Genomic DNA, 55269 nt, shown 5'->3' on the forward strand with positions numbered 1-55269 from the left:
GGGCAGTCGCCGCAGCCGGGCCGGTTCGGTGCGCCGTCCGTCCCGCCGCAGCCCTCCGCGCCTCCGCAGGAGCAGGACGCCCCCGCCGCGCAAGAGGAGCCGGAAGGGCGGCAGGAGAAGCCGGACGAGTCGCCGAAGGCGCCGGAGGAGCCGAAGGACGGCCAAGAGAAGGCCGAGAACGGCCCGGAGGAGCCTGAGGGCGGAGCCGCGGACGCGCCGGAGGACGCCCCCGAGGAGGACGACCTCGACCTCGCCGACCGGACGATGATCGACCGCAGACGGGACGACGACACCTGACCCGCGCGCGCGTGCACGTCGCGGGCCTGCGACAATCGGGCCCATGCGCGTGTTTCTTGGATCCGACCATGCCGGCTTCGAACTGAAGGAGCACCTGGTCTCCTGGCTGAAGCAGAACGGGCATGAGGCCGTCGACTGCGGCGCGTTCGTGTACGACGCCGTCGACGACTACCCGCCGTTCGTCCTGCGGGCGGCCGAGCGGACGGCGGCGGAGCCGGGGACCCTCGGCGTCGTGATCGGCGGCTCCGGCAACGGCGAGGCGATCGCCGCGAACAAGGTCAAGGGGGTGCGGGCCGCCCTCGTCTGGAACGAGGACACCGCCGTGCTCGCCCGCGAGCACAACGACGCGAACGTGATCGCTCTCGGGGCCCGGCAGCACGACCTCGACACCGCGACCCGCTTCGTGGAGCTGTTCCTCGGGACGCACTACTCCAAGGAGCCGCGCCACACCCGGCGGATCAGGATGCTCGGCGCCTACGAGCACACCGGCGAGCTGCCCCCGCTGCCGCGCGAGGGCTGAGCGCCCGGAACCGTCCGGTCAGCGCCCGTTCTCCGGGGGCTTGCGGGGGCCGCGCTTGTCGAGGCGGCGCCGCTCGTTCTTCGCCGCCCTGGTCCGCCTGGCGGTGTCGCCGGCCTTCCCCCCGCCCGGTCCGGACGCGGCCGCGGTCCCCGGGTCGGCGGCGGGCGGCTCCCCGCCCGCGGGGCGCGGGCGCGAGACGTCGCGGGCCCGCATCGCCGCGTCCACCGTGATCCGCATGCCCGGCTGCACCATGGGCCGCTCCTTCCGAGATAGTCGCAAGGCCACATCTACCCCGTTTTCGCGTAGCATGATCGTTACACCGGGTCACTGGTGCCCTCGGATACTGACCCTTGGGGTGCATTGCTCGGTACAGTGCCGGAGTCATGCTTCAACGTCTGGTGCAGCTGCTCCCGCCGCGAGTGCGTGCCGTGCTGCGCAAGATTCCGTTCCTGGTCGTGCTCTACCGGTGGTTGAGACGGGGCTCGCTCACCAGGGACCGGTACGTCTTCGCCGCGCTGGCGCTGCTCGCGATCGCGATCGGGTTGGCGTCCGGCGACTCGCGGGGGCTGGCCCCGTCCGGCGCGCTGGTGCTGATCGTGGTGGTCGGCGGGCTGCTGCTGAAGGTGCGGAGCCTGGTCGCCCTCCTCGGCGTCGTGGTCGCCATGGCCGCCTACAACGCCTGGAAGGACGTCGCCGCGATCGGGCCCGGCATGATCGCGACGCTGGCCATCACCGCGGTGCTCGCGCTCACCCTGGCCCGGACGCGCCAGCAGCTCGGCGTGCAGGGCCTGCGCGGCGACTCGATGCTGCTGGAGCTGCGCGACCGGCTGCGCCGGCACGGCGAGATGCCCGAACTGCCGGACGGCTGGAACTCGCAGGTCGTGATGCTGCAGGCCGGGGGCTCGTCGTTCGGCGGCGACTTCGTGGTGTCGGCCTCCGACGGCGACACGCTGGAGGTCGCGCTGGTCGACGTCTCCGGGAAGGGGACCGACGCCGGCACGAGGGCGCTGATGCTGTCGGGCGCCTTCGGGGGCCTGCTTGGATCGGTCCAGCCCGGGAGTTTCCTGCCCGCCTGCAATACCTATCTCCAGCGCCAGCGGTGGGACGAGGGCTTCGTGACGGCCGTGCACGTCGTGGTCGACCTGCGCACGGGCGAGTACAGGGTCGAGTCGGCGGGGCATCCGCCGGCCGTCCAGTTCGACGCGGGCAGCGGCGCCTGGCAGGTCAGCTCCGCCAAGGGCGTCGTGCTGGGCGTGGTGCCCGACCTGAACTGCGTCCCCGAGCGGGGGCAGCTGCGGCCGGGCGACGCGCTGCTGCTCTACACCGACGGCCTGGTCGAGTCGCCGGGCAGCGACCTCGACGCCGGGATCGACCGGCTCCTCGGTGAGGCGGAGCGGCTCGTCCCGCAGGGGTTCGGCAGCGGCGCGCGGGAACTGGTGGAGACGATGGCCGCGGCCCGCGACGACGACTGCGCCCTCGTCCTGATCTGGCGCACCTGACGGGTTCGCGCCTGCAGGGCCGGCACCGTGCTCCTGCCTGCTCAGTGCTTGTACTTGCTTTTCGCTTTGCCGTGCTTCGCCGGGTGCTTCGCCTTGGGAGCCGGCTTGTGCTTCTTCTCCTGCGGTTTCTGCTTGGGCTTCTGCTTGACCGGCTTCGCGGGGGGCCGCTTGGAGGATCCGACCCGGATGGCGGTCGGCTTCTTCTTCGCGGGCGCGTCGGTGACCGCCGGCGCGGACGGAGCCGGTGCGCCCGGCCGGGCGGGGGAATCGGCCTTGGCCCCGGTGAGCCCGAGGACGATCGCGCCCAGCAGGAGCGTTCCCGCCGCGGCGCCGGCGCCGGCGAGCAACCGGGTCCGGGTGGACGTCGTGGCGTCGGCCACGCCGAGCGGTGTGTACGCCCTGGTGTCCTCGGCGCTGGAATCCCGGGACCGGAACGGCGTCGGGGCGCCCGGGACGGGGCGCCGCCGCCGGGAGCGCGGCGTCAAGGAGGGCCGCGGTGCGGTGGGCGCGGTGTGCGGGGGCGCCTCCTGCGCCTCCTGCGCCGCCGCGGGCGGCGGCGTGAGGCGGCCGGCGGCCTGCGGCTGCGGCTGCTCGACGAGGGCGAGCAGGAGGTCGGTCGCGGTGGGGCGGTCCGCCGGGTCCTCCGCCAGCGCCCACCGGACGGCCGGGACCAGCGAGTCCGGGAGGCCGGACAGGTCGGCGTCCCCGGCGGCGGTGCGCAGGGTCGCGGGGTCGCCGCCGATCGGCATCTGCCCCGTCCCGGCATGGGCGATGAGGCAGCCCCAGGCGAAGATGTCGGCCGCCTGGGAGGCGGGCCCTCCGACGAGGACCTCTGGAGCGATCCACCCCGGCGTGCCGAACACCTGACCGGTCGTTGCGGTCTCCTCGACCGCGTCCTGGCTTCCCGCGATGCCGAAGTCGATGACGCGGCATCCGGACAGGGTGAGCATCACGTTGGCGGGTTTGATGTCGCGGTGCACGAGGCCGGCGGCGTGGATCGCGGCGAGCGCCGAGGCGACGCCGACGGCGACGCCGTGCAGGTCGGCCGGCGGCAGTGGACCGCCGGCGGCGAGCCGGTCGTGCAGGGACACGCCCCCCACGTAGTCGGTGACGAGGTACGGGAGTCCGTCGTCCTCGCCCTGCGCGAGGACCCGCGCGGTGCAGAACGAGGCGACCCGGCTCGCGAGGCTCGCCTCGTCGTGGAAGCGCCTCCGGTAGGACGGGTCGTCGGCGAGATGCGGGTGGATCGTCTTGACCGCGACGCGCCCGCCGGACTCCGGGTCGGCCCCGAGGTAGACCGTCCCCATGCCGCCGGATCCGAGCCTGCCCAGCAGCCGGTGGCCGCCGACCTCTCGGGGGTCGGCGGGTTCGAGTGGCCTGAAGTCAGTGTCCATACGGTGCTCCAGCACCCCCCTTCCGTCTCTCGCGTCCACCCATCCCCTCTTGGCGGCGAATTATGGCGGCTTTTCCGGAGGAAAGGTCGAAACGTGATCGTCACGTCGATGTAGCACCCAGTGCACCGGGGGCGTGCACAGTGAATGAAGCGGTGCCCGCTCGGGCGGCTCCCCAGGGGTGGGAGGCGCCGCCCGCGCGGGCACCGGTCCGGTATGTGGTGATGTTTCGCAGGGCAATGGCCCGGTAAGAACCAGTTCTGCGTCACCCCCCGACGCGTCGACGCGGCGCGGGCCCGTCCGCGCGTGTGAGCGGGAAGGGGGAGGGGCGCCGGGTGCGGATACTCGGGGACCTGCTGACGCCGTCGTGCTGGTCGGTGCGGACCCGCGTGACCGTCGCCGCGACCCTGATCGTCGCGGCCCTCCTGATCGTCGGCGTCACGCTCTTCTACCAGGTCCTCCGCGGCACCATCTACGGGGGCCTGCACGACCGCGGCACCCTCGTGGTCAACGACCTCGCCACGCAGGTCCGCGAGACCGACGTCAGAGGGACCCTCCCCGTCCAGGATCCCGGCGTCCCCCTCCTCCAGGTCGTGGACGGCGAGGGCGGCGTGCTCGCGGCCAGCGAGCCCCTGCGCGGACACGGCCCGGTGAGGGTGCCGGTCTCACCGCAGCCGAACCGCCCCGAGTACCGCACCCTGCATTGGTCGGAGACGTCCGACGTCTACTTCGTCTCCGAGCGGGTGAACACCCGTTTCGGTGAGCGGATCGTCTTCGCGGGCGCGCCCATCACGACGTTCACCCGCTACCGGGGCGTGTTCGTCGGCCTGCTCGCCGTGACGGTGCTGGTGGCGACGGCCGCGGTGGGCTGGATCGTATCGCTGTCGGTGCGGCGGGCGCTGCGGCCGGTGCGGGTGATGCGAACCGAGCTGGCGGAGATCACCGGCGGCGCCGACCGCCGGGTCACCGTGCCGGAGCCGAACGACGAGGTGTCCGACCTGGCCGAGTCGGTGAACGTGACCCTGGACCGGCTGGAGGACGTCCTCACGCGGCAGCGCGCGTTCGTGGCCGACGTCTCGCACGAGCTGCGCAGCCCGCTGGCCGGCCTGCGCACCGAGTTGGAGGCGGCGCTGGTGCGGCCGGAGGAAGAGGACTGGCCCGCGGTCGCGCGGGCGGCCCTCGGCGACGCCGACCGGCTGGAGGGCATCGTCAGCGACCTGCTCATCCTGGCGCGGCTGGGCGCGGGCGTGCAGGTCCCGCGGGAGCTGGTCGACCTCGGCGGGCTGGTCCGGGCGGAGGCGAGCCGGCGGCCCCGCCGGGTCCCCGTCGAGATCGCGGCCGAGGAGGGCGTCACGGTCCGCGCCACCGAGGCCCACCTGATCAGGCTGCTGACGAATCTGCTCGACAACGCCGAGCGGCACGCGGAGTCGCGGATCTGGATCACCGTGGCGGCGGACGGCCCGGACGCGGTGCTGGAGGTCCGTGACGACGGCGCCGGGATCGCGCCGGAGGACCGCGAGCGGATCTTCTGGCGGTTCCACCGGCTGGCCGAGGGCCGCGAGCGCGACCGCGGCGGCACCGGCCTCGGGTTGACGATCTCCCGCGACATCGCCCGCGCGCACGACGGCACGCTCGTCGCCGCCGACAGCGACCGGGGCGCCCGGTTCGTCCTGCGCATCCCCCGCGAAGAGTCCTAGGGCGTGTCGCGACGTGGCCTCGGCCGCGCGCGCGAACGCGTGACCTGCCCGGTGGAGCGAAGCCGGAGGCGAGCGGAACCGGGCAGATCGCGAAGCGATGCCGCGTTCGCCCAGGCCCGGTCGCGTAGCGAGCCGCCAGGCGAGCGAAGCGGGCCGGGACTTTGAAACACAGCCCTAGTTCAGCAGGGCGAGGGGCGGGCGGCGTTCGCCGTGCCGGGTCGCGCGCTCGAACGCGCGGCCGATCCGCAGGACGGCGAGGTCCGCGTGGTGGGGGCCGACGATCTGCAGCCCGACCGGCAATCCGTCCGAGGTGAACCCGGCGGGCACCGACAGCGCGGGGCACCCGGTCGCCGAGATCAGGTAGCACGACCGCATCCACTCCAGGTAGTCGCGCATGGGCCGCCCGGCGACCTCCTCCGGGTACTCGGCGGCGGCGTCGAAGGGCGGGACCTGGCTGACCGGCATGAGCAGCGCGTCGTAGCGCTCGAAGAACTCCCGGACGCGGTGGAACAGCGCCGTGTGGAGCGTCTCGGCGCGGCCCAGGTCGGCGCCGGTGAGCGAGCGGCCGGCGTCGATGTTCGCGGCGAGGGAGGGCTTGAAGTCGGCGCGGCGCTCGTCCAGCAGGGGGCGCAGGGTGATGTCCCAGTGCCAGGCCCGCAGGGTCCGGAACACCTCGTCGGCGCCGGTCAGGTCGGGCGAGGCCTCCTCGACCGCGCAGCCCAGCTCCTCGAACGCCTTGGCGGCCGGTTCGAGGGCGGCGGTGACGGCCGGGTCGACGGGGATCGTCCCGCCGAGGTCGGGGGACCAGGCGAGCCGCAGCCCGGCGAGGTCGCGGTCGAGCGGCACGGCGAACGCCGCGCCGGGCGTCTCCAGCGCGATCGGGCTGCGCGGATCGGGCCCGGCGAGCACCGACAGCAGCAGCGCGACGTCGGCGACGTCGCGGGCCATCGGGCCCTGCACGCCCAGCGTCGACCAGCCCGCGAGCACCGGCCAGGACGGCACCCGGCCCGGCGACGGGCGGAACCCGACGACGTTGCAGAACGACGCGGGGTTGCGCAGCGAGCCGCCCATGTCGCTGCCGTCCGCGAGCGCCTGCATCCCGCACGCCAGCGCGGCCGCGGCGCCGCCGCTGCTGCCGCCCGCCGACCGGGACGGGTCGTAGGGGTTGCGGGTGAGGCCGAACACGGAGTTGAAGGTGTGGGACCCGGCGGCGAACTCCGGGGTGTTGGTCTTGCCGAGGGTGACCGCGCCCGCGGCGCGGATCCGCTCGACGACCAGTTCGTCGCGGTCCGGGACGTGGTCGGCGAAGATCGGCGATCCGGACGTGGTGCGGATGCCGGCGGTGGCGTGGGTGTCCTTGTGCGCCACGGGCAGGCCGTGCAGCGGGCCCGGCGGCTCTCCGGCGGCCAGCCGCTCGTCGGCCTCGCGCGCCTGCCGCTCCGCCCGCTCCGCGACCAGCGTGACGATGGCGTTGACCTGCGGGTTCGTCCGCTCGATCTGGTCGAGATGGGCCTGCAGGACCTCGCGCGCCGACAGGTCGCGGGCGGCGATCCGGCGCGCCAGGTCGCGGGCGGACGCGAAACAGATCTCCTCGGACACGTGCCCTCCTCCTGCGCGGGGTCCCCACCAGTGTCCACCCCGCATGCCGGGTGATCACAGGGTGAGGACATCATGCAGGGAAGGCCGACGGAAGGGGCGCCGTGACGGAACGTGTCGGGGCGCGCGGGCTGCTGCGCCGCGTGCTGGACGGCGGCGCCTGGACGTCCTGGGACGTCCCGCCCGCCGGGGGGCCGCCGCCCGGCTCCGAGTACGCCGGGGACCTCGCCGCCGCCCGTGAGCGCAGCGGCTGCGACGAGGCGGTCCTGACCGGGGAGGGCCGGCTGCGGGGGCGCCGGGTCGCGTTCGTCGTGTCGGAGTTCCGGTTCCTCGCGGGCTCGATCGGCCTCGCCACCGCGGACCGGATCGTCGCGGCCGTCGAGCGCGCCACCGCCGAGGGCCTCCCGCTGCTCGCCGCGCCGTCCTCCGGCGGCACCCGCATGCAGGAGGGGACGGCCGCGTTCGTGCAGATGGCGCGCATCACCGCCGCGGTGATGGCGCACCGCGCCGCCGGCCTGCCCTACCTCGTCTACCTGAGGCATCCCACGACCGGCGGGGTGTTCGCGTCGTGGGGCTCGCTCGGGCACGTGACGGCCGCCGAGCCCGGCGCGCTGATCGGGTTCCTCGGGCCGCGCGTCTACGAGGGCCTGCACGGGGAGCCGTTCCCGCCGGGGGTGCAGGTCGCCGAGAACCTGGCGGCCAAGGGCCTGCTGGACGCCGTGGTGGCCATCGACGATCTCTCGGAGGTCGCCTCCGCCGCCCTGGACGTCCTGTGCGGGCGGCCGCCCTCGGCTCCGGCGCCCCTGCCCGAGAGCGTTCCCCCGGAGGGGAGGGCGTGGGACTCGATCGAGCGGTCGCGACGCCCGGACCGTCCGGGCGTCCGCGAACTGCTGCGCCACGGCGCCACGGACGTGACGCCCCTTTCCGGCACCGGCGAGGGGGAGGCGGAACCCGGCCTCCTGCTCGCCCTGGCCCGTTTCGGCGCGGCGCCGTGCGTCCTGGTGGGCCAGGACCGGCACGGCCGGCGCGGCGGCCACCCGCTCGGCCCGGCCGGGCTGCGCGTCGCGCGGCGCGGGATGCGGCTGGCCGCCGAGCTGGGCCTGCCGCTGGTCACCGTGGTCGACACGCCCGGCGCCGTCCTGTCGGCGGACGCGGAGGAGGGCGGGCTCGCGGGCGAGATCGCCCGCTGCCTGGCCGACCTGATCACCCTTCCGGCGCCGACGCTCTGCCTGCTGCTGGGCGAGGGCACGGGCGGTGCGGCGCTGGCGCTCCTGCCCGCCGACCGCGTCCTGGTGGCCCGGCACGCCTGGCTCTCGCCGCTGCCGCCCGAGGGCGCCTCGCTGATCGTCCACCGGACCGCGGCGCGGGCCGGCGAGATGGCCGAGGCGCAGGGCGTCCGGTCGGCGGACCTGCTGCGCGGCGGGCTGGCGGACGCGCTCGTCGACGAGCGCCCGGACGCCGCCGACGAGCCGGAGGCGTTCTGCCGCCGCGCCGCCGCCGCGGTGGAACGGGGGCTGTCCGGCCTCGCGCCGACCGGCCCGACCGCCCGCCAGGCCCGCTACCGTCGGGTCTCATGACCGAGACCGTGCCCCAGGCCTACGACGCCGTCGCCGACCTCTACGCCGACCTCTTCCGCGACGCGCTCGACGAGCTCCATCTGGACCGGGCGATGATCAGCGCGTTCGCGGCGATGGTCCCGGCGGGGCCGGTCGCCGACCTCGGCTGCGGCCCCGGCCGCGGGACGGCGCTGCTGCACGACCTCGGCGTGGACGCGTTCGGGCTCGACGTGTCGCCCGGCATGATCGCCCGGGCCCGCGCCGACCATCCGCACCTGCGTTTCGACGAGGGCGACATGACGGCGCTCGACCTCCCGGACGGCGGGCTGGCGGGCGTCCTGTCGTGGTACTCGACCATCCACCTGGCGCCGGAGGAGCTCCCGCTGGTCTTCGCCGAGTTCCACCGGGTGCTGGCCCCCGGCGGCCTCGTCATGCTCGCGTTCCAGTCGACCGACGAGGGCGAGGCGGAGGCGTTCGACCACAAGGTCGCCCTCGCCTACCGCAGGCCCGTCGACGACATGGCCGAGCTGGCCGCCCGGGCGGGACTGGTGGAGGTGGCGCGGCTCCTGCGCCGGCCCGCGGAGAACGAGCGCCCCATCCCCTCGGGCTGCCTCCTGGCCCGCAAACCCTGAGGCCGCGGAGAGATCACCGGCGGGTCGAGAGGCGTCCTGCCCGAAAGCACCATGCCCGGTCGCACGGCGATCCCCCGTACGGGGGAGGGGTTTCGCGCTCGCGGGTGATCAACCGGGTCGGGACGGCTGTGAGGGTGGGGCCATGACCCTTGCGAGCACGCCATCGGTTCCGTTCGCGCGGTTGCGCGCGGGCTGGAACGCCGCGCACGAGCCGGTCGCGGGCGTCCCGCGCTGGGCGCGGATCGCGGCCATGGCCGTCCCGTTCACCGTCCTGCCGTCCGGCCTGTGGCGGATCGCCGCCTTCGCCTTCCACCTGCCCATCCTCAGCGACGGCTCCCTCGACACGGGCGACGCGGGAGGAGACGTCCCCGGCTGGCTGCCGCTGGAGGCGTACGTCGTGCTGCTGTCCATCCTGTCGGAGGCGGTGGCGTTCACCGCCGTCGGCCTGGTCGCCGCCTGGGGCGAGGTGTTCCCGCGGTGGCTGCCGGGCCTGCGGGGGCGGCGCGTGCCGGTGCTGGCGGCCGTGATCCCGGGCCTCGCGGGCGCCGCGCTCCTGACCGCGATGTGGACGGTCTCCATCGTGAACTGCCTGGTGTTCCAGGAGACCATCCAGGGGCGCCCCCTGCCGGAGGGCTTCCCCGTCAACTTCGACAACTGGCAGGGCCTGCTCGGCGTGGTCGCCTACGCGCCGCTGGTGGCCTGGGGCCCGCTGCTCGCCGCCGTCACCCTCGCCTACTACCGCCGCCGCACCCGCGCGTCCTGATCGGTCCGGAAGGCGACGCGGTCAAGCCGGATCGGTGTGGCGGTCTCCATGTACTCGGCATAACGCTCGGTGTTGGCCAGGTGATGCTCGGCCTCCTCGGCCGGCGTCATCCCCCGGAACGGCTTGATCACTTTCTTGTCGCTCATCGTTCTTTGCTCAGGCGTAGGGGTCGGGGGAGGCGAGGGCCAGGCGGCAGAGGTCGTCGAGGGTGTCGTCGGTGTAGTCGGGGGGCAGCTCGATGCCGAGGGTCCGGAAGACGCCCCGGATCTCCTCGGCGCTCGGGACGCGGCCCAGCTGCATGCGCCGCAGCGCGTGCAGCGGCAGCCGCCTGGCCTGCTGGAAGCTCACGTGCAGCTCCGTCTCCCAGGACAGGTACGTCGGGGTGCCGCTGTTGATCACCAGGGCGGGGAACTCGGGGCCCCGCTGGGTGAAGATGAGGCAGCTCGTCGACAGCTCGTAGCGCAGCAGCGAGTACGCCGATGCCAGCCGGACGTCGATGTCGAGCAGCTCGTACCGCTGCTGGTACCAGGAGGCCGCGAGGATCGTCGCGAACAGCTCGCGGCGGGTCTCCTCCACCGTCCAGGTGTGCTCGGGGCTGTCGGGATCGGTCGCCAGCCGCTGGTGCAGCCGGACGTACTCGCGGCACAGGTCCGGGTTCATCGGGTCGAGGATCTCCAGCCGGAAATCCAGCCTGCGCCGCAGCGGCTGGGCGGTCGCCACGCACTCGGGCAGCGTGACCGCGCGGATGTAGGCGCCCGTCCCGCCCCGGAAGACCCAGCGGTCGGTGGTGCGGCGCGCCTCGGTCAGGACCCGGTTGCACTCGGTCCCGCTGATGACGCGCACGTCCAGCTGCTTCTGCAGGGCCTCCACCGACTTCTGCACCTCGACGCCGCGGGTGTCGCTGCGGGCGCGGTCGCGCAGCAGCACGATGGCGACCACCGCCAGTGTCGCCATGGTCGCGCTCTGCACGAGCTTGGTGGAGGCGATGCCGGCGATGTCCAAGGCGAGGATGACGACCGCCAGGGCGAATGCGACGGCGACGTCGACATAGGCCGTCAGCATCTTCCAGATCCGCTGCATCCACCGCTCCCGTCACGCACCGCCACAGGGCCGCGACGATCCTAACCAGTCCGGTCCGGATGCCAGAGCCCTTTGCGCACGGGGGTTCCAGCGGTTCCACCGGGTGGTGCGCGCTCCCCGGACGGGAATTGGGCCACGGGGGCTACTGGAGAGTACGGTGTGCGGGACCGAGGGAGGGCCGTATGGCGTCGTTGACCGAGAAGCTGCCGCCGGGAGTGTCGGGGGCCGTGCTCCGCGCAGTGTTCGCGCTGCCGGGGCCGGTGAAGAGGCTCATCGCCGGTGCGCCAGTGCGCAGGGACGGCCGGCTGCTGGCGCTGGACGCGCAGCTCCTGCTGACGGTGATGCGGCTGGAGGGCGAGCGGAGCCTGGCCGGGGCCTCGGTCGGGGACGCCCGGCGGGGCATCGCCCGGGGGCAGGCGTACCTGCCCAAGGTGCCGGCGCGGCCGGTCCGGACGCGGAAGGTGGACGCGGGCGGCGTGCCCGCGCGCCTCTACACGCCGAAGGGCCTCGCTGAGGGGTCGCCGCTGCTCGTCTTCTACCACGGCGGCGGATGGGTCATCGGGAACCTCGACACCCACGACACCGTGTGCCGGTACCTCGCCGTGCACGCGGAGGTCCGGGTGCTGTCGGTGGACTACCGGCTCGCACCCGAGCACCCGTACCCGGCGGCGGCCGAGGACGCCCTCGCCGCCTACGAGTACGCGGTGGCCCGCGCCGCGGACCTCGGCGCCGATCCGGGGGCCGTCGCCGTCGGCGGCGACAGCGCCGGCGGCAACCTCGCGGCGGTCGTGGGCGTGCTGGCGAGGCGCACGCCGGACTTCGCGCTGCTGTACTACCCGGCGACCGACATGTCCGTCCGGCGGCGGTCGCGGGAGCTGTTCGCGGACGGGTTCTACCTGACCGACGACGACATGACGTGGTTCAGCGACCACTACTGCCCGCAGGAGCGGCGCGCCGAACCGCAGGCCTCGCCGCTGCTGGCCGAGGACCTCGCCGGCTTCCCGCCCACGTACCTGGTCACCGCCGGCTTCGACCCGCTGCGGGACGAGGGCGAGGAGTTCGCGGCGCGGCTGCGGGAGGCCGGCGTGCCGGTCGCGCTGAGGCGCCAGGAGGACCTCATCCACGGGTTCGCGAACATGTGGTCCCTGGGCGGCCGGTTCCAGGAGGCGGCCTCCGAGGCGGCCGGGGCCCTGCGCACCGGTCTGTACGCGGGGCCCCGGGTCCGGGAGAGCGGCCGGGACTAGAGGGGCAGCCCCGTGAGGACCATGACCTTCTCCTCGGTGTAGTCGGCGATCGCCGACCGCAGCCCCTCGCGGCCCACGCCGGAGTCCTTCACGCCGCCGTAGGGCATCTGGTCGGCGCGGTAGGACGGGACGTCGCCGATGACCACGCCGCCCACCTCCAGCTCGCGGTGGGCGCGGAACGCGATGTCGAGGCTCCGGGTGAACACGCCCGCCTGGAGGCCGAACTTGGAGTCGTTGACGAGGGCGAACGCCTCGTCGGCGCCGTCCACGGGCTGGACGAACATGACCGGCCCGAAGACCTCCTCGCGGGAGATCTTGGAGTCGGCCGGGACGTCGGCGAGGACGGTCGGCGCGTACGCGGCGCCCTCGCGGGTGCCGCCGGTGAGGACGCGCGCGCCCGCCGCGACGGCCTCGTCCACCCAGGCCTCCACGCGCTCGGCGGCCTCCTGGTTGACGAGCGGGCCGACCTGCGTCTTGTCGTCCCACGGGTCGCCGGTGACGAGGGAGTCGACCGTGTCGACCAGCTTCGGCAGGAACTCGTCGAGGACGGACCGGTCGACGTAGACGCGCTGCACGGCGATGCAGCTCTGCCCCGCCTGGTAGTTGGCGAACAGCCCGATCCGCTTGGCGGCCCAGTCGAGGTCGGCGTCGGGCAGCACGACCGCCGCGCCGTTGCCGCCGAGTTCGAGGGTGACGTGCTTGCGCGGCGCCCGTTCCCTGATCGCCCAGCCGACGGGCACGGAGCCGGTGAACGACACGATCGGCAGCCGCGGGTCGTCGACCAGGGCGGAGGCCCGGTCGTTCGGCACCGGCAGGACCGAGAACATCCCGGCGGGCAGGTCGGTCTCGGCGAGCAGCTCGCCGAGCAGCAGCGCCGACAGCGGCGTGGCCGGGGCGGGCTTGAGCACGATCGGGGCGCCCGCGGCGATCGCCGGCGCGATCTTGTGGGCGGCGAGGTTCAGCGGGAAGTTGAACGGCGAGATGCCGAGCACCGGGCCCTTCGGCACGCGGGTGACGTAGGCCATCCGGCCCTCGGCGGCCGGGTCGGTGTCGAGCCGCTGCGTCGTGGCGGAGATGCGGCGCGCCTCCTCGGCGGCGAACCGGAACGTGGAGATCGCGCGGGCCACCTCGCCGCGCGCCCACAGCAGCGGCTTGCCGTTCTCGCCGGTGATCAGCCGGGCGACCTCCTCGGCGCGCTCGACGAGCCGCGCGGACACGTGCGCGAGGGCCTCGGCCCGCACGTGCAGCGGCAGCGCCGCGGCCTCACGGCGGACGGCGTCGGCCGCGGCGACCGCCTCCTCCACCTGCGCGGGCGTCGGCACGGCCGCCGTCCCGACCACGCGGCCGTCGTAGGGATGCGTAACGGTCAGCTCACCGTCACCGGTCTCGGGCCGGCCGGCCAGCCAGAATGGGGTCACGTTCATGCTGTTCACGGTAGCCACGGCGAGCCCGATTGGGAGTCGCCATCATGTCCAATCCTTTCTTCCTCGTTGGACGTGATGGCGAGCGCGATCCACAGCTCGGCGCGGACGGCCGGATCGTCGGGGTCGCGTTCGAGGACCTCGGCCGCCTTCCGCATCCGCGACCGCAGCGTGTGCCGGTGGACGCCGAGGGCCCGCGCCGCCGCCTCCCCCTGCCCGTTGGCCAGGACATAGGCCCGGACGGTCTCGACCAGGTCCTCCGCGCGCAGGGGTGCGAGGAGGGCGTCGGCGAAGGCGTGCGCGGCGCGGGGCTCCATCAGTCCGAGCACGCCCTGGCCGGGGAGCCGGGAGTAGTGGAGGACGTCCCGGCCCGACCGCCCGGCCGCCGCTAGGGCCTCCTCGGCCTGCCGCAGCGCGGCGCGCAGGTCACCGGAGGCGGGGTCGCTGACGCCGACCGGCCCGCTTCCGGCGAGGAGCCGCTCGACCATCTCGAGCGCCTCGTCCGGCACGATCACGGCGATGTGCCCGCCGAGCGGCAGCGCCGGGCACCTCGCTCCGATCGCGTCCGACTCCAGCGCGTCCAGGACGGCGGCGCCGCCCGCGCAGGCCAGGACCCGGACGGGCCCGCGCGGGACCGCCGGGCCCTCGCCGGGGCGCCCGAGCAGCAGTGCCGCCAGCGACGCCCGCAGCTCGCGTCCGGTGCGCGGCGTCTCCGACTGGAGCGTCAGCAGGGCGACCGCGGCGCCCACGATCGTGTGCGCGGTGGGAGGGAGCGGCGCGTCGGCGCCGACCGCGAGGAACCCGCGCGGCCGGCCGCCCAGCCCGATGCGCTGCACCACGACGTGGTCGTCGGGGACGGCCAGCGCCACGCTCGCGGCCGGGCCGCCCTTCCCCGGCCGGCGCCGCAGCCGGGCCAGCTCGGGCGCGAGGTCCGCGGCGCGCTCGCGGGCCCGGGCGGGCTCGGCGTGCCGCACGTCGCCGGAGGCGTCCAGCAGCAGCGCCCACCCGCCGAGCAGCCGGGCCAGCCGGGAGACCAGCGCGCCGGGGCCGGTGAGCGCGGCGCGGGTCAGCTCGCGCTGGGCGTGGAACGCGCGGGTCACGCCCTCGTACCACTCGGCGGCGAGCACCCGGGAGACCGCTTTGCCGATCGCGATGAACGGGGTCGGGCGCGGCACCTCCAGCAGCACGAGCCCCTGGTCGCGGGCCGCCGCGAGCAGCTCGGCGGGGACGGTGTCGTGGATGACGCCGACCGCGAAGCCGAGCCCCGCGACGCCCCGCGCGACCAGCCGGGACACGTAGTCCCCGGCGTTGGCGGCGGTGAGCCGCATGCCCGTGGTCAGGACCAGCTCGCCGCCCTCCAGGAAGGGGGTCGGGTCCTCCAGTTCGCTCACGGCGACCCACACGACCGGGGTCGCGGGGAGCGGTCCGGTGAGCGACCGCAGGCCGAGCTGGGGGAGGGCGGCCACGGCGGCCAACGTGGGCGGCATGTCAATCCCTGTGCAAAGTGTCTACCTCGCCGGACGGATTTCGCCGTCCCGTACTGTTCATCGTAGGCGGCGCCCGGCTTATGTTCAGGCCATGACCAGCCTGGACAGCACCCTCGGCGCGAGCGGCTTCCGCCTGCCGCAGGAACGCCGCGTCGTGACCGAGATCCCCGGCCCCCGCTCCCGGGCGCTGCACGAGCGGCGCCTCGCGGCGGTGCCGCCGGGCGTCGGCAGCGTCCTGCCGGTGTACGTGACGGACGCGGACGGCGGCGTGGTCGTCGACGCCGACGGCAACTCGCTGATCGACTTCGGCTCCGGCATCGCGGTGACGAACGTCGGCAACGCCAACCCCCGCGTCGCGGCGCGGGTGCGGGCGCAGGCCGAGCGGTTCACCCACACCTGCTTCATGGTCGCGCCGTACGAGTCGTACGTCGCGGTGTGCGAGAACCTCAACCGGATCACGCCCGGCGACCACGAGAAGCGCTCCCTGCTGGTCAACAGCGGCGCCGAGGCGGTGGAGAACGCCGTCAAGATCGCCCGGTATGCGACGGGGCGGCAGGCGGTCGTGGCGTTCGACCACGGCTACCACGGCCGGACGCTGCTGACGATGACGCTGACCGCGAAGAACATGCCCTACAAGCAGGGGTTCGGCCCGTACGCCCCCGAGGTCTACCGGATGCCGCTCGCCTACCCGTACCGCTGGCCGACCGGCCCGGACAACTGCGGACCGGAGGCGGCGGCGCAGGCGATCGACCAGATCACCAAGCAGATCGGCGCGACGAACGTCGCGGCGCTGCTGATCGAGCCGATCCAGGGCGAGGGCGGGTTCATCGAGCCCGCGCCGGGGTTCCTGCCCGCGCTCGCCGAGTTCTGCCGCGCCAACGGGATCCTGTTCGTCGCCGACGAGGTGCAGACGGGCTTCGCGCGGACCGGCGACCTGTTCGCCTGCGAGCACGAGGGGATCGTCCCCGACCTCGTCGCGACGGCGAAGGGCATCGCCGGCGGGCTGCCGCTGGCCGCCGTCACCGGGCGCGCCGACATCATGGACAAGGTGCACGGCGGCGGGCTCGGCGGCACCTACGGCGGCAACCCGCTCGCCTGCGAGGCGGCGCTCGCCGTCCTGGAGGAGATCGAGGAGGGCAAGCTCACCGAGCGCGCCCGCCGGATCGGGGAGGTCATGCTGCCCCGGCTGCACGCCCTCGCCGAGCGGCGCCCCGCGATCGGGGACGTGCGCGGGCGCGGCGCGATGATCGCCATCGAGCTGGTGCGGGAGGGGACGAAGGAGCCCGACCCCGAGCTGACCGCGCGGATCGCCCGCCGCTGCCACGAGAACGGCCTGCTCGTGCTGACGACCGGGACGTACGGGAACGTGATGCGCTTCCTGCCGCCGCTCGTCATCCCCGAGGACCTGCTGATCGAGGGGCTGGACGTCCTGGAGGCGGCCTTCGCGGAGTGACCCGCCGCGCCGGCCTCCACCCGGAGGCCGGCGGCACCCGGCCCGGTGGCGGTTCCGCCGGCGATCCGGGTCAGGCCGCGCCGAGGCTCTCCGGGTACAGCTCGGCGAGGATGTCGTAGGAGCGCAGCCGGTCGGCGTGGTCGAAGACCTGCGTGGTCACCATGACCTCGTCGACGCCCGTCCTGCCGACCAGCTCGTCGAGCTGCTTGCGGACGCCGTCCGGGCCGCCCACCACCTGGTCGGCCAGCCGCGCGTCGATCATCTGCCGCTCCAGCGGCGTGTACGGGTGGGCCGCGGCCTCCTCCGGCGTCGGCAGCGGCCCCGGCCGCCCCTGCCGCAGCCGCAGGAACGCCAGCGCCTGCGGCGCGGCCAGCTCGCGCGCCCGCTCGTCGGTCTCGGCGGCCGTCACCGAGACCCCGATCATCGAGTACGGCTCGTCCAGCGCGCCGGGCCGGAACGACTGCCGGTACAGCGTCAGCGCGGGCACGGTGTTCTCGGCGCTGAAGTGGTGCGCGAACGCGAACGGCAGGCCGAGCAGGCCGGCGAGCCGCGCGCTGTAGCCGCTGGAGCCGAGCAGCCACACCGGCGGCTCGTTCCCGGCGGCCGGGGTCACCTTGCTGTCCGCGGCGAAGTAGTTGCGCAGCTCCACGACCTGCTCGGGGAAGTCGTCGACCGACAGCGCGTCCGGGGACCGGCGCAGCGCCCGCGCGGTCGCCTGGTCGGTGCCGGGCGCGCGGCCGAGGCCGAGGTCGATGCGTCCCGGGTGGAGCGCCTCCAGCGTCCCGAACTGCTCGGCCACGACCATCGGCGCGTGGTTCGGCAGCATGACCCCGCCCGACCCGACCCGCATCCGGGTGGTGGCCGCCGCGACCTGGCCGATCAGCACGGCGGTCGCCGAGCTGGCGATGCCCGGCATCGCGTGGTGCTCGGCCAGCCAGTACCGGTGGAAGCCGAGCCGCTCGGCGTGCCGGGCCAGGTCGAGGGTGTTGCGCAGCGCCTGGGCCGAGGTGGAGCCGGCGGCGACGGGGGCGAGATCGAGGACGGAGAAGCGCACGGTCATACCGTGGCCAACCCGCGCCGGGCCGGTCCTCTTCCCGCTAGCCCTTCAGCGCGGCGAGGACGGCGGCGGTGACGATCGCGATCACGACGGGGGCCGTGATGCTCAGCCATGACCAGTTCACCAGCGTGCGGGCCCGCGCGGGGTCCTCCCCGAACCGGGTCTCGGCCCGGGTGTACAGGAGGGCGGCGACCACGACCAGCGGCAGGAAGGCGAAGGTCGCGAGGAGGCCGAGGACGAACGCGAGCGCCTGCCCGAACCGGGTGTAGGTCCCGTCCGGGCCGATGCCGAACGCGAGGCGGGGAGCGGGCGCCGCTGCGGGCACGGCACCGGACACGGCTTCGGTCATGGAGCTCACCGATCTCTAGGATGTGACCTGGATCATAGCCGCGGGGGTCGTGGCGCGCGAGGGGCCGGCCGCCTTCGTCCGGCGGCCGGCCCAGGGAGACGGCTCAGCGCAGGTCGAGGCCGAGCAGGACGGGGTCGTGGTCGGACGAGCGGAACGCGTCCGGCCGGTAGAACGCGGGCGGGTTGTACTCGGTGTTGTAGTCGAGGAACACCGGCTCGTCGCTGTTGATGTGCCAGATCGTCGCGCCCGTCACGCGGCGGGACAGCGCCCTGCCCGCGAGCGCGTGGTCCAGCTCGCCCGACTGGCCGTCGAACACGTAGCTGTAGCGCTGGCTCGGCCGGACGAACCGCTCCGTCTGCCCGACGAGCCCGGCGCCCTTGAGCTTCTTCACCGGGTCCTCGGCCGTGTAGGCGTTGAGGTCGCCGACGACGAGCGGGTTCGGGACGCCGGCCGCGAGCGCCGCGACCGCCTCGGCCTGGGACACGCGGCGGGCGTTGTAGCAGCCCTGGCCGTCGCCCTGGTCCTTGTCGGCGCCCGTGGCGCCGCCGCAGCCCTTCGACTTGAAGTGGTTGACGATCATGGTGAACGCCGTCCCGCCGGCCCGGGGGCGGAACGTCTGCACCAGCGGCGGGCGGTCGAACACCGGGTCCTGCGACGAGCGCGCGTCACCGACCGGCGTGACCTTCGACGGCCGGTAGATGAGCGCGACGTGGATCTCGTCGGTCCCCGGGTACGGGTGCTTCACCCACGCGTACGTCCCGGCGCCGGCGGCCTGGTTCAGCCGGTCGACGATCGCCCCCACGGCGGTGTCGCCGTTGTTCTCGACCTCCATCAGCCCGACGACGTCGGCGTCCAGGCCCCGCAGCGCGGCGGTCAGCTTGGTGAGCTGCCGCTCCTGCTCCTCGGCGGTGTCCGCGCCGCGCTTGTCCAGCGTCGTGAACCAGTTCAGCGTGTTGAAGCTGCCGACGCGCACGTCACCGCCCACGTTCCGCGGCCGGTTCCGCCGCGGGTTCTCGTTGTCGAAGTGCGCCTGCCTGGTCGGCTGGAGCGCGTAGTCGCCGAACTGGTAGGTGAGGACGCCGGTCAGCCCGGTCGTGGTGTTCCCGATCCGCAGCACGCGGGGGTCGGTGTACGGGATCGTCGCGGGGTTCTGCACGTTCGACCCGTCGTCGACGAGAAGCCGCCGCGCGTCGTTGCCCGCCTGGGTGGCGCCGTGCCCCTCGGTCGGCTGGAAGAGGCGGCCGCCCGCGGAGACGGTGATCTGCCCGTACCGGCCGAGCTGGTAGGTCTCGGTGGCGGTGAGCCGCTGGCCGAACCGCAGCAGCATGCCCTCGTACTGCTCCATGGCCGCGCCGTCCTTGAGCGGCAGCCGGACGGCCGCGGGCGCGACCTCGCCCGTCCCGCACACGTCCACGGCCGAGACCGGCGACAGCTCGGTCAGCCCGTTGTACTCGACGGCCTTGCCGGTGACCAGGACCCGGTCGCCGACCGCGACGTCCGTGGTCGAGTAGACGAACAGCCCGTCGGACGTCCGGGGGTCCGAGTCGGGCGTCGGGTCCTGGACGAAGAAGCCCTTGAGCTGGTCGGAACGCTGGAAGTCCGCGGTCACGACGCCCTCGACCCGGACGGTCCGCCCGGCGAGAGGGGTCGCGCTGCCGCTGCCCTGGACCTCGGAGATCTGGTGGTCGGCGGGGGTGCCGCAGGTGGGCGGCTCCGCCGCGGCGGCCGCCTGGACGCCGGCGGCGAGGCCGGCGGTCAGGACGGTCGCGAGTGCTGCTGCTGTTCGGCGCATGCCGGGAGGGTACGGGCGGGCCTCGGCGGCTCAGCGAACCGTTAATGAAGACTCCACCAATTTGCAACGGATTGCCGTGATCAGGGGCACCGCCTGGCCCGCCCTCGCCGGACGGCTACCGCGCGGGGCGCTCCAGCAGCGTGATCAGGCGGGCGAGGCCGTCCTCGCCGTGGCCCTCCGCGACCGCGCGGTCGAGGAGGTCCCGCAGGGGGAGCAGGTACCCGGGGTCCACGCCCTGGTCGCGGCTCGTCTCGATCAGGCCGGGGAACGCGACCTGGCTGGTCGCGATGCTGGAGACGCTGGTGGCGAAGTCGCCCGCGTCGACGGCGCGGGCCTGTTCGGGGAGCGAGCCCAGCATCGCGGTCAGCCACGCGGTGGCCATCGGCGCGAACTCCGCGGCCGGGACCTTCTCCGACCGGGCGAGCGCGATGGCGTGCTGGAAGCCGGCGATCATGCCGTACATGGCGTCCAGCAGCGCGAGGTCGAGCAGCGGCGCGAGGCCCGGGTCGGTCCCCAGGTACCGCGCCTGGCCCAGCACCGCGAGCGTCTCGCGGTGCTCCTCGAACGCCCCCTCGTCGCCGCTGTAGAGGATCAGCGCCTCCGGCCGCCCGATCATCGGCGGGACGGCCATGATCCCGCCGTCCACGTACCGGGCGCCGAGCCCGGCGACGCGGTCGGCCATGGCGCGGGCCTGCCGCGGCGTCCCGTTGGTGAGCTGGACGATCGTGCGCCCGGCAGCCGCGCCGGCGTCGAGGACCTCCTCGGCGTTCGCGTACACGGACAGGCACACGATCACCAGCGGGCTCGCCGAGATCGCCGCCGCGGCGCTCTCCGCCTCCACCGCGCCCTTGGCCACGAGGGGTTCGGCCTTGGCGCGCGAGCGGTTCCAGACGGTCACCGTCCGCCCGTCCTTCAGCAGCGCCTCGGCGAGCGCGCTGCCCATCAGCCCCAGTCCGAGCACGGTCACGGATGTCGTCATTTCGGTTCCTTCCGGTAGTAGGGCCCCAGCGTGCTGCGGGCGGGTTCGGGAAAGGTTCGGGCCGCATTACGGTGGGTCCATGCGCTTCGGGGTCCTCGGTCCGCTCGAGGTGCGGACGGAGGGCGGCCGCCTCGTCCCGGTCCCGGACCGGAAGGTGCGGGCGCTGCTGGCCGACCTCCTCGCGCACGCCGGGCGCGCCGTCCCCGCCGACCGCCTCGTCGACGACCTGTGGGGCGACGCGCTGCCCGCCGATCCGGTCGCGACGCTGCGGGCCCGCGTCTCCCAGTTGCGCCGGACGCTGGAGGACGCCGAGCCGGGCGCTCGCGCGCTGGTCGAGACCCTCCCGCACGGATACCGGCTGGCCGCGCGGACCGACGCGCTCGACTTCGCGGACCTCGCCGGCCGCGCGGCGGACGAACCCGGCCCGGTCGCCCGGGCCGCGCGGTTCGCCGAGGCGCTGGCGCTCTGGCGCGGCCCCGCGTTCGCCGACTTCGCCGACGCGCCGTTCGCCGCCCCTGAGATCGCCCGCCTTGACGAACTGCGCCTCGCGGCGCTGGAGGGGCGCGCCGAGGCCCGCCTCGAACTGGGCGAGGACGCGGCACTGGCGGCCGAGCTGCGCGGGCTGGTGGACGAGCACCCGTTCCGGGAGCGGCTGCGCGCCGCCCACATGCGCGCCCTGTACCGCGCGGGCCGTCCCGCCGAGGCCCTCGCCGCCTACGACGACCTGCGCGTCCGGCTGCGCGACGACCTGGGCCTGGACCCCTCTCCCGCGCTGGCGGCCCTGCACGCGTCGATGCTCCGCCGCGATCCGGCGGCCGGCGGGCCGCGGGGCAACCTGCCGGCCGACGTCGCGCCCCTCGTCGGCCGGGACGCGGCCGTCCGGGAACTGGCCGCGCTGCTGGAGGAGTCGCGGCTGGTGACGCTGCACGGGATGGGCGGCGTGGGCAAGACGCGGCTCGCGGTGGCGGTCGCGCGCGCTCTGCGCGACCGGGGCGAGGCGTGGCTCGTGCGGCTCGACGAGGGGCTGGAGGCGGGCGCGTCCGCCGACGACGCGGCGTCGTTCGCGGCCGGGGTGCTCGGGCTGCGCGACGACGCGGGCTCCGGCGGCGGACCGGCCGCGCGGCTCGGCGAGGCGCTGGGCGGCAGGCGGGCGCTGCTGGTCCTCGACAACTGCGAGCACGTCGCCGAACCGGTGGCGCGGCTGGCGGCGGCGCTGCTGCGGGACGTCCCGGACCTGCGGGTCCTCGCCACCAGCCGGGAGCCGCTCGCGATCTCGGGGGAGCGGCTCTGGGCCGTCCCGCCGCTGGACGCCCGCGCCGCCGCCGCGCTGCTCGCCGAGCGGGCGGGCCTCGTGCCCGGCCCGGGGAACGCCGAGGCGATCGCGGCGGTCTGCGACCGGCTCGACGGCGTCCCGCTGGCGCTGGAGCTGGCGGCGACGCGGGTGCGGGCGCTCGGCCTCGCCGGCCTGGCCGAACGGCTGGACGACCGCTTCCGGCTGCTGTCGTCCGGCGCCCGGGACGCCCCGCCCCGGCAGCGGACGCTCCGCGCCCTCATCGACTGGAGCTGGGAGCCCCTGGACGAGCACGAGCGGGCGGCGCTGCGACGGCTGGCGGTCCACGCGGGCGGCTGCACCCTCGACGCGGCCGAGGCGGTCTGCGGCGCCGGCGTCGAGACGCTCGCGAGCCTCGTCGACCGGTCGCTGGTCGTGGCCGGGGAAGGGCCGCGGTACCGGCTGCTCGAGACGGTCGCCGCGTACGGCGCCGAGCGGCTCCGGGAGGCGGGCGAGGAGGAGCGGGTGCGCCGCCGCCATGCCGAGTACTACATCGGCCTGGCCGACCGCGCCGACCTGCGCGGCCCCGGCCAGCGCGACGCCCTGCGGCGGCTGCGCGCGGAGACCGGCAATCTCCGGGCCGCCCTCGACGGCGCCGTCCGCGCCGGGGACGCCGGCCTTGCGCTGAGGCTGGTGAACGCGATGGGCTGGGCCTGGTTCCTGTGGGGCCGCGCCGGTGAGGCGCGCCGGGCGTTCGAGCGGGCGCTCGCCGTGCCGGGCGCGGCGGACCGGTCCTCCGCGGCCCGGGCCCGGACCTGGCACACCGGGTTCGCCATGCTGGACGGCGACGGCGCGGACCGCGACGAGCGCGTCCGGGAGGCCCTCGCCGCCGACGGCGACCCGTGGGCGCACTGGTTCCTCGGGTTCGTCCGGGCCGGGTTCGGGGACCTGGAGCCGATCGGCGGGCTCGCGGCCCGCGCGCTCGACGGGTTCCGCGCCCGCGGCGACGCGTGGGGCGAGGCGGCCGCGCTCGCCGTGCGGGCCGCGCAGGCGCTCTCGGCCGGCGACCTCGCCCGCGCCGGGCGCGACGGCGAGCGGGCTCTGCGGCTGTTCGGCGCCGCGGGCGACCGGTGGGGACGCCTCCTGGCCACCGAGACGCTCGGCCTGCTCGCGGAGGTGACCGGCGACTACGCCCGCGCGCGGGACCTCCACGAGAGCGGCCTGCGCGACGCCGAGGAGCTCGGCCTCTGGGCGGAGGCGTCCGGCCGGCTGGCCCGCCTCGGCCGCGTCGCGCTGCTCGAAGGCGACCTCGACGGCGCCGACGACCTGCACGAGCGCGGCAGGCGGCTGGCCGTCCGCGAGTCGCACCGCCGGATGGAGCACTTCGCCGAGGTCGGCCTCGCCCTCGCGGCGCGCAGGCGCGGGAACCTGGACGAGGCCGAGGCGATCCTGCGCCGCTGGCTCGGCTGGTGCCGCGACATCGACGGCGCCCCGGGCCTCGCCTTCCTCCTGGCCGAGCTGGGGTTCATCGCCGAACTGCGGGGCGACGCGGGCCGGGCGCTCGACCTGCACACCGAGGGCCTGGCCGCGGCCCGCGCCACCGGCCACCCGCGCGCGGTCGCGCTCGCGCAGGAGGGCATGGCCGGTGCGCTCTCCCTCGCGGGCCGCCGCGCGGAGGCGGCGGAGGCGCTGGCCGCCGCGTCGCGGGCCCGGGCGGCGGCCGGCGCGCCGCTGCCCGAGGCGGAGCGCGGCGACGTCGACCGGATCGCCGCCCGCCTCGGCTAGGAGCGGCGGGAGAACGCCAGGGGGAGGGCCAGCAGGATCACGGCGGACGTCAGGGCGAACGCGACCGGGTAGCCGGTCGCGGCGGCGGCGAGGCCGAACGCGGCACCGCCGACGCCCATCCCGCCGTCGTAGCCGACGTTCCACAGCGCGCTGACCGTGCCGTAGCCGGACGCGGGCGCGCGCTCGAACATCATCGCCATGCTCGCGTTCTGCGTGACGCCGAAGCCGGCGCCGAACACCACCATGGCGGCGAGGACCGCGACCGTGTTCGGCACGAGGGCCAGCAGCGCGATCCCGGAAGCGGCGACGGCCACGGCGGGCATGAGCAGCCGCCCGGCGCCGTGCCGGTCCCCGACCCGTCCCGCCCACAGCCGCGCGAGCGTGGTGGAGGCCGGCTGGACGAACAGCGCCGCCGCCGCGATCCCGGCGGGGACGGCGTCCGGGAGGAAGGTGACCAGGATGCCCGCCGCCATCGCGGTCGAGGCGAACGCGAGGGCCGGGCGCAGCAGCGCCGCCGACCGCAGCCCCGCGGCGATGCCGAACGGCCGTTCGGGCTCCGATGACGTGGAGGGCGGGCCGGTGATCCTGCGCGGCAGGCCGGGCAGGATCGCCAGCGCGGCGAGGGAGGCGGCGGCGCCCGCGACGAACACCGGCGTGTACCCGACCCGGCCCGCGAGCCACACGCCGAGCGGCAGCGCGAGCAGCGACGGCACCCCGGCCACGACCCCGAACAGCCCGATCCCCTCGCCGCGCCGCTCCGCCGGGACGAGCGCCGCGAGCAGCGCGCCCGTGACCACCACGGTCACCGCGAAGCCGAGTCCGCGGACCAGGCTCACCGCGGTGATGGTCGCCATGGACGAGGAGAACGGCAGCGCGAGCGTGGGCGCCCCGAGCAGCAGGATCCCCGCCGCGAGCACCCGCCGGTGCCCGAACCGGTCGAGCAGCCGGGGCAGCGAGAGCTCGGCGAGCACCGTCGTCAGCATCAGCGCGCCCGTCGTGACGCCGGCTCCGACCCCGCCCGCGCCGCCGTCCACCGCGTACATCGGCACGACCGAGAACAGCAGGAAGAACCCCGTCAGCGTGGTGAAGGCGCCTACGAACACCAGCGCCAGATGCCGCCCGACCAGCCGCGGCCGTGCGGCGCCGACGGCGCTCGGATGGGGCAGCGTCCCCTGCGTCTCGCTCATGGCGTCTCACTGTGGGGGGCGACCCCCCACACCCCCTGGTTCGCTTCGCTCATGGCGTCTCACTGTGGGGGGCGACCCCCCACACCCCCCGGTTCGCTTCGCTCATGACGTCTCACTGTGGGGGGCGACCCCCCACACCCCCCGGTTCGCTTCGCTCATGAACAGACCGTAAATGAGCATCCGGCCTGCTATATGGTCCAATTTCATGGCAATCGAGTGGGCCGGTTCGTCGCCGGAGCTGCTGCTGAACCTCGACCGGGACGCGACCGGGACGCTGCGCTCGCAGCTGGAGACCGCGCTGCGCGACGCGATCTGCACCGGGCGGCTGAAGGCGGGGGAGCGGCTGCCGTCGTCCCGTGAACTGGCCCGCCAGCTCGGCGTCTCCCGCGGCCTCGTGCAGGAGTGCTACGGCCGGCTCAACGCCGAGGGGTTCCTGTGCGCGCGGACGGGGTCGGCCACGCGGGTGGCGCCCGTCCGCGTCGTCCCCGACGAACCGGCGCCCGCCGCGCGGCCGGTGGCCTCCCGGCTCCGTGTCGACTTCGCCGCGGGGGTGCCCGACCTGGCGTCATTCCCGCGCGGCGACTGGGCGTGGGCGCAGCGGGAGGTGGCCCGCACGGCGCCGAACGAGGCGCTCGGCTACGGCGACCCGCGCGGCAGCGAGGTCCTGCGGGACGTGCTCGCCGGCCACCTCCGGCGGGTGCGCGCGGCGGTCGCCGAACCCGAGGACATCGTCGTCTGCACCGGCTTCGCCCAGGGGCTCGGCATCGTCCTGCACGTCCTGGCCCGCCGGGGCGTCCGCCGCGTGGCGTTCGAGGACCCCGGCTACGGCGACGGCGCGACCATGACCGCCGCGGAGCGCGCCGGGATCGAGGCGGTGCCCGTCCCCGTCGACGACCTGGGCCTGGACGTGGACGCTCTCGACGCGAGCGGCGCCCGCGCCGTCCTCGTCACCCCGGCGCACCAGTGGCCGACCGGCGTCGTGCTGGCCCCCGAGCGGCGCCGCGCCCTCGCCGACTGGGCGTGCGAGCGGAACGGGATCGTCGTCGAGGACGACTACGACGCCGAGTTCCGCTACGACCGGGAGCCCGTCGGGTCGGTGCAGGGACTCGCGCCCGGCCGCGTCGTCGGCCTCGGAACGGTCAGCAAGTCGCTGGCCCCGGCCGTCCGGCTCGGCTGGATCCTGTGCCCGCCCTCGCTGACCCGGGCGGTCGCGGAGGAGAAGCGCCTCGCCGACCGCGGCTCGCCCGTCCTCGACCAGCTCGCCCTCGCCGCGCTCCTGGAGTCCGGCCGCTACGGGCGGCACCTGCGCCGGATGCGGCCCGCCTACGCCGCGCGCCGCGCGGCGCTGGTCGCGGCCCTCGCCGAGCACGCGCCCGCCGTGCGCCTGACGGGACTGGCCGCCGGGTTCCACGCCGTCGCCCACCTCCCCGGCGGGACGGACGAGCGGCGCGTCGTCGCCGAGGCGCGCAGGCGGTCGGTCGGCCTGTACGGGATGAGCACCTACCGGGCGTCCGGCGCGGCCGAGCCGCCGCGGCTCGTCCTCGGCTTCGGCGCCCTCACCGAGACCGCCATCCGGGACGGGATCGCTGAGGTGGCCGACCTCCTCCGACCTTAAGTCGAGTGCTAACAACGGCACTCAGTCATGTGAGAGGACTTCATTCCGCGCGCCGCGCCGGGTGGGGGACAGTCGTCAGCATTCGGTTTCCAGCCCCCTCCCGGAGCGAGAATGCGCTATCGCAGCCTGCTCACCACCGCGGCCCTCGGCGCGGCCCTCGCAGTGCCCGTCGCCGCCCCCCACGCCGCCGCCGCGCCGTCCGGCTGCGACGCCACCGACGCGGAGCTCTACGCGGCGCCGCCCGCGGCGGTCGCGGGGAGTCCGGGCGACGTGCTCGCCTGCCGCCCGGCGAAGCTGACGAACATCCCCGGCGACATCCCGATGAAGGCGTGGAAGGTCCGGTACGTCTCGACCGACGCCAAGGGCGCCAAGAGCGTGGTGACCGGGACGGTCGCCGTCCCGGACGCGGCCTGGACGAAGGGCAGGTCCCGCCCGACCGTCGCGTTCAACCCCGGCACGCTCGGCTCCGGCCCGCAGTGCGCGTTCTCCAGGCAGCTCGCCGGCGAGTACGTCGACATGTACGAGGGCCCCAACCTGGCGCTGTTCCTCAAGGCGGGCTTCGCGGTCGCCGCCACCGACGGCGCCGGATACCTCAACGGGCAGGTCCACACGTACATGGTCGGCGCGAACGCCGGGCACGCGCTGCTCGACGCCGTCCGGGCGTCGCGCCGCCTCCCCGGGGGAAGCCTCACCGCAGATGGGAAGGTCGGCATCTCGGGCTACTCCGAGGGCGGAGCCGCCGCGCTGTGGGGCGCGCAGCTCGCCTCGTCCTACGCGCCGGAGCTGGACGTCGTCGGCGCGGCGGCGGGCGGGGTGCCCGGTGACCTCAAGCTGACGGCCAAGCAGCTGAACGGCAGCCTGTTCGCCGGCTTCCTCGCCGACGCGCTCGTGGGCCTGCACGCCGCCTACCCGGAGATGCCGTTCGACGAGCTGATGAACGCCCAGGGCGCCCAGGCGATCAAGGACGTGAAGTCCAACTGCCTGTACGGGACGCTCGCCGTGTTCCTCGGAGCGAAGGTCGAGGGCTTCTCCAAGGACGGCCTGTCGCTGGAGCAGATCTACGCGCTGAAGGGCCCCGGCGGCGTCACGTGGGGCGACATCGTCGACCGGCAGAAGCTCGGCGTCGGCATCGGCACCCCTTCATCCGGCGCCAGGTACACGATCGGCTTCCCGGTGTTCCAGTACCGCGGCTGGCTGGAAGAGATCATCCCGCACGAGACCGAGGACGCCACCCGCCAGGCCTACTGCAAGGCCGGCATCACCACGACGTGGAAGAACACCTACCCGGCCGAGCACCTGTCCACCGACTGGGGTGCTGCCGGGGACGTGACGGACTTCCTCGGCGACCGCTTCGAGGGCAAGCCCGCCCAGGGCGACTGCTGACCCGCGCCGCCGAGACCAACCCGGAATCCGAGACCAAGGGAGTCGTGAACATGACAGCGGGCGTCGCCGACGTCGGCAGCCGCACCCCGCAGCCGGACATCTCCGGCACCGTCCCGTTCCCCGAGCGCGTCGCGGTCGTGGTGTTCGTGGTCGGGCCCATCGCCGGGCTGCTGGGCGCCGTCCCCTTCCTGTGGGGCTGGGGGATCAGCTGGACCGACGTCGCCATCTTCGCGTTCCTGTATCCGCTGAACGCGATCGGCATCACCGTCGGCTACCACCGGCACTTCACGCACGGCGGCTTCAAGGCCAAGCGGTGGCTGCGGATCGCCCTCGCGATCCTCGGCGGGCAGGCCATGCACGGCTCGGTGGTCCGCTGGGTCGCCGACCACCGCCGCCACCACAAGTACGCGGACCAGGAGGGCGACCCGCACTCGCCGTGGGCGTACGGGCCCGGCGTGTGGGGCCTCACCAAGGGCCTCTACCACGCGCACATGGGCTGGCTGTTCGGCAAGGAGCGCACGTCCCGCAGCAAGTACGCGCCCGACCTGCTGAAGGACAGGGACATCCGGTTCCTGTCCCTCGACCCCGTCTACGCCTTGATCGTCCTGTCGACGTTCCTCGTCCCGATGGGGCTGGGCGCCCTGCTCACCTGGTCGTGGCACGGCGCCGTCACCGCGCTGTTCTGGGGCGGGGTGATGCGCGTCTTCGTCGGCGACCACATCACGTTCTCGATCAACTCCATCTGCCACGTGTTCGGCAAGGAGGACTTCCGGACCCGCGACCGGGCCCGCAACGTGTGGTGGCTGGCGATCCCGTCGTTCGGCGAGTCCTGGCACAACCTGCACCACGCCGACCCCACCTGCGCGCGGCACGGCGTCCTCAAGGGCCAGATCGACATCAGCGCCCGCGTCATCTGGATCTTCGAGAGGCTCGGCTGGGTCTGGGACGTCCGCTGGCCCGACCACGAGCGCCTCGCCGCCCGCCGCGCGACCGCCCCCAGCACCGGAGAACGAGCATGACCGGCCTGCCCGAACTCGACCGCACGCCGCTGATCGAGCGGCTCACCCGCTTCGCCAAGGACTTCCCCGGCGACCGCGCCTACACGTTCATGGACTACATGACGGACCCGGACGGCGTCGCCACCCACGTCACCTGGGGCGAGCTGGACCGGCGCGCCCGCGGCATCGCCGCCGCCATCCGCCGGGCCACCGTGCCCGGGAGGCGGGTCGCGCTGCTCGCCCCGCAGGACCTGCACTACGTCACGTCCTTCCTCGGCGCCATGTACGCCCGCGTCATCGGCGTCCCGCTGTTCTCCCCGGACCTGCCCGGCCACGGGGACCGCCTCCTGGCCGTCTACCGGGACGCGGACCCCGACGTCGTGATCACCACGAGCGCGTCGCTGCCGCACGTCCGCGCGTTCCTCGGGGGCGGGGACGTGCGGCGGCCCGCCGAGGTCATCGTCGCGGACGAGGTGGACGCGGACCTCGACTGGACGCCCGAGCCGATCGACCCGGACGACGTCGCCTACCTGCAGTACACCTCCGGCTCGACCCGCACCCCCGCGGGCGTGATCATCACGCACGGGAACTTCGCCACGAACGCCGAGCAGCTGTGGCGGACGTTCGACGGCATTCCGCGCGAGTCGTCCGGGGTGAACTGGCTGCCCGTCTTCCACGACATGGGCCTCGTCACGACCGTCGCGCTGCCGCTGGTCTACGGCAACCCGGGCGTGATCATGGACCCGGTGGCGTTCGTCATGCGGCCCGTCCGCTGGCTGGAGCTGCTCAGCGCGCAGAGCCACGCGTTCACCGGCGGGCCCAACTTCGCCTACGAGTACCTCACCGCGCAGGTCACCGAGGAGGAGAAGGCGAAGCTCGACCTGAGCGGCGTGCAGGTCTTCATGAACGGCGCGGAGCCGATCCGGGAGAGCACGCTCACCGGGTTCTACGAGGCGTTCAAGGACTGCGGGCTGCGGCCCGAGGCGCAGGTGTGCGCCTACGGGCTGGCCGAGGCGACCGTGTACGTGTCGGCGTCGTCCCGGTTCCGGAAGCCGACCCGTGTCGCGTTCGACCACGAGGGGCTGCGCCGGGGGGTGGCCGAACCGTGCGACGCGGACGCGCCGGGCGCGATCCAGCTGATCGCCTGCGGGACGTCCTACGGCCAGCACGTGGCCGTGGCCGACCCCGAGACCGGCGTCCGGCTCCCGGACGGCAGGGTCGGGGAGATCTGGGTGCACGGCCCGAACGTCGCGGCCGGCTACTGGGGGCGCCCCGAGGCCACGAAGGAGACGTTCGAGGCGGAGCTCGCCGACCCCGGCGACCTGCCGCGCGGCCCGTGGCTGCGCACCGGGGACCTCGGCGTCCTGCACGGCGGCGAGCTGTTCGTCACCGGTCGGATCAAGGACCTGGTCATCGTGGACGGGCGCAACCACTACCCGCAGGACATCGAGGTCACCGTCTCCGGCGCGCACAAGGCGATCCGCCGCGAGTACGCCTGCGCGGTGGCCGTCGACACCGGCGACACCGAGGGCCTCGTCGTGGTCGCCGAGCGGAACCGCCGGGTGCCGATCGCGCTGCTCGACCGCGAGGAGGCGGCGCGGGCCGTGCGGGCGGCGGTGAAGCAGCAGCACGACCTGCGCGTCCACGACTTCGTGCTGATCGAGCCGGGCGGCCTGCCGCGCACCAGCAGCGGGAAGATCGCCAGGTCCGCCTGCCGGCAGGCCTACCTCGACGGGACGCTGCCGGTCGCCGAGGCGGCGCCGCGGCCCGAGTGAGCCCGGTCGCGCCGCTCAGGCGTGCTCCCCGTCGGCGTCGCCGCGCAGCCAGACGGGGAGTAGCAGCATCAGCTCCAGCCGGACCGCCGGGTCCTCGAAGTCGTAGTCGAACAGCTCGTGGAGCTGCGCCAGCCGGTACCGGACGGTCTGCGGGTGCACGCACAGCGCCTCTGCCGCGTCGGTCGCGTTGAAGCCGTGCCTGAGGCACTCCAGCAGCGTCTCCGCCAGCCGGGCGCCGCGGGACCTGCCGAGGGCGGTGAGCGGGGCCAGCCGGCGCCGCGCCGCCGCCTCGGCGAGTGTCCAGCCCTCCTGCAGCAGCAGGTCGGGCACGTACCGGTCGGCGTGGACGAGCGTGCCGGGGCCCCGCCGATCGAGGCGCCCGGCCGCCATCGAGTCGAGCGTCCGGTGCGCCCAGTGCAGCGAGACCCCGGCCCGGTCCAGTGGCACGGACGGCCCGACCGCGCCCGCCCAGCCGCCGAGGGTGGCGGTCAGCCGGTCGGGGCCGCCCGGGCGGTCGGGGTCGGGCATCACCAGGCACGGCCGCCCGCGGTCGAGGCCGCTCAGCAGGGACGGCGGCAGCCCGGCGGGCCCCTCCCCGCCGCTGCCGGGCCGCGGCTCCAGCACGATCACGGCCAGCCGCTCCGGCAGCGGCCACCCGGCCAGGACGGCCTGCTCGGCGACGACGTCCCGCGGCGCCGGCGGGTCGGACAGCAGCAGGCTCATCAGCCGGCCGCGGCGCTGCTCCCGCTCGCCCGCGGCCTTCTCCCGCGCCCGGGCGTAGCCCTGCGCGGCGGCGGACGCCAGCAGGTCCAGGTACGCGAGGTTCGCCTCGGTGAGCGCGATCACCAGCTCGCTCGGCTTGTGCAGCCGGCCGGCCTCCCGCGACAGGTACCGCCACGCGGTCCTGGACGCGACCCGCATCGCGTTCTGCAGGTGCTCCAGCCCGCGCCCCTCGACCGCCTCCCCGTACCCGATGTCGAAGTAGACCTGGTGCACCTCCTGCCAGGAGGCGTCGGGGTCGGCGATCATCTGGACGAAGTGCCCCATGCCCTGCGCCGTGGCGAGCCGCATCGCCTCGGTGTAGACGGGGTCGTCCGGCCGCGCGTACTCGGGGACGTGCCGCAGCACGCCCTCCACCATGGAGTCGACCAGGGCGGGAAGGTGCGGGCGCATCCACTGCGCCTCTTCGCGCGGTATGTCGCGCCAGGGCTCCCTTGACAGATCGTCGATGCGGGCGGGCCCGTCGTGCAGCGCCGTCAACGTGTCACCTCCGTCAGAGGACACCCGGATCGCCAGGCTAGGGAGCACGCGTCGCACAAGACACTCACCTCGGTGACAAGGCCGCCCGATTCCTTGTCACGCCCGGCGGATGCGCCTGGTCGCGCCGCACAAGGAGTGGTCCGCTCACGCCGCGGCGAGGGTCAGCAGGACGACGGCCGCCCCGGCCCCGGCGAGCCCCGCGGCCTGCGTCCGCGACAGGCGCTCGCGGAGCGCCGTCACGCCGAGCAGCACCGGGACCACCGGGTACAGCGAGGACAGCACGACCGCGATGACGACGAGCTGCTGCCGGGTCGCGAGGAGGTAGCTGACGAGCGCCGCCGCCGCGAGGCCCCCGTTCACCGCCGACCAGAGCCCCACCGTCCCGCGCGGGAGGCGGCGGCCGGGCGAGCACATCATCGGCGCGATCGCGAGGACGGCCGCGACCCGTCCCGCCGCGACGGGCCAGACCCCGGAGTCCTCGCCCGCCTGCGCGAGGGCCAGGTACTGGACGCCGATCCCGGCGCCCGCGGCGAGCCCGTTCACCAGGGCCGCGCGGACCCGGCCCCCCTCGTCCGAGCGGGACCGGGACACCAGCCACAGGGCGGGCACCACGACGGCGATGCCGAGCCAGGCCGCCGCCGTGGGCCGGTCGCCGAGGAACGCGACGCCGACGACGACCGGCAGGGCCACCCCGCCGACCGCGCTGACCGGGACGACGATGCTCAGGTTCCCCTTGCTGATGCCCCGGTAGAGGAACACCATCGCGAGGCCCGTCCCGGCACCCGAGAGCGCGCCCCACGCCAGGTCCCCGGCGGCCACGTCGGGGGACGGGATCGCCGGCGCCGCCGCGACCGCGCACACCAGCCCGCCGGCCTGGCCGAGCAGGGCGACGGCGACGGGGTCGGCGCGCCGCGACAGCAGCCCGCCCCAGACGTCGGCGACGCCGTAGAGCAGCGCCGAGGCGAGGGCCAGGAGGACGCCCGTCATGCGCGTCCCGCGTCGCGCTCGGCCTGGCCGACCGGGCAGACGCCGCCGCTCGTGCAGCACCCCCGGTCGCAGAGCCGGCAGATGACGTCCGAGTCGCCGATCTCCTCGTAGAGGCGGGCGAGGAGCTTGGACAGCAGCCCGGTGAGCGCCTCGCGCTCGCCGTCGTCCAGGACGGCGAGCACCCCGGCCAGCGGCGCGTCCCGCGCGGCGAGCATCCCGCGCACCGCCTCCTCGCCCTCCGGCGTCAGCAGCACCTGGACGGCGCGCCCCCCGCCGGGACGGCGGTCGACCAGGCCGGCGGCCTGGAGCCCGTCCACCATGCGCGCGGCGGCGGACTGGGTCAGCCCGACGCGCCGTCCCAGCTCGGTGACGCCGAGGCCGGGCGCGTGCGCCAGCACGACCAGCGCCGCCGCGCCGCTCGCGCTCACCCGTCCCGCGCCCGTCGCCCCGGCCAGCACCAGGTCGGTCACCGCCAGCGAGGCGGCGCCCAGCAGGTTCGCCACTCTGTCATGCATGAGTCATGCATGTTAGCAGCCGGTGATCGCGCGGTGCCCGGCCGGGCCCCGTTTGCGTGCCATGCTGGCGGGGTAGCGCTGCATCTCGGAGGTCGCTTGATGGATCGCGGAGCCGTGCCCGTCGCGGGCGAGGACGAACGGCGGCGGATCGCCCGCACGGACGTGCTGCTCGCCGATCCCCGCCTCGTGCGCGCGGCCGGACGGCTCGGACGCGGCGTGGTGAAGGCGGCGGTCGTCGCGGCACAGCGCCGGGCCCGCGCCGGAGAGATCGCACCGGAGGCGGTGGCCGACGCCGCGGTCGCGTCGCTCCCGCCGAGCGCCTCCGGGCTCCGCCCGGTGATCAACGCGACCGGCGTCCTGCTGCACACCAACCTCGGGCGGGCGCCGCTGTCGGCGGCGGCCCGCGAGGCCGTGGCGGTGGCGTCCGGTGCCACCGACGTCGAACTCGACCTGGAGACCGGCCGCCGCGCCAGGCGGGGCCGCTCGGTGCTCGCGGCGCTCCTGGAGCGGGTGCCGCAGGCGGAGGCCGCGCACGTCGTCAACAACGGCGCGGCGGCGCTGGTGCTGGCCGCCACCACGCTCGCGCCCGGCCGGGAGATCGTCATGAGCCGCGGCGAGATGGTGGAGATCGGCGACGGGTTCCGCATCCCCGAGCTGCTCGCCGCCACCGGCGCGCGGCTGCGCGAGGTCGGCACCACGAACCGGACCTCGCCGGACGACTACGCGGCGGCCGTCGGCGAGGAGACCGGCTTCATCCTCAAGGTGCACCCCTCGAACTTCCGCATGACCGGCTTCACGCGGGGCGCGGACGTCGCGGAGCTGGCCGGGCTCGGGGTGCCGGTCGTCGCCGACATCGGCTCCGGGCTGCTCGCCCCCGAGCCACTCCTGCCGGACGAGCCCGACGCCGCGTCCATGCTCAAGGCGGGCGCCGACCTGGTCACCGCCAGCGGCGACAAGCTGCTCGGCGGGCCGCAGTGCGGGCTCCTCCTCGGCCGGGACGACCTGGTGCGGCGGCTCGCCCGCCACCCGCTCGCGCGGGCGCTGCGGGTCGACAAGCTGACCCTCGCCGCCCTGGAGGCCACCGTCCGCGGGCCGCGGACCCCGACCCGCGAGGCGCTGCACGCCGACGCCGGGGCGCTGCGGGAGCGGGCCGACCGGCTCGCCGCCCGGCTGCGGGACGACGGTGTGGAGGCGGTGGCCGTCGAGAGCGAGGCGGCGGTCGGCGGCGGTGGCGCGCCCGGCGTCGTCCTGCCGAGCGCGGCCGTGGCGGTCCCCGAGCCGTACGCGGCGCGGCTGCGCCGGGGGACGCCCGCCGTGATGGGGCGGGTCGAGGACGGGCGGTGCCTGCTCGACCTGCGCTCCGTGCCGCCGGACGAGGACGCCGTCCTGGCCCGGGCCGTCCGGGCGGCGGCGCGATGACCCACGTCGTCGCTACCGCCGGCCACGTCGACCACGGCAAGTCCACGCTCGTCCGCGCCCTCACCGGGATGGAGCCCGACCGGCTGGAGGAGGAGCGGCGGCGCGGCCTCACCATCGAGCTCGGCTTCGCCTGGACGACCCTGCCGGGCGGCGACCGCATCGCCTTCGTGGACGTCCCGGGCCACGAGCGGCTCGTCACCACGATGCTCGCCGGGGTCGGGCCCGTCCCGGCCGTCGTGTTCGTGGTGGCCGCAGACCAGGGCTGGCAGCGCCAGTCCGAGGAGCACCTGGCGGTGCTGGACGCGCTCGGCGTCCGCCACGGCCTCCTCGTCGTGACGCGCCGCGACCTCACCGACGAGACGACCGTGGGCCGGGTGCGCGAGGAGGCGCTCGCTCACCTCGCCGCCACCTCGCTCGGCCGCGTCGAGTCGGTGACGGTCAGCGGCGCCACCGGCGACGGCCTCGACGAGCTGCGCGCCGCCCTGGAGCGGCTCACCGGCTCCCTCCCGGCCCCCGACCGGGACGCCGACGTCCGGCTCTGGATCGACCGGGTCTTCACCATCCGCGGCAGGGGCACCGTCGTGACCGGCACGCTCGGCGCCGGGACGATCAGCGTCGGCGACCGCCTCGCCTTCGGCGACGCCCTCCTGCGCGTGCGCGGGTTGCAGAGCCTCAAGGAGGACCACCGGGAGATCGGCGCCGTCGCCCGCGTCGCCGTGAACCTGCACGGGAACGCGGGGGAGATGGGCCGGGGCGACGCCCTGCTCACCCCCGGCCGCTGGCTCACCGCCGACGTGGTCGACGTCCGGCTGCGCGGCGACGCCGCACCCGACCTGCCGCGCGAGCTGACGCTCCACGTGGGCTCGGCGGCCGTGCCGGTCCACGTCCGCCCCCTCGGGGACGACACGGCGCGGCTGTCGCTGCGCCGCCCGCTTCCGCTCCGCGTCGGGGACGTCGCGCTGCTGCGCGACCCCGGGCGGCACCGCGTCCCGGCGGGGGTCACGGTCCTGGACGTCCGCCCCGAGCCGTTCACGCGGCGCGGTGCGGCGGCGGCACGGGCCCGCGTGCTCGCCGAGATGACCGGACGGCCGGACGGCGCCGAGGAGGTCCGCCGCCGGGGCCTGATCAGGCGCTCGGACCTGGTGGCGATGGGCGTCCCCGTCCCCTTCGAGCCGGTCGCGGGGGAGTGGCTCGCCGACCCGGCCCTCTGGAAGGAGCTGCGCGAGCACCTCACGGCGGCCGTCGACGAGCATGCCAAGGCCCACCCCACCGACCCCGGGCTCCCGGCCGACGCGGCCCGCCGCGCCCTCGGCCTCCCCGACCGCGTCCTCGTCGACGCCCTCGCCGAGGGCCTCGGCAGGCGCGACGGCAGGATCTACGGCAGGGCAACCGCGCCCGAACTGCCCCCGCCCGTGCGCGCGGCCGTCGACGCCGTCCGCCGCGACCTTGCCGCGGCCCCGTTCCAGGCTCCGGACGCGAACCGCCTCGCCGAACTCGGCCTCACCCCGAAGATGCTCGCCGTCGCCGCCGCGACCGGCGAACTCCTCAAGGTGGCCGACGGCGTCGTCCTGCTTCCCGGCGCCGACGCCCGCGCCGCCGAACTGCTCGCCGGTCTCGGCGGCCCCTTCACCCTGAGCGAGGCGCGCCGCGCCCTCGGCACCACCCGCCGCGTCGCCGTCCCGCTCCTGGAGTACCTCGACGACAAGGGCTACACGGTCCGGGTGGACGACCTCCGCCGCCGCTGCACCGAGAGGAAGCCATGACCGACGCTCCCCCGAAACGGCTCACCCAGTACGCGCACGGCGGGGGGTGCGCCTGCAAGATTCCGCCGGGGGAGTTGGAGGAGGTCGTCGCGGGGCTCGGGGCCGCGCCCGCCTCGCCCAACGCCGAACTGCTCGTGGGGCTGGAGACCGGGGACGACGCGGCCGTGGTCCGGCTCCAGGACGGCCTCGCCGCCGTCGCCACCGCCGACTTCTTCACGCCGGTCGTCGACGACCCGTACGACTGGGGGCGCATCGCCGCCGCCAACGCGCTGTCCGACGTCTACGCGATCGGCGGCCGGCCCATCGTGGCGGTGAACCTGCTCGCCTGGCCGCGCGAGGTCCTCCCGTTCGACCTGGCGCGCGAGGTCCTGCGCGGCGGCCTCGACGTCGCCGCCGAGGCGGGCTGCCACGTCGGCGGCGGCCACAGCGTGGACGACCCCGAGCCCAAGTACGGCATGGCCGTCACCGGGGTCGCCGACCCCGCACGCCTCCTGCGCAACGACACCGGCAAGCCGGGGACGCCGCTCAGCCTCACCAAGCCCCTCGGCCTCGGCGTCCTGAACAACCGGCACAAGGCGACGGGCGAGGTCTTCGCGCACGCCGTGGAGACCATGGCCGCGCTGAACCGCGACGCGTCCGCCGCCGCGCTGGACGCCGGGATCGTGTGCGCCACCGACGTGACCGGCTTCGGGCTCCTCGGCCACCTCTACAAGATGGCCCGCGCGTCCGGGGTGACCGCCGTGGTCGACGCCGCCGCCGTCCCCTGCCTCGACGGCGCCCGTGCGTCCCTCCGGGACGGGTACGTCAGCGGCGGAACCCGCCGCAACCTCGACTGGGTCGCCCCGCACACCGACTTCGGCGCCACCGGCGAGGACGACCGGCTCCTGCTCGCCGACGCCCAGACCTCCGGCGGCCTCCTGCTCGCCGGCGAGATCCCCGGCGCCCCCGTCATCGGCGAACTGATCCCCGCAGCCGACCACCCGGTGATCGTCCGCTAGATCTCGGTTCCCGTTCGGTCGGTGATGCCGGCGCGCTCCTGGTACTCGCGGACCAGGGCGCCGGCGGCGGGGCCGCGCGGGCGGCGGCCCGGGCGGATGTCGACCGACATGACCTTCGACTCCTGGATGTGCGTGTTCGGGTCCAGGGACAGGTGCAGCAACTCGTTCGCGGCGTCGCCGCGGCTGTAGCCGTTCGGGCCCCAGTGGTAGGGCAGGCCGATCTGGTGCAGCTTCCTGCCGTCCACGGTCAGCGGCGCCATCCGATCGGTCACCAGCACCCGCGCCTCCACGACGGCGCGCGGGCTGACGATCGTCGCCCAGCCGCCGTGCTCCAGGCCCCGCTCGGCCGCCAGCTCCGGCGAGATCTCGCAGAAGAACTCCGGCTGCAACTCGGCCAGGTAGGGCTGCCAGCGCGACATGCCGCCCGCCGTGTGGTGCTCGGTGAGCCGGTACGTCGTCACCACGTACGGGTAGATTCCGGCTCCCGGGTCGGTGCCGCTCGGCGCGTACCGGTTGTCGGGGTGCGGCGGCAGCAGGTGCCGGACGGGGTTGCGCTGCTGCTTGTAGAGCGGGTTCTGGAACGGCGACTCCTGCGGCTCGTAGTGCGTCGGCAGCGGCCCGTCCGTCAGCCCGGCCGGCACGTACAGCCACGCCTTGCCGTCCGCCTGCATGATGAACGGGTCGTTGCCGGCGAGCGCGTCCGGTCCCGTCGCGTCGCGCGGCGGCTTGTAGTCCGGCGGGCGGTCGGCCACGAAGTCGGGCACGTCGTGGCCCGTCCACTTGCCCTTCTCGGCGTCCCACCAGATCAGCGCCTTGCGGTCGCTCCACGGCCTGCCGTCCGGATCGGCGGACGCCCGGTTGTAGAGGATGCGGCGGTTCATCGGCCACGCCCAGCCCCACTCGGGCGCCACCCAGTTCTGGTCCTTGCCGGGCTTGCGGCGCGCGGTCTGGTTGACGCCGTCGGTGTAGCAGCCGCAGTAGATCCAGCAGCCGCACGAGGTGGACCCGTCGTCCTTCAGCTGCGTGTAGGACGACAGCGGGTTCCCGTCGGCGTCCCGGCCGTTGATCTCGGCGAGCACGGCCTCGGCGTCCGGCTCGGCGATCTCGCCGTGCGTCGGGTAGTCCCATGTCAGGTCGAGGACGGGCCGGTCCATCTCGTCGGTGGAGCCGGCGAGCTTCTCCCTGACGAGGCGGCCGAGATGGTACATGAACCACAGGTCGCTGCGCGTGTCGCCGGCGGGCTCCACCGCCTTGTGGTGCCACTGCAGCATCCGCTGCGTGTTGGTGAAGCTGCCGTCCTTCTCTGTGTGCGCGGCGGCGGGCAGGAAGAACACCTCGGTGCCGATGTCCTCGGTGCGCATCTCGCCCGACTCGATCTCCGGGCCGTCCTTCCACCACGTCGCCGACTCGATCAGCGAGAAGTCGCGGACCACGAGCCAGTCGAGGTTCGCCATCCCGAGCCGCTGGATCTTGGCGTTGGCGGATCCGACGGCCGGGTTCTCGCCCATGAGGAAGTAGCCCTTGCACACCCCGTCGATCTGCGCCATGGACGTCTCGTAGGTGCTGTGCGAGCCGGTCAGCCGCGGCAGGTAGTCGAAGCGGTAGTCGTTGTCGGCGGTCGCCGCGTCGCCCCAGTACGCCTTCAGCAGGCTGACCATGTAGGAGCGCATGTCGCCCCAGAAGCCCTTGCGCGCCGCCTCCGCCTGGATGAACGTGTCCAGGTCCTGGTTGCTGTGGGCGTGCGGCATCGGGATGTAGCCGGGCAGCAGGTTGAACAGCGTCGGGATGTCGGTCGAGCCCTGGATGGACGCGTGGCCGCGCAGCGCCAGGATGCCGCCGCCGGGACGGCCGATGTTGCCGAGCAGCGACTGCAGGACCGACGCCGCCCGGATGTACTGGACGCCGACCGTGTGCTGGGTCCAGCCCACCGCGTACGCGAACGCCGTCGTCCGGTCGCGGCCGGAGTTCTCCGTGACCATCTCGCAGACCTTGAGGAACTGGTCCCGGGGGACGCCGCAGATCCGCTCGACCATCTCCGGCGTGTACCGCGCGTAGTGCCGCCTGAGGACCTGGAACACGCACCGCGGGTGCTCCAGCGTCGGGTCCCGCTCCGGGTCGCCCGCGCCGATCGCCGCGCCGCCCGAGCCGTGCGCCTCGCCGCGCGCGGCCTCCTGGACGGCTCCGACGCGGTCCTCGTACTCCATGTCGCGCTGGCCGGACGCCGCCTGGACCTCCATGCCCTCGTACTGCCACGTGCTGTTGTCGTAGCTGCGCTGCTCCGGGTCAAGGCCGGAGAACACGCCGTCCAGGTCCTCGGTGTCGCGGAACTCCTCGGTGAGGATCACCGACGCGTTCGTGTAGGACAGGACGTACTCGCGGAAGTACTTCTCGTTCCGCAGGACGTAGTTGATGATCCCGCCGAGGAACGCGATGTCACTGCCCGCGCGCAGCGGGACGTGCGCGTCCGCGAGCGCGCTCGTCCGCGTGAACCGCGGGTCCACGTGGATCAGCTTCGCCCCGCGCGCCTTGGCCTCCATCACCCACTGGAACCCGACCGGATGGCACTCGGCCATGTTCGAGCCCTGGATGACGATGCAGTCGGCGTGCTGGAGGTCCTGCTGGAAGGTGGTCGCGCCGCCGCGTCCGAACGAGGTTCCCAGACCGGGAACGGTGGAGGAGTGTCAAACGCGGGCCTGATTCTCGATCTGCACCGCGCCGAGCGCGGTGAACAGCTTCTTGATCAGGTAGTTCTCCTCGTTGTCGAGCGTGGCGCCGCCGAGGCTTGCGAAGCCGAGCGTCCGCCGCACGGGCACGCCGTCCTGCTCCCACTGCCAGCCGTGCCGGCGCGCCTCGACCACCCGGTCGGCGATCATGTCCATCGCCGTGTCGAGGGCGAGGGACTCCCAGTCGGTGCCGTGCGGGCGCCGGTACAGGACCCGCTGCTCGCGGGCGTCCCCTGTGGTCAGCTGGAGGCTCGCGGAGCCCTTGGGGCAGAGCCGCCCCCGGCTGACCGGCGAGTCGGGGTCGCCCTCGATCTGGGTGACCTTGCCGTCCTTGACGTAGACGTCCTGCCCGCAGCCGACGGCGCAGTAGGGGCACACCGACTTCACGACCCGGTCGGCGGTGCTCACCCGCGGCGTGATCCGCTCGGTTCCGGCGCTCTTGGCCGCGGCGCCCCGCCCGAGCGGGTCGTCGCCGCTGAACTGGCGGTAGACGGGCCACGACTCGATCCATCTCCGAACGCCCACGTCCCACCGCCTTCCTCAGCTTGATCCGCCGCCCACCTACCCGCCGCCCGTGCCGTGAAACACGGGGCGGCGGGCGGCGGGGCCGCGTCAGCGGGCGGCGAACGCGGCGAGGTTCGCGGAGACCGGCTCGGACCGGCCGCCGTTCTGGACGGCGGACGCGGTCAGCACGTCGATGTGCTGGTAGCCGGGCGCGACGACGTCGCCGGGCTGCGGGTCGCCGCCGAGGCCGCCCTCCGCCTCCAGGTCGAGCGTCGGGTTCGCGGTGACGCCGTCCTCGTGGACGGCGTCGTCGGCGATCCCCGGTGCGGCGGCCAGCGCGATGTCGGCGACCATCCGCGTCGGGAAGTAGTGCTCGGTGAAGTCGAGCGGATGCTCCGACAGGCTGCGGGCCAGTTCGGCGATGTCGGTGACCTCCTTCCCCGCGGACGTGAACGGGGTGCCGTCCTTGGCCTTGTACACGGGGTCGTCCGGGGCGCCGACGCGGTCGAAGTTCCGCCACGTGTACAGCGGACCGCGCGGCTCGTCCGGGATCGCCTTCTTCTCGGTCCCGAGCAGCCGGGACAGGCCGCCGAGACCGATGCCGGCGAGGTCGTTCGGCGCCGGGAACTCCTTGTCGACGATCCTCCCGCCGTCCCAGAACCCCAGGCTGGCCTGCATGAACGCGAGCGGCTGGGAGTTGTCGTCCAGCAGCCCGCCGAGCGCGGCGGCGTTGGTGAACCGGAAGTCCTTCACCGTGGGGGAGCCCGTGAGGAACGTCGGGTAGTCCTTGGAGAACAGGATCCGGTAGGTGGAGTCGGTGTTGAACGACGACGGCACGTAGGTCGCGAGGTCGGAGACGCCGCCCGGGTCGAGGCGCGCCGCCAGGCCCGCGATGCCGAGCAGGTTCATCGTCTCGGTGTTGACCACCGCGGGGGCGGACAGGGCCCGCGGGATCGCACCGCTCTCCAGCCCCGCCTGGACGGCGCCCGCGCCGAACTTCAGCAGCGGGATCCAGTCCTCGGGGAAGTCCCCGCCGAATCCGGGAAGCGCCGTCGAGATCCGGGTGTCGAGCGCGAAGTAGCCGGAGCACTGCTCGTACCCGGCGTCACCCGTGGTCGAGTGGTCGCCGTCGAAGTCCCATTCGGCGAAGAACGCCGTCAGGACGCCGCCCAGCGAGTGCCCCCCGCACATCATCTTCCGCTTGCGCGCGGCCGGGTCGGGGAGTTCCCTGACCATCAGGTCGTACTGGTCGCGGACGGTCTGCTCAAGCCCGACGCTCTGGAGCCACTTCACCTGGTCGTTGGTCTGGTACCCGGCGAACTTCCGCCCGTCGACCTCTTTCTGCCGGTAGTAGTAGTCGATGGCGAGATGGGCGTCCCCCGCCCGGAGCCCCGCCTGGATCCCGGTGCCGTCCTCCAGGCAGTTGGACCGCCGGTCCAGCGCCCAGAACTCGATGTGCTTCCCGCGCTCGGCCGCGGCCGAGACCGTGTTGCGCGCGACGCTGTCGAACGCGCCCGCGCCCTCCAGGATGCCGGGCTGCGCGACCAGGATCCGGTCGGCGTCGGCCGACGCGGCGGGACCGTCCTTGTGCCGGAACCGCAGGTAGGACAGCCAGTCGCAGGCTTGCGGATGCAGACCGGCCGTTGCGGGCAGCGGCACCCTCACCCGAACGACCGACTCGGCGACGTCGGTGACGGGCGAGCTGGAGGCGACCGGCGTCTCGGTCCGGTCGGCCTCGCGCGCGCCCACCGGTCCGGCCGCCGCGGTGACGGCCAGCACGGCCGCGGCCGCGGCCGCCGCGGCATGAGCGAAGCGAACCGGGGGGCGCGGGGGGCCGCCCCCCGATCGCGACAGTGCCGCGAACGCGCCGAGGGGAAGAGGGGACCGTCCCATCACGTGCTCCTTCCGAGCGTGATCGGTCAGGTCCGACAATGAACCTGTCGTCCTCCGGGCGACAGTCCCCGGATTGCGCGATCTCCGCCCGGTCCTTGTCCGTCCGCGACAAGACCGGCCCCGGCGCGCTCCGCGGAACGGCTCAGCCGAGGACGGCCGCGCCGACCGCGCCGATCCGCTCGGCGAACTCGGCCCGCTCGGACGGCGACAGCGCCCGCTCGTAGACGGCGGCGGAGAGCCGGTCGGTGATCTCCTCCGCCTCCACGCGCCGCGGCCGGAGCGCGGCGCAGTCGGGGAGGTCGCCCTGCCAGCCGAAGAAGCGCGCGATGTCCGGTCCGTCCTGCGTCAGGATCGCCTCCAGCGGGGAGAGCCCGACGGCGGTCGTCGCGACGAGATGCAGGCCGCCGCGCAGTTCCCGCAGCACCTGCACCAGCTGCATGAGCCGGGCCCGGGTGGCGTCCGGCAGCGTTTCGGCGCGCCAGCCGCAGAACAGTGGGAGCCCCGACCCCTCGGCCGCGCGCACGACGCGCTCGGCCAGCTCGCAGAGGCGCGGGTCCTCCGGCAGGTGGGCCTCGCCCCAGGCCGCGCAGCCGAGGATGTACCGCCGCGTCGCCTCGCGCGCCCCGGCGACCGCGATCCCCTCGTCCCACTGGGCGCGGACGAAACCGGGCTCGAACCAGCCGAGCGCCGCCGAGACCACGTCGGCGTCGACGTCGCCCATCACCCCGCCCCGTCCGGCGAAGTAGTACGCGAACGGGTTGTCGTACCCCTGCTCCTCGCCGTGCTCCGCCGTGCGGCGCGACAGCATCCACCGCGACCCGACGTCGTGGATGATCTTGTCGGCGGCACGGACGGTCTCCGCGGCGCTCAGCTCGCCCATCGCTGCTCTCCCGCTTTCTCGCTGATCAAGTAAGCGAAAGGTTACTGCCCGGTCGGGGCGGCCCCGCAAGGGGATCGGCCCGGGGCCGTGGCTCGTCTGGACCGCGGACGTCGAAGCCGCCGCCGCAAAGCGCGGCAGGGGCCGTCCTCGACGAGGACGGCCCCTGACCGGTGCTGCGCCGTGTCAGATCGCGACGGGTTCGGTGACCGTGTCGTCCTGCGGGGCGGGCCGCTCCGCGGGACCGCCGCGCAGCGGGGTCTCGCGGATGAACCAGGCGGCGACGATGGCCAGCAGGGTGAACGCGGAAGCCCAGAGGAAGACGCCGTGGACACCGGAGGCCACCGCGTGCTCCACGGCGTCGCGCACGTCGGTCGGCATCCGCTTGAGCAGCGCCGGGGTGAGCCGGCCGCCGCTGCCGGAGATCGACTCGCCGGCCTTCTCGCCCAGCCGGTCGCTCAGCCCGCCGGTCAGGCGGCTGCTGTAGATCGCGCCGAGGATCGACACGCCGAGGGAGCCGCCGATCGTCCGGAACAGGGTGGCCGCGCCGCTGGCCGCGCCGATGTCCTTCATCTCCACGCTGTTCTGCGCGATGAGCATCGTGTTCTGCATCAGGAAGCCCATGCCGGCGCCCAGCACGAGCATGAACAGACCGGTGGTGAGCTGGGTGGAGTCCACGGTGAGCCGGGACAGCAGCAGCATGCCCGCGGTCATGACGACCCCGCCGACGATGGGGTAGACGCGGTAGCGCCCGGTGCGGGTCACCAGTTGCCCGACGGTCATGGTGGTGACGAGCATGCCCATCATCATCGGCAGCAGGAGCAGGCCGCTGTTGGTGGCCGAGGCGCCCTGCACCAGCTGCTGGAACTGCGGCAGGAAGGTCACCGCGCCGAACATCCCGAAGCCGACCAGGAAGCCCAGCACCGAGGCCAGCGTGAAGTTGCGGCTGCGGAACAGGCTCATCGGCAGGATCGGGGATTCCGCGCGCATCTCCCACAGCACGAACAGGACCAGCAGGACGGCGGCGCCGGCGCCGAGGCCGATGATCATGGCGGAGGCCCAGGCGTACTCCGTGCCGCCCCAACTGGTCATGAGCGAGAGGCAGACGATGCCGGCGGTCAGCAGGACCGCGCCGATGTAGTCGATGCGGGCCGTGCTGCGGGGACGCTTCGGGAGGTGCATGGTCAGCGCGGTGACCACCAGGGCGAGGGCGCCCAGCGGAAGGTTGACGTAGAAGGCCCACCGCCAGCTGAGGTGGTCGGTCACAAGGCCGCCCAGCAGCGGGCCGCCGATGAAGGCCAGCGGCATGACCGCGGCCATGAGCCCCTGGTAGCGGCCGCGCTCGCGGGGCGGCACCAGGTCGCCGATGATGGCCATGGCGCCGACCATGAGGCCGCCGGCGCCGAGGCCCTGGACGCCGCGGAAGGCGATCAGCTGCGTCATGCTGTGCGCCATGCCGGCCAGCGCCGACCCGGCCAGGAACAGCACGACGGCGGCCATGAACATGCCCTTGCGGCCGTACATGTCGCCGAGCTTGCCCCAGATCGGCGTCGCCGCGGCGGTGGCCAGCGTGTAGGCGGTGACCACCCAGGACAGGTGCGCCACCCCGCCCAGCTCGCCGACGATCGTGGGCATCGCGGTGCCGACCACCATGTTGTCGAGCATGGCGAGCAGCATGCCGATCATCAGCCCGCTCATCACGATGTACACCTGGCGCTTGCTCCGGGGCGGCTCCGCCGTCCCGTTCTTCGTGAGTGACGTACTCATCCCTGTCCCCGCTCCGTCCGACTTACCTGCCGCCCGGCTAGTTCTTACCTGCCGTACGGTAGACTCGGAACTAGCCGGTCGTCAAGTAAGTTGAGGGGGAGGACGCGATGACCCGCCGTCGAGGCGACACCCGCGCACGGATCCGCAGTGTCGCGCTGGAGCTGTTCGCCGAGCAGGGGTACGAGAAGACCTCGCTGCGCGAGATCGCCGAACGCCTCGATGTGACGAAGGCGGCGCTCTACTACCACTTCAAGACCAAAGAGGACATCGTCGGCAGCCTCTTCGAGGACTTCCGCGCCGAGGGCGAGGAACTCCTGGAGTGGGCGCGCGGGCAGCAGCCCACCCCGGCGTCGCGGCGGGAGTTCGTGCGCCGCTATGCCGAGATCATCGAGGGCCCCGGCAAGGAGATGATCCGCTTCATGCAGATGAACGAACCGGCCGTCCGAGAGCTGAAGGCCGCCTCGGACCTGCGCGAGCGCATGAAGTCGTACGCCGAGTTCATGGTCGACGAGAAGGCGGGCCTGCCCGACCAGATCCGCGCCCGCCTGGCCCTCCTCACGCTGCACATGACCCACTTCGCCATGCGCGACACCGCCTTCAGCGAGGACGAGGTGCACGCCGCCGCCCTCGAGGTGGCCCTCGGCCTCGTCCCCGACGACCGGCCGAGCCCGCCGGCCGAGTGACCGGAAGGCCGCCGGCCGGGAGCCGCCTGCGAGCGGCTCCCGCCTAGACCGCGGACTCGCCGTGCAGGGCCACGTGGGGCGGAACCGGGGAGGCGCCGCCGGACGGGCTGTGCCAGTCGAAGCACACCACGACGGCGTCGTCGGCGAGGTCGGCGCCCTCGTGGAACTCGATGAGCTCGTCGATGACGGTCAGCGGGACCTCGGCCGCGGGCTGCAGGCGGCTGCGCCGGGTGGCCTGCTCCAGCAGGTGCGTCCCGTACTCGCCGCCCTTCGCCTTCGCGCCGAAGACCCCGTCGCTGACGATCACCAGCCGGTCGCCGGGTTCGAGCCCGAACCGCTGGGGCCGGTACTCGGTGTCGGGGAACATGCCGAGCGGGAGCTGCTGCTCCAGCGGCACCCGCGTCACCTCGGAGCCGCGCATCAGCAGGAGCCGCGGGGAGCCCGCGTCGATGACGTGCACGGTCCCGTCGACGAGGTCGATCCGCATGACGAGGGTCTCGGTGAACTCCCGGCCGCCGTAGCGCACGTGCACCATGTCGTTCGCCAGGCTCGCCTGCTCGCCGAGGTCGGCGCCCGACCGCCGGGCGTTGCGCAGCGCGCCGACGGTCAGCGACGTCAGCAGCGCCGCCTTGATGCCGGTGCCCGCGCCGTTGGTGACGGTCAGCGCCAGGTGGTCGTGCTCGACGGACCAGTCGAAGTTGTCGCCGCCGATCGAGTAGGCCGGCTCCAGGTGCCCCGCGAGGCTGAACGAGGTGTCCGCGTGCGCGTGGCCGGGGAGGAGCTGCCACTGCAGTTCGGCGGCGAGCGTGAGGCGGTGCCGCCGCCTGGCCCGCTCGTACCGGTCGGTCCGGGTCCACGCGACCTTCAGGGCGCTGCCCAGCAGCTCGCCGATCTCGGCCAGCTCGGCCGTCTCGGCCGCGGTCCACGGGGCGGACGACCCGAGCTGCAGGACGCCGATCCGCTCGCCCCGCGCGCTGACCGGTATATAGGTCCCGGTCTCGCCGGAGCCGTCGCCGTCCTCCGCGGGGGCCACCAGGACGCGGCCGGTGGCGAACGAGCGCCCGGCGGGGCTCTGCCGGATCCCGATCGGCTCGGTGGCCTCCTCTGGCGGCTCGACGGCCTCCTCGGCGGCCGCCACCGCGGCCCGCGCCTCGCCGGCCGGGGCCGCCGGGCCGCCGGGGCGCGGCGCGGCCAGCAGGGGCGCGACCGGCATCAGGGCGCGCGAGTGGTAGTCGGAGACCAGGAGCCGGGCGGTGGAGACGCGGGGGTACTCCCGCGAGAGCGTCGCGGCCAGCACCTCGGGCAGCGCGTACGCGGGAGCGGCGCGCAGCGCCCGTTCGACCCTGGCCGGGGGGCTGCCGTCGCCATCGGCCGGGCGGCCCCGGCCACTCTCGGCCGGGCGGCCGTGCTCATCCCCGGCCGGGCGGCCGTGCGTGCTCATCGAGACCCCATCTCATCACTGCGTGCCGACGCGCCGGACGCGGCCGCATCCCGTGCGGCCGGCCCGGGTACGGAGGCCGGACCGCGGGAGCGGCCGTCCCCCTCGACCGGCCGTTCGACCGCGGGAACGCGGCTCTGTCATCGGGTCCGCCCCGTCTCGGACGCAGGACCGCACGGGAAGACTGCCAAAGAGTTTGCCGTATGGCAAATACTTGATATCGAGCTGCGGAAAAAGCAGGTACGAACTGGCCGGAAACGGGCGCCGGTCAGGCCGTCCGGGACCCGAGGACCCCACCGCCGCGCTCGCGCCGCTCGCCCGCCTGACCGAACTCCGTGAGCGCGTCGAGCAGTCGGGCCCGGGACGCGGGGGACATCTGCGCCAGCACGTCGCGCACCGCCGCGCGGCGCCGCCGGACCAGTTCGGCGTGCAGCCGCTCGCCCTGGTCGCTCAGCCGCAGCACGATCTCGCGCCGGTCGGTGCGGGCGGCCTCCCGCACCAGCAGCCCGGCCGCCTCCAGCCGGTCGCACAGCCGGCTCGTGGACGAGGGGATCGCGCCGAGCTCCTCGGCGAGCCCGCCGAGGTTCAGCCGGCCGAACCGCGCGATCACCTCCACGGCGCGCAGCTGGATCGGCGAGATGGCGGGTTCGAGGCCCTGGTCCGCGCGGTTCCAGAGCAGCGTGGTCGCGCTCAGCACGCGCTCCACGGCGGCCGCGACGTCGTCCGGCACGGCGCCGGCCACGTCGCCCGCCTGCTCTTCGCCTGACGGCCGCGGTCGTCGCTGACTCACACCCCAGCCTTTCGCACGGAGTCCCCTTCGGCGGCCCTTCCCTCCGGCCCCCGGCGGCCCCGCCGCGCCGCCTCCGGTCGGAACCGGACGGTACGGTCGCGGGCCCTACCACGATAGGGGGTCGGACCGTCACGGCGCGACGCCCGTGCCGGGCGCGGGCGGTGGCCCCCGCACCGGACCTGCCCCGCCGCCGGGAGCGTACGCCATACGGGGGGCGTCGCGGCAGCGCGACGACCGGCGCGCGTCCGAACCCGGCGGCCCCGCCGCGCGTACGACGTGAGGGGGCCCGCGGGCCCGGGACGGCGAGAGCGTGGATGGACAGGGATCGTGAAGCCTGCGCGAGGTGACCGGAGTGGGTGACCGGAGTGGGTGACCGGGCGGCGAGCGCCGGGCTGGTGTCGCGGCTCCTGGAGGCGCTGGAGGACGACTGCGCGGAGTGCGGAGGGACGGGCAGCACGCCGAACGAGCGGTGGCTCGCCTGGCACCGGCGGGCCGGCGAGCTGATCGCGGTCGCGCAGGCCGCCCGCCGCGCCCACGAGTGGCGGCCGGCCCCGGGCGTGCCGCCGGGGGCCGCGCCCGCGTCCCCGCCCGTCGCCGCGCCCGAACGGCCCGCCCCCGCCGAACCCGCCATCGTGACCGCCGTGGAACGCGCCATCGACGACCACATGAAGGCCCGCCCGTCCGAGCCGGAGAAGGAGCGCTGCGCCGCGTGCCGGGGGCTCGGCAGGGAGCTCACCCCGGCCGGGCGGCAGCTCGCCGAGATGCTCGCACGGCACGGATTCGTCCGCCGGGAGTGAGCCGGGCTAGGGAGCGAGGAGGATCTCCAGCATGCGTTCCCCCGGGTCGGGGCCGGACTCGGGGACGAGGTAGCCGCCCGCCCAGACGCGCAGCATCAGCTGCGCCCGAAGACGTGCCTCCTGCTCATCGAACCCGAGGCCTTCCAAGCAGGCGACGATGTGCCCCAGCAGGGCCCGGTCGGCGTGCCGCACCGCCTCCTCCGCCGCCGGCTCGTGCTGCGCCCACAGCCGCATCGCCCGGTCGATCGGCGCGACCTCGCGGCCGAGCGCCTGGATGCGGCGCAGCCGCTCGCGCGGGTCGGCGGTGCTGCCGAGCGCGAGCCCCAGCATCTCGTCGGTCCGCTCGTGCGCCCACCGGTCCAGCAGCGCCCGCATCAGCTCGGGGCGGTCCCGGAAGTGCCAGTAGAAGCTGCCCTTGGTGACGCCGAGCCGGGCCGCCAGCGTGGTGATCGCCACGCCGCGCTCGCCCGCGCGGGCCAGCTCCCCGTAGGCCGCCTCGATCCAGTCGCGCCGCGCCACCCTGGGCCGGGCCGCCGCCTTTCCGCCGCCCGTGTCCTCGACGCCCGCTCCTGCGCCGGCCGTTCCCGTGCCGCCCGTCATCCGACCCCCTGCCTCCGCCGCCGGGCCGCCGTCACACCAGGGTCACCGGGCCGGGGTCCAGTCCCAGCTCGATCCTGCCGTAGAGGGCGTACGCCGCGTCCGGTTCGAACACCACGTGCCCGGAGATCGTATTGACGTCCCGCTGCGCCCGCTGGAACGGGGAGTCACTGAACTGCGCGCTCGCCCCGGCCGCCGAGCACAGGTCGTTGACGACCCGCCGGGCGGTCCCGGCGACGTGCGCCGCCACGAGCCGGGCCCTGGCACGGCGCCGCATATCGCAGCCGCCGTCCGCCACGGCGCGGACGACGCCGCGCAGCGCGTCCTCCAGCAGCAGCCGGGCGGCGGCCAGGTCCGCGGTCGCCGCCGCGAGCCGGACCTGCGCGCCCGCCGTCTCGCGCTGCCGCTCGCCGGAGTAGGCCATCACCCGGCCCCGCGTCCGCTCGGCGAACAGTGCCAGCACCCCCTCGGCCACGCCGAGGACGGGCGCCGCGCCGGTCAGCGCGAACACGGGCACGAGCGGTGTCCGGTAGAGCGGCCCGGAGTGGACGAGGGAGCCGGGCGAGCGCCCCTCCGCCAGGTCGGCGAGCGGCACCGACCGGTGCGCCGGGACGAAGACGTCCGGCACCTCGATGTCGTTGCTGCCGGTGCCCCGCATCCCGCTGGTGTGCCAGACGTCGTGCACCGCCACCTCCTCGCGCGGCAGCAGGAACAGCCGCGGCTCGATCGCGTCGCCCTCGGTGACCAGCGCCATGACCATCACGTGCCCGGCGTGCATCACCCCGCTGCCCCACGACCAGCGCCCGGTGACCCGGTGCCCGCCGTCCGCCGGCGCCGCCGTCCCGCCCGGAGACAGGACGCACGGGATCAGCGCGTACGGCCGGTCGGCCCAGACCTCGGCCTGCGCCTGCTCGGGGAACAGCGCGACCATCCAGTTGTGCAGCGTGTAGATGACCGAAAGCCAGCCCGTGGAGGCGCATCCGGCGCCCGCCTCGCGGCACGCCGCCGCCATCTCCTCGAACCCGAGCTCGGCGCCGCCGAACCGCTTCGGCACCAGCATGTCGAACAGGCCGGTCCCGGCCAGGTCGGCGATGGTCTCGTCGGGCAGCCGGCGCGCGTCCTCGGCGGCCCGCGCGCGTTCGGCGAGCGTCGGCGCGAGGGCCCGCACGCGGTGCGTGATCTCGTCTCCATACTCCATGGTACGGAACCATACTCCTAGGTATGGTGCGGTGCCGAGGCCCTCTCCGGTTTAGGTCCGGCCCCAGCGGTAGGTAGACGCCGACGGAGGGAGAGCAGATGCGTCCGCGGGGCGAGGTCGAGGTCGACGGGGTCGGAGTGCACGCCTTCCAGGTGCCCACCGACGGGCCCGGCGGCCACGAGGAGGACGGCACGCTCCGCTGGGATTCGACGACCCTCGTCCTCGTCGAGGTGCGGGCCGGCGGGCAGGCCGGGATCGGCTACACCTACGGGGACGTGTCGGTCGCCGCGTTCGTGGAGTCCAAGCTGGCGTCCGCGGTGCAAGGCGCCGACGCGCTCGCCCCGCCCGCGGCCTGGGAGCGGATGTTCGCCGGGATCCGCAACGCCGGACGTCCCGGGGTCGGGGCGATGGCGGTGTCCGCCGTCGACGTCGCGCTCTGGGACCTCAAGGCGAAGCTGCTCGGCCTTCCGCTGTTCAAGGTGCTTCCGGCGTTCCACGACCGGGTGCCCGTCTACGGCAGCGGCGGCTTCACGAACTACCCCCTGGACCGCCTCTCCGACCAGCTCTCCGGCTGGGTCGGGCAGGGCATACCGCGGGTCAAGCTGAAGGTGTCGCGGCGGCCGGAGGAGGACCCGCGGCGGCTCGCGGCCGTCCGGGACGCGATCGGGGACGCCGAACTGTACGCCGACGCCAACGGGGCACTGACGCGCAAGGACGCCCTCTACTGGGCGCGGCGGTTCGCCGAGGAGTGGGACGTCCGGTGGTTCGAGGAGCCGGTGAGCTCCGACGACGTCGTGGGGCTGCGCCTCGTCCGCGACGAGGGGCCGGGGCGGCTGGAGGTCGCCGCGGGGGAGTACGGGTTCGTCCTGAAGGACTTCGCCGGCCTCCTGGACGGCCCCGCGGTGGACTGCCTCCAGGCCGACGTCACCCGGTGCGGCGGCATCACGGGCCTGCTCCAGGTCGCGGGGCTGTCCGCCGCGCGGCAGATCGACCTGTCCGCCCACTGCGCCCCGGCGGTGTCGGCGCACGCGTTCTGCGCGGTCGACCGCCTGCGCCACCTGGAGTACTTCCACGACCACGTCCGCGTCGAGGGGCTGCTCTTCGACGGAACGCTCACCCCGGAGGACGGCGCCCTCGTCCCCGCTTCCGACCGTCCCGGCCTGGGGCTGGACGTCAAGTGGAGCGACGCGGAGCCCTACCGCACGCACGGCTGCCGCTGATCGGAGAGACATGACCGCGACCGTTCGAGCAAGCCGCCCAGGCGTGACGCCGGTGGACCTGCGATTGCCGGGGATCGTTCTCGGCGTGGGCCTCGGCGGGTTCGTCGACGGCATCCTGCTGCACCAGCTCCTGCAATGGCACCACATGCTGACCAGCACCAACACCGACAGGATCGGGGTGAAGTACTACTCCCCGCGCACCGTGTCGGGGCTGGAGATGAACACGCTGTGGGACGGCCTCTTCCACGTGGTGTGCTGGCTGTCGGTCCTGACCGGCCTGGCGATCCTGTACTCGCGTGTCACGCACCGGCGCCGCCGGGTGTGGACGTCGGCGGCGCTGTGGGGCTGGATCCTGGTCGGCTGGGGCCTGTTCAACGTGGTCGAGGGGATCATCGACCACCAGATACTCGGCATCCACCACGTCCACGGCGGTCCTCACCAGATCTGGTGGGACGTCGGGTTCCTGCTGCTCGGCGTCGTTCTGGTCGCCGTCGGCTACCTCGTCCAGCGCACCGCCAAGCCGCTGTCCCCGTCCGGAGCCCATGACGGACGGGCGCCGAACCCGGGACGGGACGCATGACGCCCGCCACCCCGCTCCTCCAGGCGGTCGGCCACCCGATGCACGAACACGGCGGGAGCGCGTCGCCGCTGGAGGCGGTCCTCCCCCTGGCGGCCGTGGGACTGGTCGCCGCCGGCTACCTGGCGCTGTGGTGGCGGGGCCGCCGCCGGAACCCGGCCCGGGGCCCGGGACGGATGCGCGCGGCGGTGTTCCTGACCGGATGCGCGCTGCTCGCGCTCGCGCTGTCGGCCCCCATCGACGCCTTCGCCGACCGCGACTTCCGCGGGCACATGCTCCAGCACCTGCTCATCGGCATGTACGCGCCGCCGGCCTTGGTGCTGGGCGCCCCGATCACGGTCCTGCTGCGTGCGGTCCCCGCCGCCCAGGCCAGGACGCTGACCGGCGTTCTGCGCAGCGTCCCTCTTCGGATCCTGGCCCACCCGGTGACCGCGCTGGTGCTGAGCGCCGGCACCCTGCCCCTGGTGTACTTCACCCCGCTGTACAACGCGGCCATGGAGGAGCCGGTGCTGCACATGGCGCTGCACGTCCACTTCCTGCTGTCGGGCTGCCTGTTCGCCTGGGTCATCGCGGGCCCTGACCCCGCCCCGTCCCGTCCCGGCGTCCTGGCCCGGCTGGTGGTCCTCGGCGTGGCCGTCGCCGCCCACGCGACCGTCTCCCAGCTCGTCTACGGCGGCTTCCTCATCGACATCCACGCGCCCATCGCCCAGGTGCGCGGCGGCGCCGAACTCATGTACTACGGCGGCGACATCGCCGAACTCCTGCTCGCGTTCGCCCTCGTCGCCACCTGGCGCCCGGCCAGGACCACCGCCCGACCCCGACCCGCTCAACGAACCACCGCGGCCTGACCGGCCGTCCGCCACGCCGCCAGGTCGAGTTCCGGGTACCGGAGCGCCGTCCCGGCCAGCGTCTCGGGCGTCCAGTAGGGATGGCCGGGCGGCGGGAACCCGAAGGCCTGGAGCTGCCGCGGATCGGCGCGGTGGACGAAGTCGACCCATGCCCGTTCGTAGCCGCGCATGGCCCATCCCATCCGCTGCCCCCAACCGACGCCGGACGGCCGGAACCCCAGATGCATGCTGTACCGGACGCCGCGCGGCGCGGTCAGCCCGGTGCCGCGATGGAAGGTCCCCGCCTCGAACGCGATGACCGTCCCGGCGGGCCCGGCCCCCGACACCTCGGCCTCGTAGAGGTCCGGCCCGCCATCGGCGTCGAGGAAGCGCCCGGAGCCCGCCCGCCCAGGCCGCAGAAACCAGTTGGGCACGGAAGGCAGCGCCGCGGTGTGCCTGCGGGAGACCAGATGCGGCGGCCCGAGCTCCTCGGGCACGTCGCTGAGGAAGACGAACATCTCCAACTGCTGAAACTCGGCCGCTGTGCTCGGCACCAGGAGCGTGTGGTTGAGGTAGTCGCGATGCAGGTCCTAGTCGTAGTCGCAGGCGCCGGTGTACTTCGCCCAGGCCTCCGCCGTGTAGACGTGGAAGTCGCCGCCGCCCAGGAGCGCCTCGGCCAGGTCTAGGACGCGGTGGTGGACGGCCAGGAGACCGACCGCGGTGCTCGCGAAGGGGAAGGCGTCGATCCCGGCGAACTCGTCGCCGACGAAACGCTCCGCTCGCGGGTCGGTGCGGTCGTGGAAGCCCGCGGCCGTCGGGAACAGCAGGGGTAACTCGTCCACCGCCGCGCTCAGCTCGTCTCCCTGGAGGAACGCCGGGAGGATGACGAAGCCGTCGGTCTGCCAGGCGCGCGCGGCGTCCTTGAGGTCCATCGGCTCAGGATCATCGAGCCGCGAGAGCCGGGCAAACCGTTTTCGGCGGCTGATGGGACGGCGTGTCAGAGGGGGCGGTGGGGGGTCAGGGCCGGGGTGAAGCGGACGGGGAGGGCGGCCAGGCGGCGGACCCAGAAGGACGGGAGCCACATGAGCTCGTCCGGTTTCACTGCGAGCTCCATGTCGGGAAGGCGGTCGAGCAGCACCTCGACCGCCGTCCTGGCGACGACCTCGGCGAGCTCCGGGGCGGGGTAGGGGCACCCGTGGTCGCCGTGGCCGAACGACAGGTGGGCGCGGTTGCCCGCGCCGGCGCCGTGCGCGGGCGGCGCGACCTGGGGGTCGGCGTTCGCCGCGGCCCAGCCCAGGATCAGCATGTCGCCCGGACGGATCCTGCGGCCGGCCAGCTCGCAGGAGCGCACGGCGAAGCGGCCGATGTTGTTCTGGGACGGCGTGTCCTCCCACAGCACCTGGTTGAGCGCCTGCGAGACGCTGCCGCGGCCGCCCTGGAGCGTCACGGCGAACTGCTCGTCCACCAGCATCAGCCGCAGCGTGTTGCCGATCCAGTGGCCGGTCGGCAGGTGCCCCGCGCTGATCATCGGGATCAGGTCGCTGACCAGCTCGTCGTCGGTGTAGCCGGCGGGGTGCCGCAGCAGGCGGGACGTCACGTCCGCGCCGGGG

General features: G+C 74.6%; 48 protein-coding genes (2 of these 48 cut by a window edge). 22 read left to right on the forward strand and 26 right to left on the reverse strand.

All coding sequences use genetic code 11. The features are described from left to right. Together AB0C21_RS11475 and AB0C21_RS11480 are read left to right on the forward strand one after the other, a co-directional pair. Positions 1-297, forward strand: partial view of a hypothetical protein gene (locus AB0C21_RS11475; protein ID WP_500203937.1) — the final stretch only. It extends 741 nt beyond the left edge of the window; only the last 297 of its 1038 coding nucleotides appear in the window; its start codon lies off the left edge, out of view; it ends in the stop codon at positions 295-297. Between the two features lie 43 nt (positions 298-340). Then, positions 341-817 carry a ribose-5-phosphate isomerase gene (locus AB0C21_RS11480; RefSeq protein ID WP_353820681.1) on the forward strand — a complete coding sequence of 159 codons (477 nt, stop codon included), beginning with the start codon at positions 341-343 and terminating at the stop codon, positions 815-817. Positions 818-835: 18 nt separating this feature from the next. Here AB0C21_RS11480 and AB0C21_RS11485 read toward each other — a convergent pair whose 3' ends face one another. Then, positions 836-1069 (reverse strand): hypothetical protein, encoded by a 234-nt coding sequence (locus AB0C21_RS11485; protein ID WP_500203938.1) that lies wholly within the window; start codon positions 1067-1069, stop codon positions 836-838. Between the two features lie 131 nt (positions 1070-1200). Here AB0C21_RS11485 and AB0C21_RS11490 point away from each other — a divergent pair, with 131 nt between their 5' ends. Then, the gene (locus tag AB0C21_RS11490; protein ID WP_500203939.1) at positions 1201-2316 is read left to right on the forward strand and encodes a PP2C family protein-serine/threonine phosphatase; all 1116 of its coding nucleotides are present in this window, start codon (positions 1201-1203) and stop codon (positions 2314-2316) included. Positions 2317-2357: 41 nt separating this feature from the next. Here AB0C21_RS11490 and AB0C21_RS11495 read toward each other — a convergent pair whose 3' ends face one another. Beyond that, a complete protein-coding gene (locus tag AB0C21_RS11495; protein ID WP_500203940.1) occupies positions 2358-3710 on the reverse strand; it encodes a serine/threonine-protein kinase in 1353 nt (450 codons plus the stop codon). A 332-nt stretch (positions 3711-4042) separates the two neighbouring features. Here AB0C21_RS11495 and AB0C21_RS11500 point away from each other — a divergent pair, with 332 nt between their 5' ends. Then, positions 4043-5404: a sensor histidine kinase gene (locus AB0C21_RS11500; protein ID WP_500203941.1), complete on the forward strand. Its 1362-nt coding sequence runs from the start codon at positions 4043-4045 to the stop codon at positions 5402-5404. A gap of 174 nt (positions 5405-5578) precedes the next feature. On the opposite strand, the gene AB0C21_RS11505 is transcribed toward AB0C21_RS11500, so the two are convergent. Continuing rightward, positions 5579-7048, reverse strand: coding sequence for an amidase (locus AB0C21_RS11505; protein WP_500203942.1), 1470 nt, complete (start codon positions 7046-7048; stop codon positions 5579-5581). 56 nt (positions 7049-7104) lie between these two features. Here AB0C21_RS11505 and AB0C21_RS11510 point away from each other — a divergent pair, with 56 nt between their 5' ends. The 3 genes from AB0C21_RS11510 to AB0C21_RS11520 all read left to right on the forward strand — a co-directional run bounded on the left by AB0C21_RS11510 (position 7105) and on the right by AB0C21_RS11520 (position 9951). Next, the gene (locus AB0C21_RS11510; protein ID WP_500203943.1) at positions 7105-8577 is read left to right on the forward strand and encodes a carboxyl transferase domain-containing protein; all 1473 of its coding nucleotides are present in this window, start codon (positions 7105-7107) and stop codon (positions 8575-8577) included. Continuing rightward, positions 8574-9188, forward strand: a complete 615-nt coding sequence (locus tag AB0C21_RS11515; RefSeq protein WP_500203944.1) for a class I SAM-dependent DNA methyltransferase — start codon at positions 8574-8576, stop codon at positions 9186-9188. The genes AB0C21_RS11510 and AB0C21_RS11515 overlap by 4 nt, the downstream gene beginning before the upstream one ends. Positions 9189-9330: 142 nt before the next feature. Further along, on the forward strand, positions 9331-9951 hold the full coding sequence (locus AB0C21_RS11520; RefSeq protein ID WP_500203945.1) for a hypothetical protein: 621 nt from the start codon (positions 9331-9333) through the stop codon (positions 9949-9951). Here AB0C21_RS11520 and AB0C21_RS11525 read toward each other — a convergent pair. Then, positions 9924-10097 carry a hypothetical protein gene (locus AB0C21_RS11525; RefSeq protein ID WP_500203946.1) on the reverse strand — a complete coding sequence of 58 codons (174 nt, stop codon included), beginning with the start codon at positions 10095-10097 and terminating at the stop codon, positions 9924-9926. The genes AB0C21_RS11520 and AB0C21_RS11525 overlap by 28 nt on opposite strands. A gap of 10 nt (positions 10098-10107) precedes the next feature. Next, the gene (locus AB0C21_RS11530; protein WP_500203947.1) at positions 10108-11031 is read right to left on the reverse strand and encodes a hypothetical protein; all 924 of its coding nucleotides are present in this window, start codon (positions 11029-11031) and stop codon (positions 10108-10110) included. Positions 11032-11213: 182 nt separating this feature from the next. On the opposite strand from AB0C21_RS11530, the gene AB0C21_RS11535 reads away from it, so the two are divergent. Further along, the gene (locus tag AB0C21_RS11535; RefSeq protein ID WP_500203948.1) at positions 11214-12275 is read left to right on the forward strand and encodes an alpha/beta hydrolase; all 1062 of its coding nucleotides are present in this window, start codon (positions 11214-11216) and stop codon (positions 12273-12275) included. On the opposite strand, the gene AB0C21_RS11540 is transcribed toward AB0C21_RS11535, so the two are convergent. Together AB0C21_RS11540 and AB0C21_RS11545 are read right to left on the reverse strand one after the other, a co-directional pair. Further along, positions 12272-13699 carry an aldehyde dehydrogenase family protein gene (locus tag AB0C21_RS11540; RefSeq protein ID WP_500203949.1) on the reverse strand — a complete coding sequence of 476 codons (1428 nt, stop codon included), beginning with the start codon at positions 13697-13699 and terminating at the stop codon, positions 12272-12274. The genes AB0C21_RS11535 and AB0C21_RS11540 overlap by 4 nt on opposite strands. Before the next feature lie 5 nt (positions 13700-13704). Continuing rightward, complete coding sequence (locus AB0C21_RS11545; protein ID WP_500203950.1) at positions 13705-15183, reverse strand: PucR family transcriptional regulator; 1479 nt, start codon at positions 15181-15183, stop codon at positions 13705-13707. A 91-nt stretch (positions 15184-15274) separates the two neighbouring features. Between AB0C21_RS11545 and gabT the strand changes: the two genes are divergently transcribed. Further along, entirely contained in the window at positions 15275-16636 is a 1362-nt protein-coding gene (gene gabT, locus AB0C21_RS11550) for a 4-aminobutyrate--2-oxoglutarate transaminase (RefSeq protein ID WP_500203951.1), read from the forward strand. Positions 16637-16706: 70 nt separating this feature from the next. Here the strand turns inward: gabT and AB0C21_RS11555 are convergent, their stop codons facing one another. The 4 genes from AB0C21_RS11555 to AB0C21_RS11570 form a co-directional block, all read right to left on the reverse strand. Beyond that, entirely contained in the window at positions 16707-17696 is a 990-nt protein-coding gene (locus AB0C21_RS11555) for an LLM class flavin-dependent oxidoreductase (protein WP_500203952.1), read from the reverse strand. Positions 17697-17733: 37 nt separating this feature from the next. Then, the gene (locus tag AB0C21_RS11560) at positions 17734-18042 is read right to left on the reverse strand and encodes a hypothetical protein (protein WP_500203953.1); all 309 of its coding nucleotides are present in this window, start codon (positions 18040-18042) and stop codon (positions 17734-17736) included. 103 nt (positions 18043-18145) lie between these two features. Beyond that, the gene (locus AB0C21_RS11565; RefSeq protein WP_500203954.1) at positions 18146-19834 is read right to left on the reverse strand and encodes an ExeM/NucH family extracellular endonuclease; all 1689 of its coding nucleotides are present in this window, start codon (positions 19832-19834) and stop codon (positions 18146-18148) included. Between the two features lie 115 nt (positions 19835-19949). Next, complete coding sequence (locus tag AB0C21_RS11570; protein ID WP_500203955.1) at positions 19950-20813, reverse strand: NAD(P)-dependent oxidoreductase; 864 nt, start codon at positions 20811-20813, stop codon at positions 19950-19952. 79 nt (positions 20814-20892) lie between these two features. Between AB0C21_RS11570 and AB0C21_RS11575 the strand changes: the two genes are divergently transcribed. Further along, on the forward strand, positions 20893-23868 hold the full coding sequence (locus tag AB0C21_RS11575) for an ATP-binding protein (RefSeq protein WP_500203956.1): 2976 nt from the start codon (positions 20893-20895) through the stop codon (positions 23866-23868). Here the strand turns inward: AB0C21_RS11575 and AB0C21_RS11580 are convergent. Beyond that, on the reverse strand, positions 23865-25055 hold the full coding sequence (locus tag AB0C21_RS11580) for an MFS transporter (RefSeq protein WP_500203957.1): 1191 nt from the start codon (positions 25053-25055) through the stop codon (positions 23865-23867). The genes AB0C21_RS11575 and AB0C21_RS11580 overlap by 4 nt on opposite strands. Before the next feature lie 205 nt (positions 25056-25260). Here AB0C21_RS11580 and pdxR point away from each other — a divergent pair, with 205 nt between their 5' ends. The 4 genes from pdxR (at position 25261) to AB0C21_RS11600 (ending at position 30826) form a co-directional block, all read left to right on the forward strand. Continuing rightward, positions 25261-26670, forward strand: a complete 1410-nt coding sequence (gene pdxR, locus AB0C21_RS11585; protein ID WP_500203958.1) for a MocR-like pyridoxine biosynthesis transcription factor PdxR — start codon at positions 25261-25263, stop codon at positions 26668-26670. A gap of 111 nt (positions 26671-26781) precedes the next feature. After that, a complete protein-coding gene (locus AB0C21_RS11590; protein ID WP_500203959.1) occupies positions 26782-28053 on the forward strand; it encodes a lipase family protein in 1272 nt (423 codons plus the stop codon). A 50-nt stretch (positions 28054-28103) separates the two neighbouring features. Then, positions 28104-29072, forward strand: coding sequence for an acyl-CoA desaturase (locus tag AB0C21_RS11595; RefSeq protein ID WP_500204101.1), 969 nt, complete (start codon positions 28104-28106; stop codon positions 29070-29072). Then, positions 29069-30826 (forward strand): fatty acyl-AMP ligase, encoded by a 1758-nt coding sequence (locus tag AB0C21_RS11600; protein ID WP_500203960.1) that lies wholly within the window; start codon positions 29069-29071, stop codon positions 30824-30826. The genes AB0C21_RS11595 and AB0C21_RS11600 overlap by 4 nt, the downstream gene beginning before the upstream one ends. A 15-nt stretch (positions 30827-30841) precedes the next feature. Here the strand turns inward: AB0C21_RS11600 and AB0C21_RS11605 are convergent, their stop codons facing one another. From AB0C21_RS11605 to AB0C21_RS11615, 3 genes are all read right to left on the reverse strand, one after another. Continuing rightward, the gene (locus AB0C21_RS11605; protein ID WP_500203961.1) at positions 30842-32086 is read right to left on the reverse strand and encodes a PucR family transcriptional regulator; all 1245 of its coding nucleotides are present in this window, start codon (positions 32084-32086) and stop codon (positions 30842-30844) included. A 144-nt stretch (positions 32087-32230) separates the two neighbouring features. Continuing rightward, positions 32231-33073, reverse strand: coding sequence for an EamA family transporter (locus AB0C21_RS11610; protein ID WP_500203962.1), 843 nt, complete (start codon positions 33071-33073; stop codon positions 32231-32233). Beyond that, complete coding sequence (locus AB0C21_RS11615) at positions 33070-33588, reverse strand: MarR family winged helix-turn-helix transcriptional regulator (RefSeq protein WP_353820661.1); 519 nt, start codon at positions 33586-33588, stop codon at positions 33070-33072. Before AB0C21_RS11615 ends, AB0C21_RS11610 begins: the two co-directional genes overlap by 4 nt. 99 nt (positions 33589-33687) lie before the next feature. Here AB0C21_RS11615 and selA point away from each other — a divergent pair, with 99 nt between their 5' ends. From selA to selD, 3 genes are read left to right on the forward strand one after another with little or no spacing between them, the layout of a single operon-like run. Beyond that, a complete protein-coding gene (selA, locus tag AB0C21_RS11620) occupies positions 33688-35007 on the forward strand; it encodes an L-seryl-tRNA(Sec) selenium transferase (protein ID WP_500203963.1) in 1320 nt (439 codons plus the stop codon). Beyond that, positions 35004-36770, forward strand: a complete 1767-nt coding sequence (gene selB, locus AB0C21_RS11625; protein WP_500203964.1) for a selenocysteine-specific translation elongation factor — start codon at positions 35004-35006, stop codon at positions 36768-36770. Before selA ends, selB begins: the two co-directional genes overlap by 4 nt. Beyond that, positions 36767-37768 carry a selenide, water dikinase SelD gene (gene selD, locus AB0C21_RS11630; RefSeq protein ID WP_500203965.1) on the forward strand — a complete coding sequence of 334 codons (1002 nt, stop codon included), beginning with the start codon at positions 36767-36769 and terminating at the stop codon, positions 37766-37768. The genes selB and selD overlap by 4 nt, the downstream gene beginning before the upstream one ends. Here selD and fdh read toward each other — a convergent pair. The 4 genes from fdh to AB0C21_RS11650 all read right to left on the reverse strand — a co-directional run bounded on the left by fdh (position 37765) and on the right by AB0C21_RS11650 (position 45532). Then, entirely contained in the window at positions 37765-41016 is a 3252-nt protein-coding gene (fdh, locus tag AB0C21_RS11635; RefSeq protein WP_500203966.1) for a formate dehydrogenase, read from the reverse strand. The genes selD and fdh overlap by 4 nt on opposite strands. Positions 41017-41103: 87 nt before the next feature. After that, complete coding sequence (locus AB0C21_RS11640) at positions 41104-42888, reverse strand: hypothetical protein (protein ID WP_500203967.1); 1785 nt, start codon at positions 42886-42888, stop codon at positions 41104-41106. A gap of 142 nt (positions 42889-43030) precedes the next feature. Next, positions 43031-43768 (reverse strand): SCO6745 family protein, encoded by a 738-nt coding sequence (locus tag AB0C21_RS11645; protein WP_500203968.1) that lies wholly within the window; start codon positions 43766-43768, stop codon positions 43031-43033. A gap of 183 nt (positions 43769-43951) precedes the next feature. Continuing rightward, positions 43952-45532 carry an MDR family MFS transporter gene (locus tag AB0C21_RS11650; protein WP_500203969.1) on the reverse strand — a complete coding sequence of 527 codons (1581 nt, stop codon included), beginning with the start codon at positions 45530-45532 and terminating at the stop codon, positions 43952-43954. A gap of 107 nt (positions 45533-45639) precedes the next feature. Here AB0C21_RS11650 and AB0C21_RS11655 point away from each other — a divergent pair, with 107 nt between their 5' ends. After that, positions 45640-46215, forward strand: coding sequence for a TetR/AcrR family transcriptional regulator (locus AB0C21_RS11655; protein WP_500203970.1), 576 nt, complete (start codon positions 45640-45642; stop codon positions 46213-46215). A gap of 43 nt (positions 46216-46258) precedes the next feature. On the opposite strand, the gene AB0C21_RS11660 is transcribed toward AB0C21_RS11655, so the two are convergent. Next, positions 46259-47656, reverse strand: a complete 1398-nt coding sequence (locus tag AB0C21_RS11660) for a PP2C family protein-serine/threonine phosphatase (RefSeq protein WP_500203971.1) — start codon at positions 47654-47656, stop codon at positions 46259-46261. A 265-nt stretch (positions 47657-47921) separates the two neighbouring features. Further along, positions 47922-48443, reverse strand: coding sequence for a MarR family winged helix-turn-helix transcriptional regulator (locus AB0C21_RS11665; protein ID WP_500203972.1), 522 nt, complete (start codon positions 48441-48443; stop codon positions 47922-47924). A 356-nt stretch (positions 48444-48799) separates the two neighbouring features. Between AB0C21_RS11665 and AB0C21_RS11670 the strand changes: the two genes are divergently transcribed. Continuing rightward, complete coding sequence (locus tag AB0C21_RS11670) at positions 48800-49240, forward strand: hypothetical protein (RefSeq protein WP_500203973.1); 441 nt, start codon at positions 48800-48802, stop codon at positions 49238-49240. 6 nt (positions 49241-49246) lie between these two features. Here the strand turns inward: AB0C21_RS11670 and AB0C21_RS11675 are convergent, their stop codons facing one another. Together AB0C21_RS11675 and AB0C21_RS11680 are read right to left on the reverse strand one after the other, a co-directional pair. Further along, positions 49247-49840, reverse strand: coding sequence for a TetR/AcrR family transcriptional regulator (locus tag AB0C21_RS11675; RefSeq protein WP_500203974.1), 594 nt, complete (start codon positions 49838-49840; stop codon positions 49247-49249). A 31-nt stretch (positions 49841-49871) separates the two neighbouring features. Further along, the gene (locus AB0C21_RS11680; RefSeq protein ID WP_500203975.1) at positions 49872-51035 is read right to left on the reverse strand and encodes an acyl-CoA dehydrogenase family protein; all 1164 of its coding nucleotides are present in this window, start codon (positions 51033-51035) and stop codon (positions 49872-49874) included. Positions 51036-51133: 98 nt separating this feature from the next. Here AB0C21_RS11680 and AB0C21_RS11685 point away from each other — a divergent pair, with 98 nt between their 5' ends. From AB0C21_RS11685 to AB0C21_RS11695, 3 genes are read left to right on the forward strand one after another with little or no spacing between them, the layout of a single operon-like run. Then, positions 51134-52255 (forward strand): enolase C-terminal domain-like protein, encoded by a 1122-nt coding sequence (locus AB0C21_RS11685; RefSeq protein ID WP_500203976.1) that lies wholly within the window; start codon positions 51134-51136, stop codon positions 52253-52255. 52 nt (positions 52256-52307) lie between these two features. Further along, positions 52308-52835, forward strand: coding sequence for a DUF2243 domain-containing protein (locus AB0C21_RS11690; RefSeq protein ID WP_500203977.1), 528 nt, complete (start codon positions 52308-52310; stop codon positions 52833-52835). After that, positions 52832-53680, forward strand: a complete 849-nt coding sequence (locus AB0C21_RS11695; protein ID WP_500203978.1) for a cytochrome c oxidase assembly protein — start codon at positions 52832-52834, stop codon at positions 53678-53680. The genes AB0C21_RS11690 and AB0C21_RS11695 overlap by 4 nt, the downstream gene beginning before the upstream one ends. Here AB0C21_RS11695 and AB0C21_RS11700 read toward each other — a convergent pair. From AB0C21_RS11700 to AB0C21_RS11710, 3 genes are all read right to left on the reverse strand, one after another. Next, a complete protein-coding gene (locus tag AB0C21_RS11700) occupies positions 53659-54213 on the reverse strand; it encodes a phytanoyl-CoA dioxygenase family protein (protein ID WP_500203979.1) in 555 nt (184 codons plus the stop codon). The genes AB0C21_RS11695 and AB0C21_RS11700 overlap by 22 nt on opposite strands. A 36-nt stretch (positions 54214-54249) precedes the next feature. After that, the gene (locus AB0C21_RS11705) at positions 54250-54591 is read right to left on the reverse strand and encodes a phytanoyl-CoA dioxygenase family protein (RefSeq protein ID WP_500203980.1); all 342 of its coding nucleotides are present in this window, start codon (positions 54589-54591) and stop codon (positions 54250-54252) included. 65 nt (positions 54592-54656) lie between these two features. Beyond that, a protein-coding gene (locus AB0C21_RS11710; RefSeq protein ID WP_500203981.1) for a cytochrome P450 crosses the window boundary here: on the reverse strand, positions 54657-55269 show its final stretch. The gene runs 695 nt beyond the window's last position; 613 of the gene's 1308 nt are visible here — the last part of the coding sequence; the start codon falls outside the window, past its right edge; it ends in the stop codon at positions 54657-54659.

The sequence above is a fragment of the Spirillospora sp. NPDC049024 genome, from assembly GCF_040649235.1.
Taxonomy (GTDB): Bacteria; Actinomycetota; Actinomycetes; order Streptosporangiales; family Streptosporangiaceae; genus Spirillospora.

What these genes read in the sequence shown, in the direction of transcription:
- AB0C21_RS11480 (WP_353820681.1), top strand. Translation starts at nt 341, where the DNA reads ATGCGCGTGTTTCTTGGATCCGACCATGCCGGCTTCGAACTGAAGGAG.
- AB0C21_RS11485 (WP_500203938.1), bottom strand. Translation starts at nt 1,069, where the DNA reads ATGGTGCAGCCGGGCATGCGGATCACGGTGGACGCGGCGATGCGGGCC.
- AB0C21_RS11490 (WP_500203939.1), top strand. Translation starts at nt 1,201, where the DNA reads ATGCTTCAACGTCTGGTGCAGCTGCTCCCGCCGCGAGTGCGTGCCGTG.
- AB0C21_RS11495 (WP_500203940.1), bottom strand. Translation starts at nt 3,710, where the DNA reads ATGGACACTGACTTCAGGCCACTCGAACCCGCCGACCCCCGAGAGGTC.
- AB0C21_RS11505 (WP_500203942.1), bottom strand. Translation starts at nt 7,048, where the DNA reads ATGCGGGGTGGACACTGGTGGGGACCCCGCGCAGGAGGAGGGCACGTG.
- AB0C21_RS11515 (WP_500203944.1), top strand. Translation starts at nt 8,574, where the DNA reads ATGACCGAGACCGTGCCCCAGGCCTACGACGCCGTCGCCGACCTCTAC.
- AB0C21_RS11520 (WP_500203945.1), top strand. Translation starts at nt 9,331, where the DNA reads ATGACCCTTGCGAGCACGCCATCGGTTCCGTTCGCGCGGTTGCGCGCG.
- AB0C21_RS11525 (WP_500203946.1), bottom strand. Translation starts at nt 10,097, where the DNA reads ATGAGCGACAAGAAAGTGATCAAGCCGTTCCGGGGGATGACGCCGGCC.
- AB0C21_RS11530 (WP_500203947.1), bottom strand. Translation starts at nt 11,031, where the DNA reads ATGCAGCGGATCTGGAAGATGCTGACGGCCTATGTCGACGTCGCCGTC.
- AB0C21_RS11535 (WP_500203948.1), top strand. Translation starts at nt 11,214, where the DNA reads ATGGCGTCGTTGACCGAGAAGCTGCCGCCGGGAGTGTCGGGGGCCGTG.
- AB0C21_RS11540 (WP_500203949.1), bottom strand. Translation starts at nt 13,699, where the DNA reads ATGAACGTGACCCCATTCTGGCTGGCCGGCCGGCCCGAGACCGGTGAC.
- AB0C21_RS11545 (WP_500203950.1), bottom strand. Translation starts at nt 15,183, where the DNA reads ATGCCGCCCACGTTGGCCGCCGTGGCCGCCCTCCCCCAGCTCGGCCTG.
- gabT (WP_500203951.1), top strand. Translation starts at nt 15,275, where the DNA reads ATGACCAGCCTGGACAGCACCCTCGGCGCGAGCGGCTTCCGCCTGCCG.
- AB0C21_RS11555 (WP_500203952.1), bottom strand. Translation starts at nt 17,696, where the DNA reads ATGACCGTGCGCTTCTCCGTCCTCGATCTCGCCCCCGTCGCCGCCGGC.
- AB0C21_RS11560 (WP_500203953.1), bottom strand. Translation starts at nt 18,042, where the DNA reads ATGACCGAAGCCGTGTCCGGTGCCGTGCCCGCAGCGGCGCCCGCTCCC.
- AB0C21_RS11565 (WP_500203954.1), bottom strand. Translation starts at nt 19,834, where the DNA reads ATGCGCCGAACAGCAGCAGCACTCGCGACCGTCCTGACCGCCGGCCTC.
- AB0C21_RS11570 (WP_500203955.1), bottom strand. Translation starts at nt 20,813, where the DNA reads ATGACGACATCCGTGACCGTGCTCGGACTGGGGCTGATGGGCAGCGCG.
- AB0C21_RS11575 (WP_500203956.1), top strand. Translation starts at nt 20,893, where the DNA reads ATGCGCTTCGGGGTCCTCGGTCCGCTCGAGGTGCGGACGGAGGGCGGC.
- AB0C21_RS11580 (WP_500203957.1), bottom strand. Translation starts at nt 25,055, where the DNA reads ATGAGCGAGACGCAGGGGACGCTGCCCCATCCGAGCGCCGTCGGCGCC.
- pdxR (WP_500203958.1), top strand. Translation starts at nt 25,261, where the DNA reads ATGGCAATCGAGTGGGCCGGTTCGTCGCCGGAGCTGCTGCTGAACCTC.
- AB0C21_RS11590 (WP_500203959.1), top strand. Translation starts at nt 26,782, where the DNA reads ATGCGCTATCGCAGCCTGCTCACCACCGCGGCCCTCGGCGCGGCCCTC.
- AB0C21_RS11595 (WP_500204101.1), top strand. Translation starts at nt 28,104, where the DNA reads ATGACAGCGGGCGTCGCCGACGTCGGCAGCCGCACCCCGCAGCCGGAC.
- AB0C21_RS11600 (WP_500203960.1), top strand. Translation starts at nt 29,069, where the DNA reads ATGACCGGCCTGCCCGAACTCGACCGCACGCCGCTGATCGAGCGGCTC.
- AB0C21_RS11610 (WP_500203962.1), bottom strand. Translation starts at nt 33,073, where the DNA reads ATGACGGGCGTCCTCCTGGCCCTCGCCTCGGCGCTGCTCTACGGCGTC.
- AB0C21_RS11615 (WP_353820661.1), bottom strand. Translation starts at nt 33,588, where the DNA reads ATGCATGACAGAGTGGCGAACCTGCTGGGCGCCGCCTCGCTGGCGGTG.
- selA (WP_500203963.1), top strand. Translation starts at nt 33,688, where the DNA reads ATGGATCGCGGAGCCGTGCCCGTCGCGGGCGAGGACGAACGGCGGCGG.
- selB (WP_500203964.1), top strand. Translation starts at nt 35,004, where the DNA reads ATGACCCACGTCGTCGCTACCGCCGGCCACGTCGACCACGGCAAGTCC.
- selD (WP_500203965.1), top strand. Translation starts at nt 36,767, where the DNA reads ATGACCGACGCTCCCCCGAAACGGCTCACCCAGTACGCGCACGGCGGG.
- AB0C21_RS11640 (WP_500203967.1), bottom strand. Translation starts at nt 42,888, where the DNA reads ATGGGACGGTCCCCTCTTCCCCTCGGCGCGTTCGCGGCACTGTCGCGA.
- AB0C21_RS11645 (WP_500203968.1), bottom strand. Translation starts at nt 43,768, where the DNA reads ATGGGCGAGCTGAGCGCCGCGGAGACCGTCCGTGCCGCCGACAAGATC.
- AB0C21_RS11650 (WP_500203969.1), bottom strand. Translation starts at nt 45,532, where the DNA reads ATGAGTACGTCACTCACGAAGAACGGGACGGCGGAGCCGCCCCGGAGC.
- AB0C21_RS11655 (WP_500203970.1), top strand. Translation starts at nt 45,640, where the DNA reads ATGACCCGCCGTCGAGGCGACACCCGCGCACGGATCCGCAGTGTCGCG.
- AB0C21_RS11660 (WP_500203971.1), bottom strand. Translation starts at nt 47,656, where the DNA reads ATGAGCACGCACGGCCGCCCGGCCGGGGATGAGCACGGCCGCCCGGCC.
- AB0C21_RS11675 (WP_500203974.1), bottom strand. Translation starts at nt 49,840, where the DNA reads ATGACGGGCGGCACGGGAACGGCCGGCGCAGGAGCGGGCGTCGAGGAC.
- AB0C21_RS11680 (WP_500203975.1), bottom strand. Translation starts at nt 51,035, where the DNA reads ATGGAGTATGGAGACGAGATCACGCACCGCGTGCGGGCCCTCGCGCCG.
- AB0C21_RS11685 (WP_500203976.1), top strand. Translation starts at nt 51,134, where the DNA reads ATGCGTCCGCGGGGCGAGGTCGAGGTCGACGGGGTCGGAGTGCACGCC.
- AB0C21_RS11695 (WP_500203978.1), top strand. Translation starts at nt 52,832, where the DNA reads ATGACGCCCGCCACCCCGCTCCTCCAGGCGGTCGGCCACCCGATGCAC.
- AB0C21_RS11705 (WP_500203980.1), bottom strand. Translation starts at nt 54,591, where the DNA reads ATGGACCTCAAGGACGCCGCGCGCGCCTGGCAGACCGACGGCTTCGTC.